Here is a 49,103-nt window from a genome sequence, read left to right on the forward strand (position 1 = left end):
GGCCCGGACGGCGCAGGCACCGAACACGTACGGCGGCGGAAGGAAACGGGACACCGTGAGGATGCGGAAGCTGGGACGGACCGGCATCGAAGTCAGTGCCTACTGCCTGGGCACCATGGTATTCGGCAAAATGGGCAATCCTGATCACGACGACTGCGTGCACATGATCCACCGGACGCTGGATGCGGGCATCAATTTTGTCGACACCGCCGACGTGTACGGCTACAGCGAGACCGAGGAGATCGTCGGAAAGGCCCTCAAAGGGCGCCGCGACGAGGTCGTGCCGGCAACCAAGTTCAACGGACCGATGGGCGAGGACCCCAACCGCAGCGGCAGCTCCCGGCGCTGGGTCGTCCAGGCGGTCGAGGGCTCACTGAAGCGGCGGCTGCAAACCGACTACATCGACCTTTACCAGATCCACCACCCCGACCCGCACACCGACATCGAGGAGTCCCTCTCCGCGCTCACCGACCTCGTGCGTGCCGGGAAGGTTCGCGCGATCGGCTCCTCCAACCTGCCGGCCTCGGAGATCATCGAGGCCCAGTGGGTGTCCCAGCAGCGTGGACTGCACCGGCTGCGAACCGAGCAGCCCACCTACTCCCTCCTCAACCGCGGCATCGAGCGGGAGGTCCTGCCCACCTGCCGCCGCTACGGCCTGGGCGTTCTGGTGTGGAGTCCGTTGGCCATGGGTCTACTCACCGGCCGCTACCGCAAGAACGCCCCGCGGCCCGACAACGCCCGCATGCACTGGGTCCCCCGGCACCTCACCGACGAACACAAGCTCGACGCGGTGGAGCAGCTGCTCACCCCCGCCGAAGGAACCGGCCACTCCCTCGCGCACGTGGCCATGGCCTTCGCCACCAGCCACCCCGACGTCACCGCCGCCATCATCGGCCCGCGCACCATGGACCAGCTGGACGACTTGCTCGTCGGCGCCACCCTCACCCTCGGCGACGACATCCTCGACAAGATCGACGCAATCGTCCCGCCCGGCACCGACATCAGCCCTCTGGACGTCTCCTACGTACCTCCCTCCCTCACCCACACGGACCTGCGCCGACGCCCGTCCCGCGAGCGAGCCGCCGCGTGAGAATGCCATGACTGTTCTTGACGCCCGTGCCCTCAATCGCGCCGCCCTCGCCCGCCAGCACCTGCTCAAGCGCAGCGACACATCCGTGTCGGAGGCAGTGGCCCATCTGTGCGGCCTGCAGGCACAGGATCCTCAGGAACCCTTCACCGGGCTGTGGTCCCGCCTGTCCGGCTTCAAGCCCAAGCAACTGGACGATGCGCTGACCGGTCGCGTGGTGGTGCGCACTCACCTGATGCGGCGCACCGTCCACCTCGTCACCGCCGACGACGCGCTCACCTGGCGAGCCCGCCACGACACAATGCTGCGCCAGCGAGTGCTGGGAACCTACCGGCGTGAACTGGCCGGCATCGACGTGGACGAGGTCGCCGCAGCCGGCCGCGCGGTCATGGCCGACCAGCAGCCCCGCACCATGACCGAGCTCGTACAAGCTCTCGAAGACCGCTGGCCCGGCCCACCACGTCGTGTCCTGGGCGAACTGCTCATCGCAGCCCTCATCCCCATGGCCCAACTCCCGCCCCGCGGCCTGTGGCACCAGACCGCCGGCGTACGCAACCTGCCGTTGAGCACCTGGCTGGAACGGGACATCGACCCCCTGCCCGCCGATGGCAGTGATCCCGTCGGACAGCAACTGCTGCACCGCTACCTCGCCGCGTACGGGCCCGCCGCCAGCACGGACCTACGTGCCTGGTGCGGCCTCGCCGGCCTTCCCGCCGCCATCAAAGCCGCCCGAGAAGAACTCGTCGTCTTCCGTGACGAACGCGGCCGCGAACTGCTCGACCTGCCCGACGCACCCCGCCCCCACCCCGACACCCCCGCCCCCGTCCGGTTCCTCCCGGCCTTCGACAACGCCATCCTCGGCTACCACGACCGTAGCCGCATCATCGACGCCCCCCACCTCGGTCTGTCCGTCGCAGGCCACCGCACCGTCCTTGTTGACGGACGCGTCACCGCCACCTGGACCGTGCGCAACCACCAACTCCACATCAGCTCCCTGCGCCGCCTCACCGCCCTGGAACAGGAAGCCGTTTACACCGAAGCCCAGGACCTGACCACCTTCTTGGACAACGGCATCGAGCACATCCAACTCGACACCGAAAACTGACGATCACCCACTCCAGGTCCCGACGTCAGGGCGAACTCGGTGATGAAGCCCGCGTCGAACTCGGTGTACTTCAGGATGTCCAGCAGGTCGATGGTGCCCCACCGCCGCTCGATCTCGCCTTTGACCGCCACCAGGCTCTCGGGCTCCTCCTGCTTGCCGCGCGCTGAGACACGAATCCACGGCTCGCCGTGTTTCTTGACGATCGCGACTCCGCCCGTCGTGCCCTACGCCAGTGCCTGCTCGAAGCGGTCCAGCGAGGTGCGGAGCTTGCCTTTGAGGGCGGCGATGAACTCCCCGGCGTCCTGCGGCTGGCCCAGCGCGGCATAGTGCACGTCCCGGTTGTCCTCGAAGTCCGCCGGCAGGTCGTCCTCCGGGTTGCGCCACCGGTTCGCCCCCACCACCCGTATCTCCCGGCGGCGCACCGCGACCCGCAGCCACCAGCCCGCACAGCTCGTACGGGATGCGCTCGACCCGGCCCAGTCCTGCCGCACCTGTACTCCCTCGCCAACCAGTTGGATCACCACAGCGTGGCGACCGAGCACCAGTCAGAACGTCAGAAGATCAGGACCGTCGCCGGATGGTTACGGAGCGCTACATGTCCGTTCGCCGTAGCTATACGAGAACAGGGCCGGGTGGAGGGCGGCCAGGTGCGGGCCGCCCCGGGGTCGCGGCCGGTGACGGTGACGGGTTCGGCCGGGCCTGTCGCGCGGATCTGTGGGTACTCGCACGACAGGACGACAGGGAGGACATCGTGACCCAGTACCGCGCACACCACGTGCCGACCGCCGGCCACACCCCGGACGACGACCTGACCGGATACCAGGTGGACGCCACCGACGGTCACGTCGGCAAGGTCAGCAAGTACTCCAGGGACCTCGGTCCGCGGTTCCTGGTCGTGCACACCGGCCTGTGGGTTCTCGGCAAGGACGTGGTGATCCCGTCGGACGCCGTCATGGGCATCGACCACGGCACCCGCATCGTGCAGCTGTCCCGGACGAAGGCGCAGGCCAAGTCGGCGCCCGTCTTCGACGCGGACACGTACCTGGGCGATCCGCGCCACCGGGACCAGCTGGGCGGCCGGCACGGTTCCGGCCACTGACAGGAGCGGCCCGTACCCCGTTGGGTGCGGGCCGTTCGCCGTTCTGCCGCGTTCCGACCGGGGCGACAGCTCGGACGGGGTCGCGGACGACCGCTCAGGTGGAGTCCCGGACGACGAGGCGGCAGGGAACGCTGTGCAGGCCGGGCGCCGGTTCGGAGCCGATGGCGTCCAGCAGCAGCAGGGCGGCCCGCCGGCCGATCTCGGGGAGATCCGTGTCGATCGTGGTGAGGGGCGGACGGGACGCCAGGGCCATGACGTCCCAGTTGTCGTACCCCACGATCGCCACCTTGCCGGGCACGTCCAGGCCCTTCTCACGCAGGGTGTCGGCGACGCCCCTGGCGATCTGGTCGTTGCCGCAGAAGAAGGCGTCCGTGTCCGGCGCGGTGCGCAGGACCGCTTCGGCGGCGCGGCGTCCCCATGCCTCGCTCCACTCGCCGAAGTGGACCCGGCCGGTGGCGAGCTCCAGTGAGGAGCGCTGGAGCAGTTCGACGGTGTGGCGGGCACGGTCGCGGGCGGCCGCGTGGTGGGCCGGGCCGGTGATGTGCGCGATCCGGTTGCGGCCGGTCGCCAGCAGATGATCGAGGGCCAGCTGGGCTCCGCTGCGGTCGTCGGACACGACGGAGATGTCGTCCGGGTCGGTGGAGGGCGAGAGTGCGTAGACCGTCGGGATCGGCTCGATGCCCTTCAGCGGTGGACGGGGGTCGGTCCTGCGACCGGTCACGATGATGCCGTCCACCCGGCGGTCCATCAGGTTGCGCAGATGGTGCTGCTCGCGGATGGCGTCGCCGCGGGTGTCGCACAGCAGGACGGAGATCTTCCCGGCGCCGAGCGCGTCCTCGGCTCCGAGGAGCACGGGAGTGCTGAAGCGGCCGATGCCGTCGGTCGTCATCAGCCCGACGGTCCAGCTGCGGCCGGTGTGCAGGCTCTGCGCGTGCTGATTGGGCCGGAAGTCGAGTTCCTCGACGGCGTCCAGAACCCGCTGCCGGGTCTCGGGCCGCATCCTCCCGCTGCCGCTCAGTGCCTTCGAGGCCGTCCCGACACTGACACCGGCCAGTCTGGCTACGTCGGTGAGCTTCGCCCGCCCGGCGGGCGGAGGACCTGGAGCGACGGTCACGCGCAATCCTTTTCCTAGTCGATTTCGGCAAGGTGCATCCTGGCACTGTTCGCCAGCGCTGGCCAGCCCCGACGAGGGGCGGAAGATTTGCGGTCCTACCCCTTGACTCGCAGTCGTCGCCCTTTCTACCTTTCCCGGCAGAAAAACGTTTTCCCACCGGGTTCGAGAGGCGGAGCGGTGCCTGTCCGATCCCGGAACGTACCGCCCCACGCGCGCCGGGTCCCCGACCCGTTTCCCACCTACCCGTTCGGAGAGCCATGCCCCGCCCACGTTCCGCCGCGCCCTCCTCCACGTCCTCGGACTCGACCCGCCCAGGAGGTGACTCGACGGGACCGGTCCGCCTCGGGCCGGGTGCCAGGGCAGCGCTCGCCTCCGCCGCCGTCGAGGTGCGCGCCGGCTTCTGGAGCATCCGCCGCGAGGTGAACGCGCGTACCTCCATTCCGCAGGGTCCCGGGCTGCTGGAGTCGGCGGGGAACCTGCACAACCTGCGGGTGGCGGCGGGTGCCGCCGAGGGGGCGTTCAAGGGCGCGTACCCGTTCGTGGACTCGGACGTCTACAAGTGGCTGGAGGCCGCGTCCTGGCAGCTCGCCCAGCCCATGCCCGAGGACCAGGGCCCGCTCGCGGACGACGTGGAGCGGATCGTCTCCCTGGTCGCCGGCGCTCAGCGGCCCGACGGCTACCTGAACACCTGGTTCCAGCTCCTCAAGGGCGGCGAGCGCTACAAGGACCTGCGCTGGGGCCATGAGCTGTACTGCGCCGGGCACCTCATCCAGGCCGCGGTGGCACACCACCGTGCCACCGGGCGTACCGAACTGCTCGACGTGGCAGTGAAGTTCGCCGATCAGATCGACTCCGTCTTCGGCCCGCCCGGCAGCGGCAAGGAGATCGACGGCGTCGACGGTCACCCCGAGGTCGAGACCGCCCTGGTGGAGCTGTACCGGGAGACCGGCGAACGCCGATACCTGGACCTGGCCGGCTATTTCCTCGGCCGATTCGGCCATGGCCTGCTCGGCGGCGAGGCGTACTGCCAGGACCGCGTACCGCTGCGCGAGGCGGACAACGTCGAGGGCCATGCCGTTCGCCAGCTGTACCTGCTGGCCGCCGCCGCCGACCTGGCCACCGAGACCGGTGACGCCGAACTGCGGGCGGCCGCGGAGCGGTTGTGGCGGGCGATGACCGCCACCAAGACCCACCTCACCGGCGGGCTCGGCGCCCACCACGACGAGGAGGACTTCGGCGACCCCTACGAACTGCCCAACGAGCGCGCCTACTGCGAGACCTGCGCCGCCATCGCCTCCGTCCAGTGGAGCTGGCGCATGGCCCTGCTGACCGGCGAGGCCCGCTACTCGGACCTGATCGAACGCACCCTGTACAACGGCTTCCTGGCCGGCGTCTCCCTGGACGGTGAGCGCTGGCTGTACGTCAACCCGCTCCAGGTCCGCGACGGTCACACCGACACCGGCGGTGACCAGTCGGCCCGCCGCACCCGCTGGTTCCGCTGTGCCTGCTGCCCGCCCAACGCGATGCGGCTGCTGGCCTCCCTGGAGCACTATCTCGCCTCGAGCGGCTCCGGCGGCCTGCAGATCCACCAGTACGTCACCGGGCGCTACACCGGCGACCTCGACGGGACCCCGGTCGTGGTGAGCACCGAGACCGACTACCCCTGGCACGGCACGATCGCCCTGACCGTCGAGGAGACCCCGAACGACCGGCCCTGGACGCTGTCGCTGCGCATCCCGCACTGGGGTGGCGACCACCGGGTCCGGGTCGGGGACACGGTGTACGACCGGAGCGACGCGCCCGTCACCGACGGCTGGCTGCGGCTGGAGCGCACCTGGGCGCCCGGCGACCAGGTGGTCCTGGAACTCGCCCTCGAGCCCCGTCTCACCGCCGCGGACCCGCGGGTCGACGCGGTTCGCGGGTGCGTGGCGATCGAACGCGGACCGCTCGTGTACTGCCTGGAAGGGATCGACCACCCCGGCGGCGGGCTCGACGACATGGTGCTCGACACCACCCGGCCGCTCGCCGTGAAGCACCGTCCCGACCTGCTCGGTGGCGTCACCGCCGTCGTGGCCGCAGGACGTCGCAGAGACCCCGCCGAAGCGGGCTGGTGGCCGTACCGGACCGCCCGGACCACCGGCGCCGCCGACACCCCACCGGCCGAGGAACCCCTCGAGCTGACCGCGATCCCCTACTACGCGTGGGCCAACCGCCAGGACGGCGGCATGCGCGTCTGGCTGCCCACTTCCTGAACTCCCGCGCGCCTCCTCTCCCTTCCCCCTCTCCTCCCGCTCCCCATGAGCCGGCCCAAGACAACGAGGTCACCCGTGAGAAACACCCGCCGCACCCTGACAGCCGCGCTCGCCGCCCTCGGCACGCTCACCTCCGTCGCCGCGTGCGGCGGCGGTTCCGACTCCTCCGCCTCCGGCAGCACCGGCGGGACGTACGCCTTCTGGGACCCGTACCCGCAGTTCGACGCGTCCTCGGCGTGGGGCGAACTCGTCGGCAAGTGCGGCACCGACGCCGGGGTCAAGATCAAACGCACCGCCATGGACACCACGGACCTGGGCAACAAGGCGCTGCTCGCCGCCCAGCAGGGCAACGCGCCCGACGTGATGCTCGTGGACAACCCGGTCGTGTCCACCCTGGTGGAGGCGGGGATCGTCAACAAGACGAGCGACCTCGGCCTGGACACGAAGTCGATCCAGCAGAACATCCTCGGTGCGGGCACCATCGACGGCGCCTCCTACGGTGTGCCGATCGGCGCCAACACGCTCGCCCTCTACTACAACAAGAAGGTGCTGTCCGCCGCGGGCGTCGACCCGACCTCGATAAAGGACTGGAACGCACTGTCCGCGGCCCTGAAGAAGGTCAAGGGCGCCGGCAAGAAGGGCATCACCTTCTCCGCGATCAACACGGAGGAAGGCAGCTTCCAGTTCCTGCCGTGGTTCTGGGGCGCCGGCGGAGACCTCACGAAGCTGGACTCGGCGAAGGGCGTCGCGGCGCTCTCCCTGTGGAAGCAGTGGGTCGACGCCGGGTACGCCCCCAAGGACGTCCTGCAGAACACCCAGACCACCAGCTGGCAGGAGTTCGCCACCGGCGACTACGCGTTCGGCGAGAACGGCACCTGGCAGCTCGGCAACGCGGCGAAGGCCGGGTTCGAGTACGGCGTCATCAGCATCCCGGGGGAGAGCGGCGGGTCGGCACCGGTGCCGACCGGAGGCGAGTTCGTCACCGTCCCCGTGCAGAAGGACAGCGGGCGCTACGACGTCAGCAAGAAGATCGTCACCTGTCTGACCAGCTCGGCGAACCTGCTGTCCACGGACACGACCCTGGCGTACGTGGCCCCCACCGCGGCGGTGCAGGCCGAACAGGTCAAGGCGAACCCGGGACTCAAGCCGTGGGCCGACGCCGTGGCCGCGGCGCGCGGCCGCACCAGCGGCGGACTGGGCACCAAGTACCCGACCATCTCCCAGCCCCTGTGGACCGCCGTCCAGGCCGCCCTGTCCGGCGGCCGGAGCCCGCAGGCCGCCCTGGACGCCGCGCAGAAGGCCGCCGACAAGGGAAGCAACTGACACCCGGCGTGTTCGCCACGCACCCGGGGGCCCTGCCACCGGCGCCCGGACGGCACCCGCGACCACCCGGACACCGTCACCGCCCCCGGCGAACCGGCCGCATTCAGGCAATCCGCCTTCCGGCCACCCGACTTCCCGCCCTCCGCCTTCCCGCCATCCGCAATCGGGTCATCCGCAATCGGGCCTCCCGCATCCAGGAGTTCGCATGACCACCGCCCGCGTCGACCGCCGCCCGCGGCGGTCCCCGGTCAGATCCGGGGCGACCGATACCGACGACCGGACGGACGCTCCGGCACTCCGGCGCCGGCAGCGCCGGAGGAGCCGGCTGACGGCCCTGGCCTTCCTCACGCCCCTGGCCGGCTACCTCGCCGCCTTCTACGTCTATCCCCTCTACCGCAACCTCGATCTGAGCCTGCGCGACTACACCGTCCGGTCGTTCGTGGCGGGCGACGCGCCGTTCTCCGGTCTCGCCAACTTCCGGACCGTCCTCGACGACCCCACCTTCGCCCCGGCGCTGCGCCACACCATGATCTTCACCTTCGCGTCGATCGCCTTCCAGTACGCCGCCGGTCTCGCCCTCGCCGTCTTCTTCAACCGCCACTTCCGGCTGGCCGGCACCCTCAGGGCGCTGTTCCTGATCCCGTGGCTGCTGCCGCTGATCGTGTCGGCGTCGACCTGGTCGTGGATGTTCAACAGCGAGTCCGGCGTCCTCAACTACGCCCTGAGCCTGGTGGGCGTGGCCCCGGTCGACTGGCTCACCTCGCCCGACTGGGCGCTGACCTCGGTCGTCGTCGCCAACATCTGGATCGGCATCCCGTTCAACCTGGTCATTCTCTACAGCGGCCTGCAGAACATCCCCGGCGAGCTGTACGAGGCCGCGTCGCTGGACGGGGCGAGCGCCTGGCAGCAGTTCCGGCGGATCACCTTCCCGCTGCTGCGCCCGGTCTCGGCGATCACGCTGCTGCTGGGGCTCGTCTACACGCTCAAGGTGTTCGACCTGATCTGGATCATGACCAAGGGCGGCCCCGGCGATGCCTCCTCCACCCTCGCGACCTGGTCCTACCAGCTCGGGTTCGGCACGCTGCTGCCGAAGTTCGGCCCCGGGGCCGCGGTCGGCAACATCCTCATCCTCATCGCCCTCGCCTTCGGGCTGCTGTACATCCGCGTCCAGAGGAGGCAGCAAGCATGACCGCCGTCCACCGCCCCGCCCGGCGCTCGCGCCTGTACACCGTCGTCGGCGTCCTGCTCACCGCGGTCATGCTGTTCCCGGTGTACTGGATGCTCAACGTGTCCCTCACCCCGCAGCGGGACATGCGCAAGAGCCCGCCCGACCTGCTGCCCCTGCATCCCACCTTCGAGGGCTACCGCGCCGTACTGAACGACCAGTTGCCCTACCTCGGCACCAGCCTGCTCATCGGCCTCGGCACGGTCGTCCTCACCCTCGTCCTCGCCGCCCCGGCCGGCTACGCGCTGGCCAAACTGCGCCCGCTCGGCGGCGGCGCGCTCGGCCTGTTCCTGCTGGTCGCCCAGATGATCCCCGGCATCGTCATGGCGATGGGCTTCTACGGCATCTACCTCGACCTCGGTCTGCTCAACTCCTGGTGGGGGCTGATCGTCGCCGACTCCACCATCGCCGTGCCGTTCGGCGTCATGATCTTCACGGCGTTCATGTCGGGCATTCCCGGCGAACTGATCGCCGCCTCCCGCATCGACGGCGCCGGCACCTTCCGCACCTTCTGGTCGATCGTCCTGCCGGTGAGCCGCAACGCGCTCGTCACCGTCTCCCTCTTCAGCTTCCTGTGGGCCTGGTCCGACTTCGTCTTCGCCAACACCCTGGACAGCGGCGGCGACTGGCGCCCCATCACCCTCGGCATCTACCACTACATCGGAAACAACAACCAGGAATGGAACGCGATCATGGCCACCGCCGTCGTCGCGTCCCTGCCCGCGGCGGTCCTGCTCGTCCTGGCCCAGCGCTACGTGGCCGCGGGCGTCACCGCCGGCGCGGTCAAGGACTGACTCACGATGCCGGCCACCCCGGACCCACCGGTCGGGCGGGGCCGAGCTCCGCCGTGCCCGCTCCTCGCACACCGCGTTGGGCTCTCACCCGTCACGAGGGCCCAAGTCCCCAAGTCCCCAAGTCCCCAAAGTCCCCAGGGCCCCAACGCCCCCCAAGCCCCCCCCGAGCCCTCAAGCTCCCATGCCGCCGGTCGGTTGCCTCCGCGCCGCCCACCGGCACACCGCGCCACCCGCAGTACCCATCCCTTCCTCAGGAGAGCCGCTGATGTCGTACCTGAGCCCCCGGCACCGCTGCAGAGTCCCTCTCGGCCGTACCACCGCCGCCGGAGCGGCCACGGCCCTGGCCGCCACCGCCGTCGTCCTGACGGGCGCATCCGCCCAGGCCGCCCCCACCTCGTCCACCACCCTGGTGGTCAACGCCGCGCAGAACCTTCGCTCCGTCACCCACGTCGGCACGGGCAGCCTCTACGGCCTCGCCGACAACAGCACGCCTGCCGACACCCCGGTCACGCCGCTGAAGCCGAACACCTTCGTGCAGATGGCGCCAGGCGGGCACCAGTTGCCCAACGGCGAGCCGGCTCCCGCGGGCGACTCCTTGGTCGTGGCCGCCAAGGCGGCTCGCGCGGGTGGCAAGGTGGTCGTCCGCATGCCCGACTGGTACCCGAACTTCCCCTACAAGTGGGTGAGCTGGACCGACTGGCTGTCCGCGGTCGACCAGCAGGCCGCGGCGGTGAAGTCCTCCGGTGCCACGAACATCAGCGCCTATGAGCTGTGGAACGAGCCCGACTGGACCTGGGACACCACCAACGCGGGCGCCTTCGACGCGGGGTGGGCCCGTACGTTCAAGGAGGTCCGCACCAAAGACACCACGACCCCGATACAGGGCCCGAGTTACTCGGCGTGGAACCAGACCTGGATGAGTTCCTTCCTCACCGACGCCAAGGCCAGTGGCACGGTCCCCGATGTCATCGCCTGGCACGAGCTCCAGGGCTCGCAGAACATCGCCGCGCATGTCTCCGCCTACCGTGCGCTGGAGTCGAGCCTCGGCATCAGCCCGCGCCCGATCGCCATCGAGGAGTACGGCACCCCGGACGAGATGGGCGACTCCGGTGCCCTCATCGGCTACGCCGCCAAGTTCGAGCGGGCGGGTGTGCGCGATGCGGAGCTCGCCTTCTGGAACCACTACGGCACTCTCGGCGACACCCTGACCGACACCGGAGGCTCACCCAACGGCTCCTACTGGACCTACAAGTGGTACGGCGACATGTCCGGGAACATGCTCACCACCACACCTCCCGCCCAGACCGGCATCGACGGCCTCGCCTCCCTCAACGGCGCGGGCAACCAGATCAGCGTCATAGCGGGTGGCTGCACCGGCTCCTGTGCCGTCACGGTCAACGGCCTGAACTCCTTGTCGGCCTTCGGCAGCACGGTCCATGTCAAGCTGGAGTACTCACCCGGCACCGGCCGCACCACCGCATCTCCCGGCCCGATCACCATCTCCGACACGGACTACACCGTCAGCGGCGGCTCCCTCACCGTGCCCGTCACGATGAACGCCTCCGACGGCTACCACCTGGTGATCACCCCCGGCGGCAGCTCCACCACGCTGGCCGGGCGCTACCAGATCACCAACAAGAACAGTGGCCTCGCCCTGGACACCCTGAACGCGGGCACCGCCCAGGGCACGTCGGTCGTGCAGGCCACGTCCACCACCGGCACCGACGAGAACTGGACCCTGGTGGCGGCGGGCACGGGCCTGTACAAGATCGTCAACCAGAAGAGCGGACTGCTGCTCGGCATCAACAGCATGAGCACCAGCAATGGCGGCACGGCCCTCGTCTGGGGTGACAACGGCACCGCCGACCACCTCTGGCAGGCCATACCGGCCCGGGACGGCTACTACAAGATCGCCAACTACAACAGCGGACTGCTGCTGGGCGTCGACAGCATGAGCACCGCGTCGGGAGCCCAGGCCCTGCAGTGGTCCGACAACGGGACCGCCGACCACCTGTGGAAACTCGTCTCTCGCTGAGACAGTCACCCGCGGCCCCGCACCCGCGGGTCCGGCACGGCCGGTTACCGCCGTCGGTGAGACATGGCCCTGCTCCCGCGCCCCCGCACAGGTCGGCGGGAGCGGGGCCACGTGCCGCGGGCGGGCCGGCTCGCGGACGGGGCTCTTCGCAGGCTGTGTCGATCGCGCCCCGTCGATCGCGCTCCCCGGTCACTTCACGATCTTTTGGTGGAACCACGCGCATGGGAAGCGGACGGCGGGCAACGCGTCAGGAGTGACACGCGTCGGAATCGTCCTATTGCCCCTGGTCGCCGCTCTCGCGGCGATAGCCGCAACTGTCTGGATCTCGCTCTACTGGCTGTTCGCAGCCGTGCCTCTCATGATCTTGGGACTGCTGGGAGCCCGGGACCTGCTGCAGCGTCGCCACTCGGTGCTGCGCAACTATCCCGTGCTGGGCCATGCCCGCTACCTCATGGAGAAGATCCGTCCGGAACTCCAGCAGTACTTCGTCGAGCGCAACTACGACGGGCGCCCCTTCGACCGGGACGTACGGAGCATCGTCTACGAGCGGGCGAAGGGCACCGCCGCCGAGGAGCCGTACGGCACCGAACGGGACGTGTACCAGCCCGGCTACGAGTTCCTGGTTCCGTCGATGGCGCCCCGTGAGGTGCCGAAGACACCGCCACGGGTACACATCGGCGGCCCCGACTGCGCCCGCCCCTACGACATGGCGCTGCTGAACGTGTCGGCCATGAGCTTCGGCTCGTTGTCGGCCAACGCGATCCTCGCTCTGAACGGCGGCGCCGCGGCCGGAGGCTTCGCCCACGACACCGGAGAGGGCGGGCTCTCCGAGTACCACCTGCGTCCCGGCGGTGACATCGTCTGGGAGATCGGCACCGGGTACTTCGGCTGCCGCACCGGGGACGGCGACTTCGACGCCGCCGAGTTCGCCGACAAAGCCGCACATGACCACGTCAAGTGCGTGTCGCTGAAGCTTTCTCAGGGTGCCAAACCGGGGATCGGCGGTGTCCTGCCGGGAGCCAAGGTCAACGCCGAGATAGCCAAGGTCCGGGACGTACCCGAAGGGCGCACGGTCGTCTCACCGCCGTACCACCGGGTGTTCTCGACCCCGCGCGAACTCGTCCTCTTCATCGCCCGCATGCGGGAGCTGGCCGACGGCAAGCCGACCGGATTCAAGCTCTGCGTGGGTTCGCGCCGGCAGTTCCTCGCCGTGTGCAAGGCGATGCTGGAGGAGGGAACCACCCCCGACTTCATCGTCGTGGACGGAGGCGAGGGCGGGACCGGCGCGGCACCGCTGGAGTTCGCCGACCACGTGGGCACCCCGCTCACCGAAGGGCTGCTCACCGTGCACAACGCCCTCGTCGGCGCGGGCCTGCGCGACCGGATCAAGGTCGGCGCGAGCGGCAAGATCGCCACCGGTACCGACCTGGTCAAACGCATGGTCCAGGGCGCCGACTACGGCAACGCGGCGCGGGCGATGATGTTCGCCGTCGGCTGCATCCAGGCCCAGCGATGCCACACGAACACCTGCCCGACCGGTGTCACCACCCAGGATCCCCGGCGCGCCCGCGCCCTCGACGTCGGCGACAAGACGCCGCGCGTCCAGCGCTTCCAGGAAGCGACCGTGGCCAGCGCGCTGCAGCTCATGGCGTCCATGGGCGTGACCGATCCGGCCGAGCTGCGGCCGCACATGCTCCGACGGCGCATCGACCCCTACACCGAACGCTCCTACGCGGAGCTGTACGACTGGCTCGAGCCGGGCCGGCTGCTCGCCGAGCCTCCGCTCTCCTGGGCGGCCGACTGGAATGCCGCCGACCCTGATCGATTCACCGTCTGAACCGGAGGACTCAAGTGGCCCGTACCGTTGCCCGCGTCATCGTGGACGCGCTGAGCGAACTCGGCGTACACCAGGTGTTCGGCGTTGTGGGAGACGCCCTCAACCCCGTGACCGACGCCATCCGCACCACCGAGGGCCTGGAATGGGTCGGCTGTCGGCACGAGGAGGCGGCGGCCTTCGCCGCGAGCGCCCAGTCGCAGCTCAGCGGCACCCTCGGCGTCTGCATGGGTACCGTCGGACCCGGTTCCGTCCACCTGCTGAACGGCCTGTACGACGCGGCCAAGAGCCGGACCCCGGTGCTGGCGATCGCCGGCCAGGTACCGCTCGCCGAGCTCGGCAGCGACTACTTCCAGGAGGTGGACAACGACGCCGTCTTCAGCGACGTGGCCGTCTTCCGCGCGACCATCACCTCTCCCGACCAGCTGCCGCAGCTGCTGGAGACGGCGGTGCGCAACGCCCTGGGGCGTAAGGGCGTGGCCGTTCTGACCGTGCCGGGCGACCTGGGGGACAGGGAACTGACCGCGGACCGTCCGGCACGGTTCTCACTGAACGCGCCCCTGAGCCGGCCCGACGAGTCCGCCGTGCGGCGCGCCGCGGAACTCCTCGACCGTGCCGAGCGGGTCACACTGCTGGTCGGACAGGGTGCGCGCGGCGCCCGTGCGGACGTGCTCACGCTGGCCGACCGGCTGGCCGCGCCGATGGTGCTCACTCTGAAGGCCAAGGCCGGGTTCGAGGGCGACACCAACCCCTTCCAGGTCGGTCAGACGGGACTGATCGGCAACCCGGCGGCCGCGTCGGCGCTCCAGGACGCGGACACGCTTCTGCTGCTCGGCACCGACTTCCCCTACCGGGACTGGTATCCCGAGGGCCGCACCGTCATCCAGGTGGACACCGAGCCCACTCACATCGGACGCCGGGTACCGGTCGACATCGGGCTCGTCGGCGACACCGGTGCGACCGTGCGTGACATCCTGGCCCGGCTCGACGCCGCGCCGCCCGGGACCGAGGGCGCGCGCGACCGCTCGCACCTGGAGAAGGCGCGCGACCGCTTCGACACGTGGCGCACCGGTCAGGCCCGGCTGGCCGACCCGTCGCACGACAAGGGACTCGTGGGCCGCGTCCGCTCCGCGCTGGACAACCGCACCCACGACATCCGCCCGGAGGCGCTGGCCGCCGTCGTGGACGAGGTCGCCGCCGACGACGCCGTCTTCACCTCCGACACGGGCATGGCCACGGTGTGGCTCTCGCGTTTCGTCGAGATGCGCGGTGAGCGGCGGCTGATCGGGTCCTACAACCTTGGCTCGATGGCCAACGCGATGCCCCAGGCCCTGGGCGCCCAGTGTCTGGACCGTGAGCGCCAGGTCGTGGCCTTCTGCGGCGACGGCGGGCTCAGCATGCTCCTCGGCGACCTCATGACCCTGAAGACGTACCGCCTGCCCGTCAAGCTCGTCGTCTTCGACAACCGCCGCCTGGGCATGGTGAAGCTGGAGCAGGAACAGGCCGGACTCCCGGAGTTCGGCACCGTCCTCGACAACCCCGACTTCGCGGCTGTCGCCGAGGCCATGGGCATCCCCGGTATCCGCGTGACGGACCCGAAGCAACTCGAGGGCGCCGTACGTCGGGCCTTCGGCACTCCCGGCCCCGTGCTGCTCGACGTCCTCACCAATCCCGACGAGATCGCGGTTCCGGCCAAGCCGACCGTCGAACAGGGCTGGGGCTTCGCGGTGGCGAAGATGAAGGAGATCGTCCGCAGCCACGGAGACGGGGGCGAGGACTGAGCCGCGCTCCATCGGCGAGCTCGTGACCCGCAGCGACGAGTTCCGCACCGCCTGGGCCAAGCACGACGTGCGCCTGCACCACACCGGCCGTAAGTCGTTCCGCCACCCCGTGGTCGGCCCGCGCTCGACTTCGACGCCATGGAACTGCCGGCCCGGCCTGATCCTGACGGCCTGCAGCGCCGCCCCCGGCACACCCGAACACGACGCTCTCCAGCTCCTCGCGGTGTGGGCCGCCACGCGAAACCCGCCGCCCACAGGACAGACCGACCGCGCCGCCACCCCGGTCAGCTGAACGGCCCGCCGGCAGAGGGAGCGGGTCAGGGCTTTTCTCGACACCGGCGTCGCCGCGCTCCGTGACGATGTCGGTGGCGCCGAAGCCCAGGGCGAGCTTCTGCCGGGACTCGTGGCGGCTCATGGCGATGATCCGCTCCGCACCGAGCCGGCCGGAGACGGCCGCAGGCGGTCGCCCGGTCAGGTCGGTGGTGTCGGTTCCGTGCCGCTCCAGCGGAGTGTGACGTCGAGGTGGGTGCTGGCGCCGGCGCTCGCCAGGACCGCGCCGAGTTTGGCGTCCAGGACGACGCCGAAGGTGACCTCCACCTCGTCGGGCCGTTGGGCGACGCTGCGGAACTGGCCGATCACCTCGGAGGCGGCGCGGGTGATCGGCGTCAGTGCCTCGCGCAGGCTGGCTCCCGCGCTCTCCAGACGGGTTCCCAGGCCCACGGCTCCGGTGCCGGTGCGGGCGGGCGGCGCTACGAGGACGACGGTGCCGTCGTCGAGGGTGAACTGGACGGCTTCCGGCATGGCAGGCTCCTGGATGCGTCAGGGGTGGTTCAGCGGGCGGCAGAGCGGACTGGGTGGTGGCGGGGATTTGGGGTGGGCGTATCCGAGCTCCTTCTGGACCTTGTCGAGTGCCTCCAGCAGCGGGGTCAGCGCTTTGCCGTTCGTGTAGTCGAGGACCGCCCGGTAGAAGGCGGCGGACACGTCGGGATCCATCGCGTCGGCGGCGCTGAAGCAGAGCGTGTACCGGGAGGAGCGGAGCAGCCCGGCAATCCGGCCCTGAGTGGTGTTGGCGTACTCCGTCACCCTGCTGTCGGCGGAGAGCGCGAAGCCGGGTTCGTTCACCCAGGCCTGCTGGGCCTGCGCGCCCGCCAGGTACTCGATGAACTCGTCGGCGCTCTTGTTCCCGGTGAACTTTCCGACGAAGTCCGCAGAGACCTCCAGGGTTTCGCGCGAGGACGGTACGTACGTGTACCCGCCGTCCTTCACCTGGGCCGACTCGAACGACATCGCGGACAGGGCGCCGTGGCTCAGGGAACACCCCTTCTCGGTCATCTTCTCGGCGGCATCACGGAAGTTGAACGTGGCCGCGTCCTTGCGGGCGCCGGCGACGAGGTCTCCCCACGCGGTCCACGCGTCCTTGACGGCTCCCCTCTGCCACTGCGCTTCGCCCGAGGCCCAGGCGGTGTACGGGCCGACGCCCTCGTCGGCGAGCAGGATGTCCGCTATCCAGTCGGCGCCGGGCCAGCCCGAGGTCGGACCGGACTCCAGCCCCAGGCACCAGCTGTCGGAACGGGACCGCAGAGCGGCCCAGTCCGCGGGAGGCCGTGGGGTGACCGCGGCGTCGTACCAGATAAGGCTCTTGACGTCGGCCTTGACGGGTACGGCGTAGACGTCCTCGCCGTGCATGCCGAGCCCGCGGAACGGCTGCGCGTACGCGTCCGTGTCGACGTCGAGTTTCACCAGTGCACCTTCCTTCCGGTACTTGGCGATCGCTCCCACACTGGGCAGCACCGCCAGGTCGGGCTCCGCGTCCGCGGCCACCGCGGCGTCGAGCTGCTGGGTCAGGGCACGGGTGACCTGCGGTTCGACGTCGATGTCGTGGTCCTTCTCGAAGGCCTTGACTACCGCGTAGAACGCCTTGAACTCGGTGCCGGACCACGGAACCATGATCGTCACCTTGTCCTTTCCCGGATCACCGCACGCGACCGGTGCCAGGAGCACCCCGAGGGCCAGGGCGCAGCGTACGAGGGGTGCCGTGAGTCTTCTCATGAGCGCGGGAACCTGTACTCGGCGAGGCGGGGACGATAGGCCAGATACGCGAGCGCACCGGCGGTGGCGAGCACGGGCAGCGCGACCGCCACGGTGAGCGGGGCGGTCGTGCACATGGCGACGCCGACCGACGCGGTGGCCAGCACGGCGACGGCGAGCGCCGGGCTGGGGTACCGCCGGAAGCGATGGGCGACGATGAAGCCGGTCGCGCAGACCAGCAGCAGCATGACTGCCAACGGTCCGATGAACAGGGGCCACAGGAGACCGGGGTCGCGCCAGCCCGAGCGGAGCTGGTCCTTCTTGGCCTCGTTCTCCAACTCCTCCAGATCCCTGAGTGATTGCCTGAGGCCCCCGGTGAAGGGGACGGGATCCCTGCCGTCGTACTCCGGTGCGTCGTCCAGTGCGTCACGCGCCCGCGCCACCCCCGGCGCCCCGTCGAGGACCGCCGTGTTGGCCAGCAGCACACACGTGGCCAACTGGCCCTGGACGAACTGGATGTGGCTCAGTCCCCGCTCCCCGGCCTCGTTGCCCTCCGTCGCGGAAGTGAGGTGGGAGCTCACACGGGCGGTGGCGTTGGCGAAGTCGGTGCCGGTGCCGGTCAGCCCGATCGCCCCGATCCCGGAGACCGCGTCGAGTGCCTCGTTCGCCTTTCCGGCCTGTTCGTACGCCGCCTGGATGTGCCTGACGGCCGTCTCGGTGCGGTCAGCGGCGGCGATCTGCTCTCCGGCCCGGTTCGCCACCACCAGATACAGCAGCGCCGTCACCGCCACCATGCCCAGGACGCCCGCTCTGAGCCACCGCAGCACCACGATCGGATGGGGCACGCGCAGCCGCACGCCGGTCACTGCGCGTCCCTCGGCTCATCGCCCACACCCGCATCCCCGTACCGGTGTCCGCACTCCTCGCAGAACTTGGCCGTGGGCGACGTCGACGTCGTACCGCACCGTGGGCACACGCGCGGCAACCCGGTGGGCCGGGGCGGGGAGTCGTGCGGGTCGGCCGCTCGTCTCGCGGTCTTGGTCGAGTCGACGCCGATTCCGAGTATCCGGCCTCGGGCGACGTCCGGCCGCACCCGCAACCGGCCGTCGGGGCCGCCGTCCGCCACCGCGCGCAGCAGCCGCAGGCGCTCGGTGTCCCGGAGGGATTCCGCGAGGCCGATCGCGAGGCGCAGTTCGCGGTCCGCGCGGTCGAGGTCTCCGCGCAGGTGGGCGTCGGCGCAGGCGCGCATGGCCATGCCGAGTTCGCGTTCGTTCTCGACGCGGGTGAGGTCGGGGGAGCGGGCGATACCGAAGCCCGGTGTCGAACGGCGGCGCACGACCATGGCAGCGGTCTCCGAGCAGGGCCGGCGGGTTCCGTCGGGGAACTCGGCGTGCAGTGTGACGCGGGCGGCCCGCAGGGTCTCGTCGACGGTCAGGCTGTCGGGATCGACGCGGAGGGACATCTGGTACTGGCGGGTCTCCGGGGGCCAGGATCCCAGGGGGATGTGCGTTTCCGCGCCCCGCTGTTGACGTGTCGTCAGTTCAGCCTCGACGGGGCGGGTCTGCCGTACGAACGCGAGCTGGAACCGGCTGTTGAGGCGCAGGCCCAGATACACCCGGGGTACGACGATCCGCTGTGCCTCGCGCATCAGGCGGGTGAAGTCCCCCGTGAGGTCGGAGATGCTGACGACGGCCTCGGCGGTCCCGTGCAGGGCCTCGGTGACGCGCAGGAGTTCGGTATAACGCCAGTCGTCACCCAGGCCCCTCGCGTCGCAGACGAACTGGTCGGTGCAGACCGCGAGGATCTCGCCGAGTTGCTCGGGTGTCTCGTGCTCGTCCTTGCCGTCCGTGTAGAGCACCGCGTGACGCACCGTGCCGGGCGATTCCACCGAGGCGAAGAGCTGACGGGCACGATCCAGCCACTGGCCGATCGCCGTTCCGCCCTCCGGGAGTTGACCGACGACCCGGAGCTTGGCGTCCTCCCGGGTCCGGGCGTCGACGCGGGCCGGCCCGCCCGTCGTCGGGAAGATCACGTCGGCCCTGTGGTTGCCCGCGACGATCCCCAGGAGGGTGCCGTCGCGCAGGGTGTCGACCGCCGCGCACATCGCGCGTTTCGCCTCGTCCAGCTTGTGGCCGGACATGGACAACGAGCGGTCCATGATGAGGATTTCGGCACTCGGCGTCCGCGCGGCCGCGCCCGCGACGGAGCGGGCCGCCACGGTGATCAGGGCGTCCGCGCGTTGCTCGTCGTAGGGCAGATCCGAGGGCGCGTCGACTTCCAGGGCGAAGCTGAGCCCCAAGGGTGACCTGTCCCCCACCTGCACCACCTGATCGTGTCGCTGCGTGTTCCCTTACGGAGCGTGCTCACAACCTCGACGGAAAGCGCTAGGAGCTTAGCCTGCTCGGCGTCGCTCCGAAACGGGAACGACCCGTTCTGCCACGCTTCCCCGGCCATCTCCATCTCAGCGCCGGACGCAGCCGGTTCGCCAGGTCCACCAGCGCGACGTACTCGCGCTCGGTCGGCGCGTGCGGGCCGAGCGCGCGGATCGCGTCGGACAGCTTCAGCCGGTCCTCGGTGCGCAGGAACTCCGCGTACTGGATCTCGGCACGCAGCGAGGCGGCCGCCGCCTCGTCCACGTCGAGGCCGGGCAGCGCCGCCCTGGCCCGGGCCACGTCGTCCTCGGTCGGCGCCGGGTGGTCCGGCCCGGAGAGGACCATGACGCGCAGACGGACGGCCGCCACGCGCGCCTCGCGCTCGTAGCGGAACTCCTCGGCCAACTGCTCGGCGACCTCAACCGCCTTCGCGCGCTCGCCCGCCAGGAGCAGGACGCGGGCCAGGCCGAAGCCGCCCGCGCCGAGCGCGGGAGTGGTGTCGAAGACCGTGCCGTAGTGCGACCGCGCGACCGCCCGGTCCCCGCGGAGCTCGGCGCACAGACCGAGGGCCAGGGGCGGTATCAGCTCCCCCGGAAGTGCCCTGCGCACCTGGGTGAGCACGACGGCGGCCCGCTTCGGATGCCCGTCGGCCAGCGCGATCAGGCCGCAGTACCAGTCGGACAGCCAGTGCCAGCCGGGCAGGCCCGCCGCCGCGAGCTGTGTCGCCGCCGATGCGGCGTCCCTTCTGCGCAGGGCGAGCCTGCTCTCGGCCAGCGCGCCGCCGGCCGAGCCCGTGACGCCCGGGTCGTCGGGATCGGACAGGGGGGCGGGGAGGGCGGCCGCGATGTCGCCGGGCTCCGGCGAGGAGAACGGGGCGGGCATCGTCAGCAGCCCCTTCTCGTCCGGCCGGGCCTCGACCCAGTGGGCAAGGGGCCGGGCCGCGCCCAGCCCGCCGTGCAGGGCTTCGGGCATCGAGCCGAACAGGGCCGAGGGACGGGCCACCTGACGGCACGTCGGCGGGGCCGCCACGACCTGCCGGATGACACCGCTGAGCTGTTCCGCGAACTGCCGTGCGGACACGAACCGCCACCACGGCCGCTCGGGGTCCGTGGCCCGGTCCAGCAGCAGCCGGAGCGAGTCGACGCCCGGCGTGGCGCGGTCCGTCCAGCGGGATCGGCAGACCTCGCGCAGGGTCATGCCCAGTCCGTAGAGGTCGAAGCCGGGGGTGGGGTGCAGATGTTCCGGATCGGTCTCCGGCGGCGCGTAGGCCCTCGTGTACGCCACGACCGGCCCGGTGTCCTTGGTGTGGCTGCGCACCGCGCCGAAGTCGATGAGCCGCACCCGGTCCAGCGCGCCCGCCGGGCCCTCCTCCCGGAAGCGGATGATGTTCAGGGGTTTGACGTCGCAGTGCAGCAGGCCCCGTGCGTGCAGGTAGTCGAGGGCCTGGAGAACGCGGACGCCGTGCGCGAGGAGGGTCTCGAGACGGTCCCCCGCGCGGGCCGAGAGCGGTTCGCCAGGCACGTACTCGAGGACGAGGTGCGGTCCTTCGTGCTCGTAGCCGAGGATGCGGACGATGCTGTCGTGCCGGAGCCCGACCAGCACGTCCCGTTCGTGCCGGGCGGTCTTGGCGACCGACTTGTGCAGGGCCTTGAGGACGACCTGGGTCGCGAGGTTGCGGTCGTGGGCGAGGTAGGCGGCGCCGTACGCCCCCGAGCCGACGACACGTGCGACGTCGTAACGGCCTGCGATGGTGAGGCCGTTGGGCTGGTCGAAGTCGAACCGGGTGCCGCAGTGCGGGCAGAAGCCGGCGGTCCGGCCCGGCTCGCCGTCGTGACCGCGGCCCACCGGCTGCCTGCAGGAGGGGTCGGGGCAGAAGCGGTGCGTCTCGGCGACCGGGTCCGACGAGCTCAGCGGTATGTCCGGGGCCTGATCGGCGTCGACCAGGCCGAGGCCGTACCAGGGGTCCGGGCGTACATGCGCCACGCCGACGCTCGCGCCACCCCGTGCCGGCTGATCCGGTTGCTGTTCCGGTTGCGGTTCCGGTTCCGGGTCGGGGACCGCCGACGCGGCGTCGTCCTGCGGCAGCGGCAGCGGCTGCGGCTGCCGGTCGCACACGTCGCAGAAGCCCTGTTCGTCGATCACGCCGCGCCCGCAGCCGGGGCGGTTGCACATCGGACGGCTCATTTCCGCGTGTCACCTTTCCTCTGACCGTCGGTTCACCTCGTCGACGTAGCGCCCGACCAGCGTGCGGGCGGCGCCGAGGTCGATCGGTTCGGTGTTCAGCGCGCGGGCGGCAGGCGCGTGCCGCTCGGCGAGCCGCCGGTCCTCCTCGCCGAAGTACCGGGCGGCCCGGACGCGGTGCAGTTCGAGGACGGCGGTGAGGTTCTCGTGAGCCGTGATCAGCCGGCGCAGGTCGTGGTCGAACCGGGCCAGCGCGGCACGGGCGTCGTCGGCCCGGTCGTGGATCGCGGCGAGTTCGTGGTTCGGTTCCGTCGCCCGGGCAACGGCCAGCCGGACCCGTAACCGGGGCGCGACGCGGGGCGGCAGCCGGGGTGCGGCGAAGAACCGTACGCCCCGCTGCCGGTGCAGCGCGGACGCGGCGTCCTCCTCCGCCGCGAGCCGTCCGACGACCGTGTGGACCTCGGCGGCTGTCGTGCCCCGGGCAGCGTCCCCGCGCAGTGGTTCGGGGTCGAGGGAGACGTCGTGGGCGAGGTCGGCCGGTGGCACGCCCTCGAAGCCGAGGACGAGGCGGATGCCGCGCGAGCGGGCGCGGGCGGCCAACTGCCCCAGCAGCTCCGTTACGAGTGCCTCCGGGTCCTGGGCCCGGTCGACGCCGCCCACCACCAGACAGGCGGGCGGCCTGCGGCGCAGCAGTTGTCGCCGCACTTCGTGGGCCTCCCCGCCGGGGAGACCGAACCGGCCCGTGAGGTAGCCGCTGACGTCGGCGACGGACCTGCCGCGCGCGTCGTAGGCCGCGTCGATGGTGCCGAGCCCGAGGACGGTGTCCCCGGGGGCGCCGGTGAGCTCGGCGTCGCTGACGGTGGCCCGGGCCGCCGGGTCGGCGGTCCGCACCAGCCGGACGAGCCAGGAGTCGCCCACGGCGGTCGTGCCGCCGGTGCCGACGACAACGGTGCCGGACCAGTCGCTGTCGAGCAGCCGGGTGAGTTCCTGGGTCAGCGCGAGCCGCAGTGGGTCACCCAGCATGTCCCCGGGCAACTCGCCGATCGAGGACCCCAGTTCGTTGTTGCGGTCACCGCCGGTGAACTCCTCGATCCGGGGCAGGTACGTCAGGATCGTCTCGGTCGGCAGCATCCAGGCCGCTTTCGCGTCGCCGTTGACGTAGTCGGCCACCACGAGACCGATGACGCGGCCGTCGAACTCGCCGCCCACCGCCACCGCCCCGGCGCCCGAGTACCCCCGCTCGATCCACGGGTCGCCCTCGCGGATCCGCTTCAGCAGGCCCCACTCGCCCTGCCGGTGGCCGGACCCCGCCAGCTCCGCGTCCGCCCCCATGCCGAACGGTTCGTCGTGGGGAAAGCCGTACACCTGCACCGTGCCGCCGGAGAGGGGCGCCTTCCACAGCGTGGTCCGGGTGGCGCAACCGGCCGGCTCGTCGAGTTCGAGCAGAGCCACGTCGCCGCGCTGGGTGCCGTGGTCGTGCACCCAGGTGCCCGGGGCCACACGCGCGGTGCGGGTCCACTCCGGGCGGCACGCCACACTGCTGATCCGCACACGGGACGTGGTGCCGCCGGGAGCCGCTCCGGCGAACCGGACCACATGCGCGCAGGTGAGCACATGCCGGTCGTCGAGCAGCACTCCCGCGCCACAGGGAGTGCCTTCCTCGTCGTCCACCCTCACGCGCCACGGACGGTCACTGTGGTGATGCAGCGCCATACGCCCAAGGTAGGGCAACGGGCGCCACATTGACCCGTGTTGGCGAGACGGGTCCGGTCCCGGCCGTCCCGTCCGTACCTCCGGTCCGACCCGCGCCACCCTCCTGACCGCGCATGCCCATCCGCACGGAGAGGGCGGCCTGCCCGGCGGCGGGGGACCGGACGGCGGCCGGGGTTGCCGTCCATGACCGCCTCCGCGCAGCGCCCCGCACACGCGTGTGTGCTCCGCTGTCCCTCCCCATCGACCTCCAGTCCCGCCGTCCGTATCCCACGCTCGTCCCAGCCGTGGCCCGTCTCCGCAGGTCACAGGCCTGGGACTGTCCCGGCGTCCCGATCCGGAGCAGGAGGGTCTGCTTCGGGACGGCCGCTGCCAGCATGAGCCGTGCCGGGAGGGTTCCCGGCCACTCACAAGCAAGAGGGGGAACACCAGATGGGAAAGAGGACGCTTCTGCGGGGTCTGACCCTCGCCGTGGCAGCGGTCCTGCCCCTGTACGGGCCCACGGCGGTGCAGGCGGCGCAGTCCGCGGCCACCGCGGTCGCGGTCTGCGGGCACACCAGCGCACAGCCCACGCTGCAGCGGGGATCGACGGGTGACTCCGCGGTCGAGGCGCAGTGCGAGCTCAATCTGGCGACGAAGCCGAGCCGGTACACGCCGATCGCGGCGGACGGCTCGTTCGGCTCGGGGACGGAGACGCGGGTCAAGGAGTTCCAGCGGTGCGCCGGGCTGGGCGTGGACGGTGTGCTCGGCCCGCAGACCTGGGCGGCGCTGAACACCTGGGCCGCACAACCGCACAGCTGCGCGACCCAGGGCACATCGAGCACTGCGCAGACGACCGTGTGCGGCCACACCGACACGCGCCCGACACTGAAAAAGGGCGCGAAGGGCGATGAGGTCAAGGAGGTGCAGTGCCGTCTGAACCTGGCCATGGAACCGTTCCACTACCCGCCGCTGACGATCGACGGCGACTTCGGGGGCGGGACCGAGGACCGGGTCGTCGAGCTCCAGCACTGCGCCAACCTCAGTGCCGACGGCACCGTGGGCCCGAACACCTGGGCCAAACTGGTGGACTGGTCCGCCCGTAACACGTACTGCGCGCCACCGCGCCCCGCCGGCTACCCGATCGACGGGCTGGACACGGCCAAGTACCAGCACCCCGGCGGCGCACCGATCGACTGGAAGGCAGTACGGGCCTCCGGTGCCGAGTTCGCGACGGTCAAGGCCACCCGGGGCCTGAACGTCACCGACGAGTACCTCGCCACCGACCTCCAGGGAGCCAGGGCGGCGGGGCTGGCCGTCGCGCCGTACCACTTCTACACGGGCACGTCGGCCGACACGGGGGCCGCGCAGGCCGACCGGTTCATCGCCGCCGTGAGAGCGACCGGCTACACCGGGCAGCGGGCGGGCGACCTGCCGCCGATATTCGACCTGGAACGCATGGACGACGGCAGCGGACGCTGTCCGACCTACGGCACGGTGGACGACGCCAAGGCCTGGCTCGACCGCGTGGAGGCGGCCTTCGGCCGCACTCCGATGATCTACACCCAGAAGTCCGTCCTGGACGACTGCCTCGGTTCGACCACCGCCTTCGCCCGCTATCCGCTGCAACTCGCGGACTACCGCCAGTCGATCACCCAGCCCCCGCTGCCGAACGGCTCCACGACCTGGGCGATGTGGCAGTACACCGACGCCGCGATCTTCCCGGGCATCCAGGCGCCGGCGACGGGTGACGTTTTCAACGGTACCCAGGCCGATCTGGACCGGCTGGCCAACCGGTGATCCCGGCCGTATCGAGGAGCATCCCCATGACCGACCGGTTCGCACGCGCGTCCCTCGTCGCCCTGCTCGTCGCCCTGGGCCTCACCGTTCCGGCGCCCGCCTCGGCCGTCACCACCACTGCCACCGCCGCCACCAGCTGTTACGGCGGGGCAGTCACGGTGCACTACGGAGACGTGCGCGACTTCGGCCCGTACCGGACCACGAGCCGCTGTACCGACATCAACATGCGCGTCACCGGCGGCGACGCGGACTACGTCGTCGCCTGCGTGAAGTTCGAGAAGACCGGCGTCTGCAACCGCTGGACCAAAGTCGGCTGGAGCTGGACGACCATCGCCACCGACGTCCTGGACGGCACCAGGTTCACGGTGCCCAACGGCGTGGACCTGGAAGGCAGTTCCGCCACCATTCAGATCGCCTTCTGACCCCCTCACCCGAACGGAGATCACCATGATCAGAAGCAGGGCGTTCGCCTCGGCTCTGTTCACCGCGGCCGCGCTGCTGGGAGTGGGCGTCGCGCCCGCCTCCGCACAGCCCTCGGCCGCCGCGGTCAGCTGCTACGGCGGCGCCAAGACCCTGACGTACCACTACCAGACAGCCGCCAAGGAGTACGGCACCTACACCACGTCCTCGCGGTGCGGTGACATCAACATGCGGCTCACCACGGACACGGGATACCTGGACGCCTGCGTGGTGTTCATCGACCACACCACCAAGTGCAACAACGGCGACGCGTACACCACTCACGGCACCGAGTGGGCGACGGTCGCCACCGACGTCAAGGACGGCACCCACTTCGTCCTGCGCGTGCACGCCTATGACACCGACGCGCAGAACGTGACGTTCCAGCTCGCCTACTGACCTCGTTCCACACCTTTTCGCACCACCGTTTCCGAAAGGACGACGATGACTCTCTTCTCCCGCTCCGTCGACAGCCGCCGGTTCGACCGGCGCACCATGCTGCGAGGCACGCTGGCCGTCGGCGCCGGCGTCGCGTTCGGTCCGCTGCTGTCCTCGGGTGCCGCACAGGCCTATTCGTGGTCGCGCACGCTGAACCAGGGCGACACCGGGGCCGACGTCACCGAGCTGCAGATCCGGGTCGCGGGCTGGGCGGCGGACAGCGCCGGTCACTCCCGGGTCGGCATCGACGGGGACTTCGGCGCCGGTACCGCCGCGGCCGTCAAGCGGTTCCAGGCGGCGTACGGACTCACCGCCGACGCCAGCGTCGGGCCCAACACCCAGGCGAAGCTCAACGCGCTGGAGCAGTCGGACGGCTCCACGGTCCACTTCAACTGGGCCGAGTTCATGGACCAGGCGAGCGGCACCTTCAACGGCGGCAAGCTCAGCGCGTCACAGGTGAAGGAGAACGTCCGCCGCTGTATGTACAAGCTGGAGGCGCTGCGCAAGAAGCTGGGCGACAAGCCGATCACGGTCAACTCCGGCTTCCGCAGCATCGCGCACAACGCCGACATCGGCGGGGCCAGCGACAGCATGCACCTGTACGGCACCGCGGCCGACCTCGACGTGCCGGGCGTGGCCAACAAGACCGTCTACCAGAAGGCGGAGACCTGCGGGTTCTCCGGGCTGGAGACGTACACCGTCGACCACCAGCACGTCGACAGCCGGGCTGACCTCGGCCGCGACTGGTGGTGGGAGAACGGCACCGTCTGACGCCGCTCCGGGTGATCCGGAGCCGGAACCCCGGGTACCGCGGCGGCGGTACCCGGGGCTCCGCGCCTCAGCTCTTCGGTGTGTCCTTCAGCGCCGCCTCGCAGGAGGGCCAGTCGTGGAAGTCGTGCCGGGCGCTCCACAGGCGGTGGGCCGCCTTGATGTTCCACTCCGGGTCGAACGCCCGCAGCGGTGTGCCGTCGAGCTCCCGCAGGCGGGCGTCGGAGATCTGGAACACGCCCCAGTTGCGGCTGCCGTTGGTGTTGGGCAGCACCCACAGCGGGTCGAGGAACGAGGCACAGCGGGCGACGGCCACGGCGGAGTCGGGATCGTCGACGAACACCTCACGGATCCGCTTCGCCACCCTGGCCGGCGACCAGCTCGCCATGCTGGTCTTCTGCGCGTAGAGGGCCTTCTTGGTGTCCTCGTCGACCACGTTGCTGGCCGGCAGGCCCGCCAGCACCTGGAAGGCGGTCAGTCTGCGCAGGGTCTCCGGCCCGAAGTCCCCGTCGACGGCGAGTCTGCCCTTCGCCTCCACCAGCAGGCTCTGGACCTCGCGCACACATTCGTCGTGCTGGCCCATGCTCACCGACTTGCACGCGGGGGAGTACAGCAGCCCGTCACCGGCCGCCGGTGAGGCACCGGCAGGGCGCTCACCGGGCAGCCACACGAAGCCGGCCACCAGCAGCACCGCGACCACGGCGGCCAGTATCGCGAAACGGGAGGACACCTTCTTGGGCATCCGGGACCGTCGCGGCTCCTCGGTCTCGCCGAGGGTGATCGCCAGCGGGGTGACGTCCTCCGGTCCGGAACCGGCCCGCGCGGACAGGGCCGGCTCCTGGGCCCCGGGACTCACCTGCGCGGGCCCGGCAGGCCCGTCGGGGGCCGGTGTCGATGCCGGTTCTGGCTCTGGTGCCCGTGTCGGTCTCGGTTCCGATTCCGGGGTCTCGTCGGCCGTCCCGGCCGGTACGTCACGGTCGGTGTCCGCCAGCGCCCACAGCCGGTGGAGTTCGCGGAGCTCCTCCGCACTGGCGCCGCACACCCTGGCGAAGGAGTGCACCACCCGGTAGCCGGTCGGGACGCTGAGGCCGGAGCAGTACCGATGCAGACTGGAACCGCTGACGCCCGCCTCCTTGCCGAGGCGGTCGTAACCCCGGCCACTGCGCTCCTTCAGCATGCGAAGGTAGGCGGCGAACTTATCGGTATGCGGAGAGGCAACCACACTTCCACCCTTGCTCAAGCCCCTACTGACGGGTAGAAGCTACACCGCGAGCCGGAGCGCGTACGCCCTTTCGCTGACGGAATACGATCGTCAATGCCCTTTTGATCGACGGTGTTTGAAAGAGTGTCAAGCACCCCGCCATTTTCCACGTGTCTCCCCCCCCCGCGGCGGCCCGCGTCGAGAAGTCAGCGGGACGGCATGCCCTGTACCTGCAACGGGCGCCCGAAGCGGGAGTCGAGAACGCCGCGGGTGGCGACCAGGCGCGCGATCGAGGCCGGCGGCCGCGCGGCCATGACGGAACTGCGGCATGCCATGGGACTGCTCACCATGAACGCGGTGACGACACCGCCGGTCCTCGCCCCCGGCCGACACGACACCCCCGCCGGGCCTCGACCAGCTCGATGACCTCGTCGGCAGGGTGCGTGTCTCCGGCCTGCCCGTCGAGCCGACCGTGACCGGCACGCGGCGAGGCGTCCCGGCCGGGATCGACCTCGCCGCATACCGGGTCGTCCAGGAAACGCGTCCGCTCGCCCACGGCCTGAGCAACACCGAACTCGCCGCCCGGCTGTACCTGTCGCGGACGACCGCCAAGACACACGTCTCAAACGTCCTGGCCAAGCTCCAGCTCCGCGACCGTGTCCAGGGGGTCGTCCTCGCCTACGAGACCGGCCTGGTCAGCGCCAGGGCGCGGCCAAGCGCCACCGGCGGCGCCGATCGGCCGTAGCCCGGACTGCGGTAAGACGATCACGACGATCACGACGACCACGAGACCTTGATGACGACGTCGTGGAAGTGACATCCGGGGTGTGCGTTCCTCCTGGCCGACGTGTTTCTCCGTGGCCACTCAGTCGAAACGGTGTTCCATTTGAGCCGGATGGCGGGTTAAGGTCGCGTTCCGCGAGGATCTTGTACGGAGGTGTCGGGATGGAGAACGCCGTGCCCGCCCGCCGGGGGCGTCCGCCGGGCCCCCGTGCGGCCGAAGGAGAGCTGACGAGCCGCCAGTCGGCCATTGTCCGCTGCATCACGGAGTCGGTCGACCGACGGGGCTACCCACCGTCGATGCGGGAGATCGGCCAGGCCGTGCAGCTCGCCAGCACGTCGTCGGTCGCCCACCAGCTGATGGCCCTCGAGAGCAAGGGCATCATCTACCGGGACCCACATCGTCCGCGCGCCTACCGGGTGCGGTCCTCGTGGGCGCCCGACCTGGGCAACAGGAGCGAGATGCGGGTGGACGTGCCGCTCGTCGGGCGGATCGCCGCCGGCGCCCCGCTGCTCGCCGAGGAGATGGTCGAGGACGTCTACTCCCTGCCCCGCCAAGTCGTGGGTGACGGTGATCTGTTCGCCCTGGCGGTCTCCGGCGACTCCATGATCGAAGCGGCGATCTGCGACGGCGACATCGTGACCGTTCGCCGCCAGGACAGCGCGGATCACGGGGACATCGTCGCCGCGCTCCTGGACGACGAGGCCACCGTCAAGGTGCTGCGACGACAGGACGGGCAGGTGTGGCTCATGCCCCGCAACCCGGCCTACGAACCGATCCGCGGCGACCAGGCACAGATCCTCGGGAAGGTCGTCGGTGTCCTGCGCCTGCTCTAGGCGTCCTGACCACATGGACGTCGCATCGCGCTGCCCGCTCAGCCGGCGTGCAGGATCCGGAAGCGATCGGGTTCCGCCGGATCTCGGTCAGCGACTTGCATCGGCGTACGAGTCCACTGCCACACGCTGATGCCCGGCGTGCGGGAGAACCGGATCTGCCCACGGGTGTCTTCGACGGCACCGCGCGGTCGGGAAGCGGCAGTGCACGCCCGGTCCGTGCCGAGCGGACGCAGCACATCGGCGAGAACGGTGACCGTGTCGTAGCCCTCGAAGGCGACGAAGGACGGCGCTGCGGCCAGCCGCTCGCGGAGGGTCACCCAACCTGCGTCTCCCCTGTAGGCCAGGCTCATACCCAAGAGCTACATGCCCCAGCTGTCCCACACGCAACCGACGGCGTCGTCGATGCGTCGCACCACACATGGAACGCGAATGGCTCTTCTCGCTCATCCCGCTCGTGATCGGCGCGGTCTTCCTCGGTTTCGGCGTGTACGGACTTCGCCGCGCCCGCGCACTACGACGCACGGGTGTCACCGCTGAGGGGTGGATCGTCCGCCACGACATGAGGCGCGACGACGAAGGAGCCACCTACCACTACCCGGTCGCTGCCTGGACGGCTCGGGACGGCCGCGAGTGCGAGTACGCGTCCAGGTTCGGACGCGGTTCCATCGCGGGCGCCTACCGCGTGGGTGCCTCTGTCGTAATCCGCTACGACTCGGAGAATCCCCGCCGGTTTGTGATCCAGGGCTGGGACGTCACGACGGTCGACCTGGTGTTCACCATCGTGGGATCACTCCTCACGGCGGGCACGTCGCTGGCGTTGCTGGTCCGACTTCTCACTCTCTGACCGCCCCCGCTCCTGTGCGGCAGCCCGCCGCAGCGAGCGACGCCGATCCCGCGCGCGCCGGTCCCGCGCACGTCGGTCCGCATCGAATCGGGAATCGGAAATCCGAGCCGTTCCGTTCAGCGAATTGCAGCCCGCTCAGTGAATTACTGCCCGATTTGCCCGACGGTGCCGACGTCGGGCTGAGCCCGCGAAGTGCGGAAATCCTCCCATTTGTGCGCTTGGTACATGATCGCCCTATGCTGTTCTACGGGAGACCTCGAGCAGTCGACTGTGCCGGCTCCACGCCGGCGGGAAGCGGGCTTCCATGGCTGAGCGATTGAAAAGGTCCGGGTTGGTCGGCGAAATGTCGGCCGAGTTCGCCGGCACCATGGTTCTGATCCTCTTCGGTTGCGGCGTGGTGGCCCAGGTGGTCGCCGGCGGAGCGCTCACGACGCCACCAGGAGGACTCGGAAACCACGACAGCATCGCCTGGGCCTGGGGCCTGGGCGTCACGCTGGGCGTCTACGTCGCGGCGCGAGTGAGCGGCGCCCATCTGAATCCGGCGGTGACGGTCGCCCTGGCCGCGTTCAAGGGCTTCCCGTGGAGCAAGGTGGCGCCCTACGCGCTGGCCCAGACCGCCGGAGCCTTCGTGGCGGCTCTCATCGTGCGGTGGAACTACACCGAAGCACTGGCGAAGGCCGACCCCGGGCACACCATCAAGACGCAGGGCGTGTTCTCCACACTCCCCGCCAACGGCAATCCCAACCTTCCGGTCCACGAGTGGGGCGCGTTCCGTGACCAGATCATCGGCACCGCCATCCTGCTCCTGCTGATCCTGGCCGTCACGGACCTGCTGAACACCCCGCCGGGCGCGAACCTGGCCCCGTTCATCGTCGGTCTGATCGTCGTGGCCATCGGCATGGCGTGGGGCACCAACGCGGGGTACGCGATCAATCCGGCGCGTGACTTCGGTCCACGACTGGCCAGCTTCGTCACGGGCTACGGCACAGCATGGCGAGATCAGTACGGGAATTTCTACTTCTGGGTGCCCATCGTCGGTCCGCTGATCGGCGGCCTGCTCGGAGCGTTCCTGTACAAGCTCTTCGTCGGCCGACTCCTGCCGACGGCTGAGCCGGAGCCTCCCGGTCGCATCCCGGCCCCCGAGGAATGACCCCCACAGCAGAGGCGGCAACCCATGGCTGACTTCGTGGGCGCGGTGGACCAAGGCACCACCAGCACCCGATTCATGATCTTCGACCACTCCGGCAACGAGGTGGCGAAGCACCAGCTGGAGCACGCCCAGATCCTTCCGCGCTCGGGGTGGGTCGAGCACGACCCGGTGGAGATCTGGGAGCGCACCAACTCGGTGATGCAGAACGCGCTGCGGCACGGCAACCTCTCCCCGGAGGACCTGGCCGCGATCGGCATCACCAACCAGCGGGAGACCACCGTGGTGTGGGACCCGCGCAACGGACGTCCCTACTACAATGCCATCGTCTGGCAGGACACCCGCACCGACTCCATCGCTGCGGCCCTGGAGCGCTCGGGCAAGGGCGACGTCATCCGCCGCAAGGCGGGGCTGCCGCCGGCGACCTACTTCTCCGGCGGCAAGATCCAGTGGATCCTGGAGAACGTCGACGGCGTCCGCGAGGCGGCGGAACAGGGCCATGCCCTCTTCGGCAACACGGATGCCTGGGTTCTGTGGAACCTGACAGGCGGCCCCGACGGGGGTGTCCACGCCACCGACGTGACCAACGCCAGCCGCACCATGCTGATGGACCTGGAGACCCTCGCCTGGGACGACGAGCTGCTGGGCTTCTTCGGCATCCCCCGGCAGATGCTGCCCACCATCAGCCCGTCCTCCCACCGCGAGGCGTTCGGCGTGACCCGCACCTCCCGGCCGCTGCGCGCCGCCATCCCCATCACCGGGGTGCTCGGTGACCAGCAGGCCGCCACGGTGGGACAGGTCTGCTATGCGCCGGGTGAGGCCAAGAACACCTACGGCACGGGCAACTTCCTGGTCCTCAACACCGGTACGGAGCTGGTCCGTTCGCAGCACGGCCTGCTCACCACCGTGGCGTACCAGTTCGGCGACAGCCCGGCGATCTACGCCCTGGAGGGCTCCATCGCCGTCACCGGGTCCGCGGTGCAGTGGCTGCGCGACCAAATGAAGATCATCAACGACGCGGCGGAGAGCGAGACGCTGGCGCGCACGGTCGAGGACAACGGCGGGATGTACTTCGTTCCGGCCTTCTCGGGCCTGTTCGCTCCGTACTGGCGCTCCGACGCCCGTGGCGCGATCGTCGGCCTGGCGCGCTACAACGACAACGGCCACCTGGCCCGGGCGACCCTGGAGTCCATCTGCTACCAGAGCCGCGACGTGGTCGAGGCCATGGAGCAGGACTCCGGAGTCCACCTGGACGTGCTCAAGGTCGACGGCGGCGTCACGGCCAACGACCTGTGCATGCAGATCCAGGCCGACGTCCTCGGCGTACCGGTCAGCCGTCCGGTCGTCGCCGAGACCACCGCGCTCGGCGCCGCCTATGCGGCGGGTCTGGCCACCGGCTTCTGGCGCGACACCGACGAACTGCGCACCCACTGGCAGGAGTCCAAGCGCTGGGAGCCCCAGTGGTCCGAGGGCCAGCGCACGGAAGGATACGCGGGCTGGAAGAAGGCGGTGGAGCGCACGCTCGACTGGGCCAAGGTCGAGTAACCCGACGCCGGCAAGCGCCGCCCGTGAACGTTCGGGCGGCGCTTGCCCGTGCCGTAGGTCTGCCCGTGCCGTGCTTCACCTCGGGTCGTGTGTCTGCCCGTGGGGTGCCTCCCGCGTCAGCCGAACTGCCCCGGCTGGTAGTCGCCGGCGGGCTGCTGGACGATGACGTTCAAGCGGTTGTAGGCGTTGATGAGGGCGATGAGGGACACCAGGGCGGCGAGCTGCTCACCGTCGAAGTGCTTGGCGGCGTTCGCCCATGCCTCGTCGGTGACCCCGCCCGCGGCGTCGGCGATGCGAGTGCCCTGTTCGGTCAGTTCCAGGGCGGCCCGCTCGGCGTCGGTGAAGACCTTGGCCTCCCTCCACGCCGCGACGAGGTGGAGGCGCTGCGGGGTCTCCCCGGCATGCGCCGCGTCCTTCGTGTGCATGTCGGTGCAGAAGCCGCAGCCGTTGATCTGGCTGGCGCGGATCTTCACCAGTTCCTGGGTCGCGGCCGGAAGGGCCGAGTCCGACACGACCTTGCCCGCGGAGTTGACGTACTTCGCGAACTTGGCGGCGACCGGGCTGGTGTAGAAGTCGAAACGGGCGTCCATGGTGATCTCTCCCTGTTGCGGTGACGCTTGCACAGCACTGACGGAGCGTCCCGTGGAGTTGTGACAAAGAGACGAGCCGGAATGGAAGTGACGTGCGTCTCACGCCGCCTTGAGGCCGCCGCCGTGATGGGCAGTTCGAGGAAGTGGCGGCCGGTGCCATGGGAGCCCGTCGGTGATGGCGGACGCCAGGCCGATCATCACGAGCTCGTGTTCTCCTGGTCGCGATGCGCCGGTGGTACTCCGTTGGCTAGGCTCGGCGTGTGTTCGGAGCGACGGCGTCATCACAGGTGAAGGGCGTTCGAGGTGCCGTGGCGCGCTGGGAGACGCTGGGCGTGCTGGTGCGGGACGGGGTGTTGACGGTCGGGCTGGCGCCTGTGGTGTTCGCGCCCGTGACGGCCCCCCTCGGTGCGGAATTCGGCGACCTGGCGAAGCGTCCCTACGACGTGCCGGGCGTCCTGGTGGTGCTCGTCCTGTGGCTGCCTCTGGTGGTGCGCCGACGGTGGCCCGGGGTGTGCCTCGTCCTGGTGGCCGGAGCCTTCGCGGTCCACCAACTGGCGGCCTATCCCGCCACGTTCGCGAGCATGGGGCTGTACGTCGCTCTGTACAGCGCGGGGGCGCACGCCAAGCGTGTCGACGGTGTGCGCCTCGCGCTGTCGGCGGCTGTGGCGACCGGGCTGTACGTGCTGTTCGCCGTCGGGCTGCACCACAGGGGCTCACCTCAGCAGGCGTCCGACTTCTCCCTCATCCTCCTTGCGCTGTCCTGTTGTTGGGCTGCGGGCCGGGCGGTACACGCGCGTCAGACCGGAGAGGAAGAGCGCCGTCGACACAGCGTGGAAGCGGCGATGGCCCAGGAGCGGGCCCGTATCGCCCGGGAGTTGCACGACGTGGTGACCCACCACGTCACCGCGATGGTGGTGCAGGCGGACGCGGCTCAGTTCCTGCTCGCCGACGCACCGGACCGGGTGGCCGGCGGACTCGACGCGATCAGTGACTCCGGCCGGCACGCCCTGACCGACCTCCAGCATCTGCTGGGCTTACTGAAGGCGTCCGACGGCACGGCGTCCGACGGCACGGCGTCCGACGGCACGGCGTCCGACGGCACGGCGTCCGACGGCACGGCGTCCGGTGACGCGGCAGCCGACGGGTGGCCGAGCGAGACGTCCGCAGCAGACCGCGCACCGGCACCGGCACCGGGCCGACTGAGCGACCTGGTCGAGCAGATCCGGGCGACGGGCCAGCCCGTGGAACTGACGCAGACGGGGGAGCAGCCGCCGATGGCCTCGGGCGTGGAGCTCGCCGCATACCGTGTGGTGCAGGAGGCGCTGACCAATGCCCTCAAGCACGCGCCGGGCCACCGGACGCGGGTCACCGTCCGCTACGAGCACGACGGCATCGAGGTCGGGGTGACCACCGAGGGGAAGCCCGCCAAGCCGGCCGCCGCCAGGATCAGTCCTCTGGGCCGGAGCGGCGGGCACGGACTGATCGGGCTGCGCGAGCGGGTGGGCGTGTTCGGCGGCGAACTGATGGCCGGCGCCCGCCCGGACGGCGGCTTCACCGTCAGCGCCCGGATCCCCTCCGGAACCCACGGCACACCTTCCAGCAGGCACGGCCGCCGGGCTTCGGCTGCACCCCGATGACAGACACCGGTGGGATGAAAATGACGGACACCGGCGGAATGCGGATGGCAGACATGGGCGGAATGCGGATGGCAGGCACGGGTGGGGTGAGGATGGCAGGCACGGGTGTGGTGCGAACGGCGGACACCGGTACCGCGAGGCCGATCAGGGTCCTGGTCTGCGAGGACCAGGAACTCGTACGCACCGGCTACGTCACCATCTTCACCGCGCAGCCGGACCTGGAGGTCGTGGGAGAAGCCGCCGACGGCCGCGTGGCGGTGGAGGCCGCGGGACGGCTGCGCCCGGACGTGGTGGTGATGGACATCCGGATGCCGCTGCTGGACGGTATCGAGGCGACACGGCTGCTGGCCGGACCCGGCGTCACCGACCCCGTGAAGATCCTGGTGGTCACCACGTTCAACCTCGACGAGTACGTGTACGAGGCCCTGCGGGCCGGCGCGAGCGGGTTCCTGCTCAAGGACTCGCCGCCGCGCGACCTGGTGCACGGCATCCGTACGATCGCCATGGGGGAGTCCCTGCTGGCGCCCGCCGTCACCCGGCAGTTGGTCGGCAGGTTCGCAGACCGGATCCGTCCGGCCGAGGCCCGAAACCCCGCCGCGACAGGGGCAGTGGCCGCCCTCGCCCCTCGCGAGACCGAGGTGCTGAAACTGATCGCCGAGGGGCTGTCGAATGCCGAGATCGCCGACCGGATGGTCCTCAGCCGCGAGACGGTCAAGACGTACGTGTCGCGCATCCTGACCAAGCTCGACCTGCGTGACCGCGTCCAGGCTGTCGTGTTCGCCCACCGGATGGGCCTGGTCGACGCGCAGGGCTGAGGCAACTGGCGGCAGCCCACCGCCCAGGAGGTGTACGACGAGCTGGTCTCGACGCCCGCTGGCCAACTCGCCGCGCATGACCAGCCGTTCGTGGCGCGCGTGATCCGTTGTCCCCCGTGCGAGCTACACGTGATCGTCCACCGCAGGGGGACGTTGCAGGGCACCCTCTGCTCATAGCGTTCCTTCCGATGCAGGGGCGGCCGGGCCGCCGGTCGATCATGGAGGAATGTCATGTCGCTCTGGAACGCGCAGGCAGCGCGGTGGGTGCAGCACCAATTCTCACAGTCACCGTTCGAGCCGACGCGGCGGGTGTGGCCGGCCGGGGTGCGGCTGGGGGTGATGGTGGTGCTGTTCGTCCTTGTGACGGGAGTCGCCGCAGGAATGAGGGGTGTCGCGGGCGACAACCCGGTGCTGTCCCTGCTGGCCGGCGCGGCAAGCGTGGTCCTTGCCCTGACGGTCTACGCGGCGGCGGTACGGATCCTCGAACAGCGCCCCGCGTCCGAACTGGCCGACACCGAGGCCAAATCCGGCCTGCGCACCGGCATCTCTGTCGGTCTCGGCATGTTCGTCGCGACACTCGCGTTGATCGCCCTGTTCGGCGGATACAGTACGGAGGGCGGGGTGTCCGTCGGCGGCGCGGTGACCGTCTTCGGGATGATGGCGGGGATCGCGGTCGTCGAGGAACTCCTCTTCCGCGGCATCGTCTTCCGCCTCGTCGAGGATCTCGCCGGTACGCGCGGTGCCTTGGCGCTCTCGGGCCTGCTGTTCGGAGCCCTCCATCTGGTCAACTCCGGTGCCACGGTGTGGGGCGCGCTCGCCATCGCCATCGAAGCCGGCCTGATGCTCGGCGCTGCCTACGCGGCCACCCGCACCCTGTGGCTGCCGATCGGCCTGCACTTCGGCTGGAACTTCGCCCTGAGCGGCATCTTCGGTGTCACGGTCTCCGGCAACGACGACATGCCCGTCGGCCTGCTGCACGGCGTGCTGTCGGGCCCCGACGCGATCACCGGAGGCGGCTTCGGTCCGGAGGCCAGCATCTTCGCCATCCTCGTCTGCACCATCCCCACGGTCATGTTCCTGCGCACGGCCAAGCGTCGAGGCCGCCTCTACACCCGCCGACAGGCCCGGTCCGAGGGAACGCCCGCAAGGTCCTGACCGCCGGGGCCGCAGACCCGGCCCACCAAAACCTGGACCTCGACCCGTAATCTAGGTAGACCTACCTACCTAGATTGGTTGTGATGAGCGTGCCCGGAAGCGGAAGCGGAAGCGGAAGCGGTCGTCGGCGGCCGGCGCGGGAGCGGCTGCTGGAGGTGGCAGCGCGCCGCTTCTACGCGGACGGCGTGGCGGCGACCGGCATCGACACGATCACGGCAGAGGCCGGCGTGGCGAAGATGAGCCTGTACAACAACTTCTCCTCCAAGGCCGATCTGGTCCGGGTCTATCTCGACACCCGGCACGAGGAGTGGCTCGGCCTGTACCGGGCCCGCTCGGAACGGGCACAAGGCCCCCGCGAGGGCGTGCTGGCGGTGTTCGACGCGTACGCCGACCACGCGGCGTTCGCCTACGAGCACGGCTTCCGGGGCTGCGGTCTGCTCAACGCCGCCGCCGAACTGCCGGCCGGTGACGAGGGACGCGCCGTGGTCCGCGCCCACAAGGAAGAGGTGGAGCGCCTGATCGCCGACCACCTCGAGAAGCTGCTGCCCGGCCGGCCGGAAGCAGCTCGTGCGCTGGCCGAGCACCTCTCCTTCCTGCTGGAGGGCGCGATGGCCCGGGCCGGCCTGGAGGGCGACGGTGAGCGTGTCCAGCACGCCCGCTCGATGGCCGTCACGCTGCTGGACCGGCTGTGACAGGCACCGAACGTGGCCGGTCCGCAGGCGCCGGGGCGCTGTGCGTGCTGGCCGCCTCCGTGCTGTGGGGGACAACGGGCACGGCGGCCACTCTCGCTCCGGCCGTGGGCCCGCTGGCCATCGGCGCCGTCGCCATGGGCCTGGGCGGGCTCCTCCAGGCCCTCACCGCAACGGGGCAGATCGCCCGCAACACCGCCGCTCTGCGCGACCAGCGCGGCACAGTGCTGCTCGGCGCGGCCTCGGTGGCTGTCTATCCCCTGGCGTTCTACAGCTCCATGCACCTGGCCGGGGTGGCCGTGGGCACCGTGGTGTCGATCGGCACCGCCCCGCTCGCCTCGGCCCTCGTCGAACGCGTCAGGGACGGCCGCCGCCTCACCCGTCGCTGGACGGCCTCGGCCGCTCTCGGTCTGCTCGGCACCACGCTGTTGTGCGTGGCCGAAGCCGCCCACGCCGCCGACGGCACGGAACAGGCATCCACTCCCGCCATGCTGCTCGGCGTCGCCCTCGGCCTCGTCGCCGCCGCGACCTACGCCCTCTACTCCTGGGCCGCGCATCGGCTCATCACCCGTGGGACCCCGTCCCGTGCGGCGATGGGCGCCGTCTTCGGACTCGGCGGCCTGCTCCTCCTGCCCGTTCTACTGGCCACCGGAGCCCCGCTCGTCGCCTCCTGGTCCAACGCCGCCGTCGGCACGTACATGGCGATCGTCCCCATGTTCGCCGGGTACGTCCTGTTCGGCTGGGGACTCGCCCACGTACCGGCCAGCACCGCCACCGCCTTGTCCATGCTCGAACCGGCGGTCGCGGCCGTCCTCGCCGTCCTGGTCGTCGGCGAACGCCTCCCCGTCGCCGGCTGGGCGGGCATCGCCCTCGTCATCGCCTGCCTCGCCGTTCTCACCGCCCCGACACCCGCCCACCGCCGCCCACGCGAACAGGTGCGAAACCGTGCGGCCCACGACAGCCTGACCAGCGTTGCCGGCCATGCCGACTGAGCGCGCGGGTCGTATCCCGCTCCGCGGCCTGGCAGCCTCAAGTCCGTCCGGGAAACGCGCAGTTGCACGGCGGGCGGTCGAGATCGGCGCCACTCGTCCGCCACCGCCGTCATACCGACTGACGTGATCGCTTATTGGTTTGCCACCGGCCGGCCCGGCCGGATAGGAAGCTTGCATGCTACGAGGCAGCAAGGTCGGGCTCAGGGCCCGGCACGAGGACGACATCCCGATCCTGCGGGCCGAACTCTACGACGACGTCGTCAACTCCTCGCGGGCCGAAGGCGGGCCGTGGCGACCGATCACGCCCGGCTCGAAGGACCCGCGACTCGTGGTGGACGAGAAGGAACAGGGGCACGTCCAGTTCTCCGTGGTGGAGCTGGAGGGCGGCACGCTGGTCGGTACCGCGGTGCTGTGGGGCATCGACAACCACAACCGGTTCGCTCATATCGGGCTGGGGCTGCTGCCGGCCTCCCGCGGCAAGGGCTACGGCACCGACGTGGTCGCGGTGCTGTGTCACTACGGTTTCGTGGTGCGCGGCCTGCAGCGGCTGCAGATCGAGACGCTGTCGGACAACGCCGCGATGCTGCGGTCGGCCGAGCGCAACGGCTTCGTCCGCGAGGGCGTGCTGCGCTCCTCGGCCTGGGTGCTGGGCGAGTTCCTGGACCAGGTGCTGCTCGGACTCCTGGTCCAGGACTGGAAGCCGGACTCGAAGAGCTAGGCTGCCGCAACGCCCGGCGCGGAGGTTCGAGGGCGGACCGCGCGTTAGGCGTCGACGTCCGACAGCCAGGACGACGACGTTGCCCCGCGCGACGGACGGTGGTCACCGCGCGGCGCCGGTGCACACGGATCCCGAGGAGGTGTCCGTGCTCACAGCGCTGTCCGCGGTCTCCGACCCCGTGCGCATCAAGCTGATCCGCGAGCTGGCGGGCTCCGCCGACTGGACGCGCAGCTGCGGCAGCTTCGACGTACCCGTCGGCAAGGCCGCGCTGAGTCACCACTTCTCGGTGCTGCGCGGCGCCGGCCTGGGTGAACAGCGCGACGAGGGCCCGAGGCGGGTCAACCGGCTGCGCCGCGAGGAGTTCGACGGGCGCTTTCCCGGGCTGCTCGCGCTGCTCCTGCGGGACGACGGGGCGTAGGCGGCGCCGGGTGACTGTGCGCTGACGCGTCGGCGCGACGCGTTCCGTCGCGGTGGCCGGTCCGACCGAACTGCAACAACGTGCGCTCGAACACCACGGAGATCGGAGACCTCCCGCAAGAGAATGCATGGCCGCCGTACCGGCCGTTTTCGACGGAGGACGACGTCGAGGCCGCCCAACTGACCGATGAAGTCCGACGTGGGTGTGTGAACCTCGGGCGTCCTGAGGAGACGGCCGAGGCCGGCCGGACAAGGGGAGGGAATGGTCTGTCGGCCCAGGTGGCAGCGCACCGCCCGCCGTGTCGGTCTGCTCCTCCCGGGCGCACTCGTCGGTGCCGGTGCGAGCACCCGTGCGAGGTCCTGACCAGCCCGCCCCGCACTTGGACGGAGTGACGTGGGCCGTCGTCTCCGGGTCCCGCGACAACAGCCCGGTCACGGCGACCGGATTCCCAGGCTGCGCAGCACGGTCGCGGTGTCGGCGCCGGTCGCCGAGGCGACGGCGACGGGACGGCGTGGGCGGGGCGCGGCCACCGGGAACGAGGCGCGGCCGGTGTCGAGCAGCCAGTCGTCGCCCCGCCGGACGAGACGGGCGTCGCCGGCGGACACCGAGAGGCAGGTGGACACCACGTCGGCCATGGACACGTCCCGGACCACGCCGCCGCCACCCGGCTGCTCGGACAGGGCGAGGGCGGCGGCCAGCAGGCCGGTGAGCGGGTCGGCGACGGCGTCACCGGCGAACACGGGGTCCCCGTCCGCGTCCGTGGCGAGGAGTCCACGGGAGGCGGCCACGTCGTCGCCGAAGCCGACCCGCACCGAGGCGCGCCCGTGCGCCGTGATCGAGATCCAGGTGCAGCCGCGGGCCGCCTCCGCCTCCGCGTCGAGTCCGAACCCCGCCAGAGCGCGGGGCCGGGAGGCCTCGATCACCACGTCCGCCCGGCCGACCAGCTCGTGCAGGGCGGTGCGGCCCCGCGCGTTGCCGGGGTCGAGGACGACGGAGTGGTGGCCCGCGTGCAGCAGGTCGTAGAAGGGGGAGTCGCCGAACCGGGCTCCGTCCGGGCGGGACGGGGTCTCGACCTTGACCACCCTGGCCCCCGCCGAACCCAGCAGATACGCGCAGAGCGGGCCCGCCCACAGGGCGCTGAAGTCGACCACCAGCAGGCCCGTCACGTCCCGTGGCGGTCCCGGCAGCGGGCAGGCGCGCTCCGGGCGGGGCCTGACCGCCCCGCCCGCGAGACCGAGCAGTTCGACCCGCTCGTCCAGTTCCGCGCCGTCGTGCGCGGTCAGCCAGTCGGCCAGTCGGCGGGGGAGCGCTTCGGCGTCGAGATCCCGGCCGATCAGCGCGCTCCACAGCAGGGGATCGTCCGGGCGCGCGTCGGACACGGCCGCCCAGCAGTCCCTCGTGGGCAGCAGACGGCAACTTCCGCCGACCGAGAGCCGTCCACGGCGTCCCCGTCCGCTGAGCGCGGCCCGCTCGGCGAGCAGCCGCGCCCCGTCGAGTTTCGCCCCGCCGGCGGCGGCGATGTGGTCGGCCAGCCAGGAGGCGAAGGTGGCTGCCCCGCCGGGGGGAAGCAGCGGCGGTCCGTCGGGGTGGCCGGTCAGGACGGGGATGCCGCTGCGGGCCCAGTCCTCGGCGATCCGGGACGGAGCGGCCCTGGACCAGAGACGTGCGGACCACTCGTCACCGACGGGCGACCGGCCCGCGGGGGGCGCCGCGGTGCCGTCCGGCCCCCGGTGCCGGGTGGCCCGTGGCGTGCTGCCGGGCGCCTGGTCGGACATGCGGGGATGGTAGACCAGGGGCGTCGCCACGACCATGGCGAGTCCCGTCGCCGACCTTCCAGGCGACCACTGTCGCCGACATGACCGCCGGGCCTGCCGACGCCGGCCTTCTGGACGGTGATGCCGGACCGCAGCGGCCGCTGCTGGTCGTCGACCCTGACCTGGCGCCCACACCCACGACCGCCGACCTCGCGCATGCCGTCCGCCGCGCCTTGAAGGCGAGCGGCTGCTGGTCGGACGCACCGTCCGCGCGGTTTCCGACCGTCCCGGCGCCCTCCTGGGCACCCCTGGACAGTGCGCTCGTACGCGCTTCCTCAAGCCTCACCTGCGCGGCCGATGTCGCCAACTCCGCCGCCACGGACGCGTGGACGGTCTCCTTTGCCGTTCCGGCTCCGTACTCGGTCGGTCGCGGTGATTGTTCAGGCCCCGTCCGCGCGGCGGATGCACCACGCCGAGGGCGGGCACGACCCGCCGCGGCGACGAAGTGGCGAAGGAAGGCGCGGTCGGCAGGAGCCCCTGTGCCAGGGCCTCCGCCGCCTTGCGGCGGGCCGGGGCGGCGTTTCGCGCGAAGGGTTCCTCGCGCAGCATGTGCTTGCCCGCCCGCGTCATCTCCGACGGGGCCACCGCGTCCGCCGGGTGTGGGCGGGATATCGAGCGGACAGTACCCACCCGCCGGGGCACCGTGATGAACACGAGTTGCGCCGGAATGTGCTCCTGATCGTCTCCGGGCACTGTCTGCCGCCGCCCTTTCCGGCGGGACGTCGGCCTCACCCGGCAGATACCAGCACCCAGCCGCTCGACAACCGCTCAGGGAGCACCCTTGGCCGCAGGGCATGCCGTGCACCGACAATATTTTTAGTCTTGACAATTTATATCGTCGGCACCATCCTGGAGCGGTGCTGGACGTCGCTCTGATCGAAGAACCTGCCGAGGTCGAGGTGCCCCGGAACCCGATACGGCCCCGGATCCTCGCCGACCTGGCCAAACCCGGCTCGTCCGGGCATGTCGGCCGCCCGGCCGCTGCCGGGCGGAAGGTCAACTACGAGTTCATGGGTGTCGCTTCCGCACTCGATGGCCCTGGACGCCCGGGCGCACGCCGAGCCGGCCGCCCTGCCGCTCCTGAACGGCCGGGTGGTCCGGTCGGACGACGAACACATCGAGGTCCGCGCGAGGTCCGTACCGCCGGGGGATTGCACACGCGCCCGGATACTCGTCCCTGTCCCTGTCCCTGTGGCCGCCGCCGAGGCCTGTCGCGGGACCGCAATGGAAGCTGACGCGCCGCACCGCCGCCCCGGGGACGGCCCGCAACTACTCCTTCCCGACGAGACCACCGCCTCGGACGTGATCCGAAGCAGCGGTGAGCAACCAAGAAGCGCCACACCAGAGACCAAGGAACCCACCATGCGTACCCTGATCAGCTCCGCCTTCATCTCACTCGACGGCGTCGTGGAGGGCCCGGGCGGCGAACCCGGCTACCGCAACTCCGGATGGACTTTCAAGGACGTCGAGTTCGTCCCCGAGGCGTTCGCCATCAAGGGGCGGGAGCAGCAGGAGTCCACCGCGATCCTCATGGGCCGGGCCAGTTACGAGGCGTTCAGCCCGGTCTGGCCGGACATGAAAGATTTCGCCCACTACAAGAACATGCCGAAGTATGTCGTCTCCACCACCCTCACCGACGACAACCTCGTCTCGAACTGGGGCGAGACCACCATCCTGCGCTCCCTCGAGGAGGTCGTCGCCCTGAAGGAGACTGACGGCGGGCCCATCATCGTCCACGGCAGCGTGGCCCTCAACCACAGCCTCGCCGACGCCGGTCTGATCGACCGCTACCACCTGCTCGTCTACCCGCTGCTGCTCGGCGCCGGCAAGCGCCTGTTCCCCGCCACCGACAAGGACACCCAGAAGCTCAAGCTCGTCGAACACGGCGTGTACACCAACGGCCTGCAGCTGAACGTCCTTGACGTCGTCCGCTGACCAGGCCCCGACAACCCGCCTCCCGGAATACGACCGACCGTACCCGCGTGCGTGAGTACACGTCGCCGCGTCAGTGAGGCCAGGCTCGAGTAGGAGATCGAGGGCGCGTCGCGGTCGGCGAACAGCCGTCGGGGGGCGACTGCTTGGTCGGCCGCGCAGACCGCGGAGGGGTGGGATGACGTCCAGCAGGGGCATCGGGCTGAGTGACATCGTGACGATTCCCGCTGGTCAGCGAGACGACCAGGGGCGTGCCGTGGCGGTCGACAATCAGATGGTGTTTGCTGCCGGGCCGGGCCCGGTCGACCGGCGAAGGTCCGGTGTGAGCCCCCCTTGAGCGCCCGGACGTGCGAGCCGTCGATCGCGGCGTCGTCCATGTCCAGCAGGCCCGCAGCCCGGAGCTCGGCCAGCAGTACCTCGTGCAGTCGCGGCCAGACGCCCGCTTCGGTCCAGTCCCGCAGACGCCGCCAGGCTGTCACGCCGCTGCAGCCGACCTGTTCCGCGGGAACGTCCCGCCAGCTCACGCCCTTGCACAGCACGTAGACGATGCCGCGCAGCGCAGCGCGGTCGTCTGCAGGCAATCGCCCGGGATACCGATACCGCCTGGGCGCACGAGCCGGCAGCAGCGGGGCCACACGCTCCCACAAGTCATCAGGCACAAGATCAGCGGACACCCAACGGATCCTGCCGACACAACACCCAACTGCCAAGCCCCACAGGGTATTTCATTCTGAAACGATCAGTAGGCATCAGACGATCTTCAAAGAGACGATCCAGGTACCGTCCCGGAAGTGTCACGAGGCGCGCGGCAGGGCGAGCCAGTCCTGCCAGGTGATGTCGCGGCCCAGACAACGGGGCTGCTGGAAGGGCCAGTCGGCGGCGATCCACCGCGGCACCAGGGCGTCGAGCGCGCGTTCCACCTCACCGCCGACGAGATCGTCCACCACCCACCAGGAGATCTCTCCGTCGGAGCCGGTGCGTTCGGGCGGGTCGATATAGACGCAGCCGAGGATCGCCGTCTCCTCCTCGTTCAACAGCGCGTAGTTGAACGACTGGTGCGCGGCTATCTCCTTCTCGTGCCGCAGCAAGTCGATACGGTCCTCTTCAAAGGTCATTGTCTCCCTGGGCCAGGCCCAGGCCGGGCCGAAGATCTCCCACAAGCGTTCTCGCGAGGCCATCACGGCGGGGTAGTCGAGGTCGGTGTCCGCCTCCCGGATCGGCCGCAGGTGAACCGTGGTGTCGGGCACGGGCACGTGGACGGGGTGGACGAAGTCATCAGGCAGCCAACTCATAAGGTCCGACGTTACAGCCGGTCGGCACGAGACGAACCAGGTGGCCGCACCGACCCCGACCCGGAACACGGCGGGTGGGGGGTACCGTCGGCCTGCCGGCCGCACACCGGCTTGCTATTACTGGCCCGCAGCCAGCTCACCGGCGGTGATCTCGATCCACGGCAGCGTCGAATCGACCTCGGCCCGAGGCCGGTGACCTGAGGCGACAGCGCGCATGAGCGGACGTCTCGTGTCCGTAAACCTTGAGCGTGCGCCATCAATTCGCGCTTCGGTGCCGGAAGTTGAGCGGGCGGGATACGACTGACACAACAGCCGCCCACGCAACCCGTCATGCGATCGCTGACTGCATATGACCACTGACGGCTTGAATCAATCACCTACGGTTCCACCATGACGACTATGGAGCCCCGCCCGGATCTTCGACCTCCCGGCCTGAACGCCGACGAGAAGACCACCTTGCTGACCTTCCTGGACTACCTGCGCGAGTCCGTCCTCGCGAAGGCGGCCGGTGTCCCGGAGCCGGCGGTCCGCACGGCCGGTGTCCCTTCCGGGACCAGCCTGCTCCAACTGCTCAAGCACCTGACGGCCGTCGAGCTCAACTGGTTCGTCTGGGCCTACGCCGGCGCCGACCGCGAGAGCTGGGAGGACGAGGCTGCGGTGTCCGCCGACGACACCGCCTCGAACCTGGCGGACGCCTATCGCGAGGCGGTCGCCCGGGCCAACGAGGTCGCTCTCGCCTGCACCGACCTGGACCGCCCCGGCGCCCGTTCGCTGCGCGAGACCCCGCCGCCGTCGATGCGCTGGGTGCTGGTCCACATGATCGAGGAGACCGCCCGGCACGCCGGTCACGCGGACATCCTGCGCGAGCAGATCGACGGCTCGATCGGGAGGTGATGCGGGGACGGTGAATCAGGTGCGATCGCACCCACCAACCGGTCATGCGAGCACTGAACCCCTACGACCACCAAACCCCTTGGATCGATCATCTAGTGTCGGGTCTCATGATCGTATGGCTCAATGGCACTCACGGTGCAGGCAAGACGACGACCAGTGCGTTCGTGCAACAACTGATCCCGGATTCACGGGTGTTCGATGCCGAGAAGGTCGGCGAGACACTCATGGACATCACGCCGGGGCTGCCCGGGACGGACAACTTCCAGCACTGGCCACCGTGGCGACAGCTCGTCGTCGAGACCGCGCGCCGCGTACTCGACTACACGGGCGGCACTCTGGTGATGCCCATGACTGTCCTGGTCGAGCAGTACTGGCGCGAGATCAGCACGGGCCTCGCCCAACACGCCATTCCGGTGCAGCACTTCGTTCTCCATGCGGACCAGGACACCCTCCGCAGGCGAATCGAGGGAGCCACTCCCGTCCCCTCCCCGTTCCGCCTCAAGTACCTCGAGCCTTATGCCGAGGCGGCCCGCACGTGGCTACACGGCGAGGCCGAGGTCGTCGACACCACGCACCTCACACCCGCCCAGGCCGCCCTGCAGATCGCAGAGGCTGTCGGGAGTTGAGGTCCCTTCGTCGGCAGGAACAGCCGCAGGTGGCAACAACGACCGGCTTGTCGCGCGAACGCCGGCGTCGACGCCTGATCTGGCAACGCAACTCCGGCTTGCTCAGGCAGCCGCGGTCGCCGAAGAGTCCTGATGCCCTGTGTGATCTTCGTGTCGAGCGGAGGTGCATCTTGTTGTTGCCGTCCGGGACGGGTGTATGGGGCAGCCCGCGCCCCGCCCCATATGAAGCCCCGTCAGCAAGACCTCCCGCGAAGCAGCGGGCCGTGCCTGCCGGGCCGCGTGACGACACGGTAGCCCGCCTTCGGCAGGAGAACGCCCAGCTGCGGCATGCGGTCGACTCCCACGCGACGGCCGACCGGTCCAACGGTGTTCCGGGGGTGTAGGCGGCTGTGCAGCGGCGCTCGCCTCAGTAGGACGCCACGGGTCGGCCCGGGCGGGGCCTCAGGTGCTCAGGGCCTGCTCGATGGTCGGGTGGCAGGGAATGACCTCGTCGATACCGACCAGGTGGAGTAGACGCACGACGGACTCCTGGGCTCCGGCAATGCGCAGCCACCCCTGAGCGCTGCTCACGCGCCGGTGGGCCGTGACGAAGACGTTGATCCCGCTGGAGTCCATGAAGGTCACGCCGCTGAGGTCCGCCACGATCCGGGGCGGCGTCGTGCCGTCCTCGGACATCAGCGCCTGGCTGAGGACGTCTTTGACGTCGTGGTCGATCTCGCCGTGCACGGTCACGACGAGCACACCGTCGACCACTTCGGGCTGGATGGAGAGCCGGCCTGGCCGGTCTTCCTTCTGGATGTTGCTCACCGTCTCCTCGACTGCGCCTAGGCTTGTCCACGCAGGGCGTACCCGGACGATTCTGCCCCACCGCTGCGGCGGCATGCACCTAGGCAGCCGTGCCGGACGACACGCCTGGTGGCATGTATGACGCCGTCGTGGGTACTGGCGCGTGAACGGGGGAGTGAGGGCGAACGCGTGGGATCTCATGCCGACGGTGACGGTTGTAGGGCGCCGAATGCTTACGTGATGCGGGCCGACTACGCCTTGAGCGGGGACGACGGCTGCATCGCCGAAGCCCGCCACCACGCCGTCGCCTTCCTCGACCAGGCCCACGTCGACCATCACCTGTCCGCGACCGCTCGTGCGAGAGATCTCACCCAGCTGGTGGTCAGCGAGCTGGTCACCAACGCCTGCAAATACGCGCCCGGCCCTGTTCTGCTGGAACTGCGCATCAACGCCCGCGCCGTGGACGTCGTCGTGTGGGACAGCGACCCCACCGTGCCCGCTGCCCGGGCCGCCGATCCCGACAGGGTCGGCCAGCACGGCCTGGAGATCGTCAAGGCTGTCACCGAGGAACTGTTCACCGAGCAGGAGCCTGTCGGCAAGCGCATCACGGCCCGCATCGCCCTGTCCGACGGCCCCGCCGGGCATGCCACCGGTCGCCGTCCCCAGTAGCAGAGCAGCCAGCGCTCCCAGCCGTCACGCGGGCGCCAACCGGTCTCCGGTTGGCCCGGTCAGCCCTCCTCGGCCTCCTGTGGGCTCTACCGGTGCCGCCCTCTATCACTGCTCGAGATCGCACCTCACTGCCCGGCACCCGAAAACCTATGTTGGCTGGAGTAGACATTGGGCGGTGTCGTGGTTATGGTTTCTCTCGTAGCCCAGAGAGACGCAGGGCCCGGCAGACACGAACTGCCGGGGAGCAGTACCGCAGTTGCAGTCGCAGGACGGTGCGGTGGTGGAGTTTCGAAGCCAGGGTTGTTGCAGGACGGCGACGGGACTGACGACCGGACCGG

At 70.4% G+C, this 49,103-nt stretch carries 45 protein-coding genes and 3 pseudogenes; 31 read left to right on the plus strand and 17 right to left on the minus strand.

What is annotated here, in order from left to right; genetic code table 11:
* Positions 1-55 precede the first annotated feature (55 nt).
* Together ACFWBB_RS32325 and ACFWBB_RS32330 are read left to right on the plus strand one after the other, a co-directional pair.
* Complete coding sequence (locus ACFWBB_RS32325; protein WP_385279554.1) at positions 56-1,090, plus strand: aldo/keto reductase; 1,035 nt, start codon at positions 56-58, stop codon at positions 1,088-1,090.
* Positions 1,091-1,097: 7 nt separating this feature from the next.
* Entirely contained in the window at positions 1,098-2,192 is a 1,095-nt protein-coding gene (locus ACFWBB_RS32330) for a winged helix DNA-binding domain-containing protein (protein WP_385279431.1), read from the plus strand.
* A 224-nt stretch (positions 2,193-2,416) separates the two neighbouring features.
* Here ACFWBB_RS32330 and ACFWBB_RS32335 read toward each other — a convergent pair whose 3' ends face one another.
* The gene (locus ACFWBB_RS32335; protein WP_385279433.1) at positions 2,417-2,683 is read right to left on the minus strand and encodes a hypothetical protein; all 267 of its coding nucleotides are present in this window, start codon (positions 2,681-2,683) and stop codon (positions 2,417-2,419) included.
* A gap of 260 nt (positions 2,684-2,943) precedes the next feature.
* Here ACFWBB_RS32335 and ACFWBB_RS32340 point away from each other — a divergent pair, with 260 nt between their 5' ends.
* On the plus strand, positions 2,944-3,291 hold the full coding sequence (locus tag ACFWBB_RS32340; RefSeq protein WP_385279436.1) for a PRC-barrel domain containing protein: 348 nt from the start codon (positions 2,944-2,946) through the stop codon (positions 3,289-3,291).
* Between the two features lie 94 nt (positions 3,292-3,385).
* Here the strand turns inward: ACFWBB_RS32340 and ACFWBB_RS32345 are convergent, their stop codons facing one another.
* The gene (locus tag ACFWBB_RS32345) at positions 3,386-4,405 is read right to left on the minus strand and encodes a LacI family DNA-binding transcriptional regulator (protein WP_385279439.1); all 1,020 of its coding nucleotides are present in this window, start codon (positions 4,403-4,405) and stop codon (positions 3,386-3,388) included.
* A 257-nt stretch (positions 4,406-4,662) separates the two neighbouring features.
* Between ACFWBB_RS32345 and ACFWBB_RS32350 the strand changes: the two genes are divergently transcribed.
* The 8 genes from ACFWBB_RS32350 to ACFWBB_RS32385 all read left to right on the plus strand — a co-directional run bounded on the left by ACFWBB_RS32350 (position 4,663) and on the right by ACFWBB_RS32385 (position 15,941).
* Positions 4,663-6,657, plus strand: coding sequence for a glycoside hydrolase family 127 protein (locus tag ACFWBB_RS32350; RefSeq protein WP_385279442.1), 1,995 nt, complete (start codon positions 4,663-4,665; stop codon positions 6,655-6,657).
* A gap of 75 nt (positions 6,658-6,732) precedes the next feature.
* Positions 6,733-7,980, plus strand: coding sequence for an extracellular solute-binding protein (locus ACFWBB_RS32355; protein WP_385279445.1), 1,248 nt, complete (start codon positions 6,733-6,735; stop codon positions 7,978-7,980).
* Positions 7,981-8,185: 205 nt separating this feature from the next.
* Positions 8,186-9,169 (plus strand): carbohydrate ABC transporter permease, encoded by a 984-nt coding sequence (locus ACFWBB_RS32360; protein WP_385279448.1) that lies wholly within the window; start codon positions 8,186-8,188, stop codon positions 9,167-9,169.
* Positions 9,166-9,999, plus strand: a complete 834-nt coding sequence (locus ACFWBB_RS32365) for a carbohydrate ABC transporter permease (protein WP_385279452.1) — start codon at positions 9,166-9,168, stop codon at positions 9,997-9,999. The genes ACFWBB_RS32360 and ACFWBB_RS32365 overlap by 4 nt, the downstream gene beginning before the upstream one ends.
* A 265-nt stretch (positions 10,000-10,264) precedes the next feature.
* Positions 10,265-12,034: an RICIN domain-containing protein gene (locus ACFWBB_RS32370; RefSeq protein WP_385279455.1), complete on the plus strand. Its 1,770-nt coding sequence runs from the start codon at positions 10,265-10,267 to the stop codon at positions 12,032-12,034.
* Positions 12,035-12,287: 253 nt separating this feature from the next.
* Positions 12,288-13,871 carry an FMN-binding glutamate synthase family protein gene (locus tag ACFWBB_RS32375; protein ID WP_385279457.1) on the plus strand — a complete coding sequence of 528 codons (1,584 nt, stop codon included), beginning with the start codon at positions 12,288-12,290 and terminating at the stop codon, positions 13,869-13,871.
* 14 nt (positions 13,872-13,885) lie between these two features.
* Complete coding sequence (locus tag ACFWBB_RS32380; RefSeq protein ID WP_385279461.1) at positions 13,886-15,649, plus strand: thiamine pyrophosphate-dependent enzyme; 1,764 nt, start codon at positions 13,886-13,888, stop codon at positions 15,647-15,649.
* Between the two features lie 22 nt (positions 15,650-15,671).
* Positions 15,672-15,941: a hypothetical protein gene (locus ACFWBB_RS32385; protein ID WP_385279463.1), complete on the plus strand. Its 270-nt coding sequence runs from the start codon at positions 15,672-15,674 to the stop codon at positions 15,939-15,941.
* Here ACFWBB_RS32385 and ACFWBB_RS32390 read toward each other — a convergent pair.
* The 7 genes and pseudogenes from ACFWBB_RS32390 to ACFWBB_RS32420 form a co-directional block, all read right to left on the minus strand.
* Positions 15,933-16,088 (minus strand): annotated as a pseudogene (locus ACFWBB_RS32390) (IMP dehydrogenase); the annotation flags it as partial. The gene ACFWBB_RS32385 and the pseudogene ACFWBB_RS32390 overlap by 9 nt on opposite strands.
* A gap of 32 nt (positions 16,089-16,120) precedes the next feature.
* A complete protein-coding gene (locus ACFWBB_RS32395; protein ID WP_385279466.1) occupies positions 16,121-16,450 on the minus strand; it encodes a CU044_2847 family protein in 330 nt (109 codons plus the stop codon).
* Between the two features lie 18 nt (positions 16,451-16,468).
* Complete coding sequence (locus ACFWBB_RS32400) at positions 16,469-17,698, minus strand: ABC transporter substrate-binding protein (RefSeq protein ID WP_385279469.1); 1,230 nt, start codon at positions 17,696-17,698, stop codon at positions 16,469-16,471.
* The gene (locus ACFWBB_RS32405; RefSeq protein WP_385279471.1) at positions 17,695-18,543 is read right to left on the minus strand and encodes a hypothetical protein; all 849 of its coding nucleotides are present in this window, start codon (positions 18,541-18,543) and stop codon (positions 17,695-17,697) included. The genes ACFWBB_RS32400 and ACFWBB_RS32405 overlap by 4 nt, the downstream gene beginning before the upstream one ends.
* Positions 18,540-19,994 carry a VWA domain-containing protein gene (locus ACFWBB_RS32410; RefSeq protein WP_385279474.1) on the minus strand — a complete coding sequence of 485 codons (1,455 nt, stop codon included), beginning with the start codon at positions 19,992-19,994 and terminating at the stop codon, positions 18,540-18,542. The genes ACFWBB_RS32405 and ACFWBB_RS32410 overlap by 4 nt, the downstream gene beginning before the upstream one ends.
* Before the next feature lie 67 nt (positions 19,995-20,061).
* A complete protein-coding gene (locus ACFWBB_RS32415) occupies positions 20,062-22,233 on the minus strand; it encodes a tetratricopeptide repeat protein (protein WP_385279477.1) in 2,172 nt (723 codons plus the stop codon).
* 9 nt (positions 22,234-22,242) lie between these two features.
* Entirely contained in the window at positions 22,243-23,943 is a 1,701-nt protein-coding gene (locus ACFWBB_RS32420) for a serine protease (RefSeq protein WP_385279479.1), read from the minus strand.
* Between the two features lie 429 nt (positions 23,944-24,372).
* On the opposite strand from ACFWBB_RS32420, the gene ACFWBB_RS32425 reads away from it, so the two are divergent.
* Genes ACFWBB_RS32425 through ACFWBB_RS32440 form a run of 4 tightly spaced genes read left to right on the plus strand, consistent with a single transcriptional unit; the run spans position 24,373 to position 27,387 of the window.
* Positions 24,373-25,719, plus strand: a complete 1,347-nt coding sequence (locus ACFWBB_RS32425) for a GH25 family lysozyme (RefSeq protein WP_385279482.1) — start codon at positions 24,373-24,375, stop codon at positions 25,717-25,719.
* 26 nt (positions 25,720-25,745) lie between these two features.
* Positions 25,746-26,141 carry a hypothetical protein gene (locus tag ACFWBB_RS32430; protein WP_385279485.1) on the plus strand — a complete coding sequence of 132 codons (396 nt, stop codon included), beginning with the start codon at positions 25,746-25,748 and terminating at the stop codon, positions 26,139-26,141.
* 25 nt (positions 26,142-26,166) lie between these two features.
* Entirely contained in the window at positions 26,167-26,577 is a 411-nt protein-coding gene (locus ACFWBB_RS32435; protein WP_385279488.1) for a hypothetical protein, read from the plus strand.
* Positions 26,578-26,622: 45 nt separating this feature from the next.
* On the plus strand, positions 26,623-27,387 hold the full coding sequence (locus ACFWBB_RS32440; protein WP_385279491.1) for a D-Ala-D-Ala carboxypeptidase family metallohydrolase: 765 nt from the start codon (positions 26,623-26,625) through the stop codon (positions 27,385-27,387).
* Between the two features lie 67 nt (positions 27,388-27,454).
* On the opposite strand, the gene ACFWBB_RS32445 is transcribed toward ACFWBB_RS32440, so the two are convergent.
* Together ACFWBB_RS32445 and ACFWBB_RS32450 are read right to left on the minus strand one after the other, a co-directional pair.
* Positions 27,455-28,606, minus strand: coding sequence for a helix-turn-helix domain-containing protein (locus ACFWBB_RS32445; protein ID WP_385279494.1), 1,152 nt, complete (start codon positions 28,604-28,606; stop codon positions 27,455-27,457).
* A gap of 185 nt (positions 28,607-28,791) precedes the next feature.
* On the minus strand, positions 28,792-28,920 hold the full coding sequence (locus ACFWBB_RS32450) for a hypothetical protein (RefSeq protein ID WP_385279496.1): 129 nt from the start codon (positions 28,918-28,920) through the stop codon (positions 28,792-28,794).
* A gap of 104 nt (positions 28,921-29,024) precedes the next feature.
* Here ACFWBB_RS32450 and ACFWBB_RS32455 point away from each other — a divergent pair, with 104 nt between their 5' ends.
* Both ACFWBB_RS32455 and lexA read left to right on the plus strand, forming a co-directional pair.
* Entirely contained in the window at positions 29,025-29,330 is a 306-nt protein-coding gene (locus ACFWBB_RS32455) for a LuxR C-terminal-related transcriptional regulator (RefSeq protein ID WP_385279499.1), read from the plus strand.
* A gap of 200 nt (positions 29,331-29,530) precedes the next feature.
* On the plus strand, positions 29,531-30,202 hold the full coding sequence (gene lexA, locus ACFWBB_RS32460; protein WP_385279502.1) for a transcriptional repressor LexA: 672 nt from the start codon (positions 29,531-29,533) through the stop codon (positions 30,200-30,202).
* A gap of 38 nt (positions 30,203-30,240) precedes the next feature.
* Here lexA and ACFWBB_RS32465 read toward each other — a convergent pair.
* Positions 30,241-30,513 (minus strand): annotated as a pseudogene (locus ACFWBB_RS32465) (amino acid ABC transporter substrate-binding protein); the annotation flags it as partial.
* A 107-nt stretch (positions 30,514-30,620) separates the two neighbouring features.
* On the opposite strand from ACFWBB_RS32465, the gene ACFWBB_RS32470 reads away from it, so the two are divergent.
* From ACFWBB_RS32470 to glpK, 3 genes are all read left to right on the plus strand, one after another.
* Entirely contained in the window at positions 30,621-31,046 is a 426-nt protein-coding gene (locus ACFWBB_RS32470) for a DUF3592 domain-containing protein (RefSeq protein WP_385279505.1), read from the plus strand.
* Positions 31,047-31,350: 304 nt separating this feature from the next.
* Entirely contained in the window at positions 31,351-32,196 is an 846-nt protein-coding gene (locus ACFWBB_RS32475; protein ID WP_385279508.1) for an MIP/aquaporin family protein, read from the plus strand.
* Positions 32,197-32,220: 24 nt separating this feature from the next.
* The gene (gene glpK / locus ACFWBB_RS32480) at positions 32,221-33,738 is read left to right on the plus strand and encodes a glycerol kinase GlpK (RefSeq protein WP_385279511.1); all 1,518 of its coding nucleotides are present in this window, start codon (positions 32,221-32,223) and stop codon (positions 33,736-33,738) included.
* A 116-nt stretch (positions 33,739-33,854) separates the two neighbouring features.
* On the opposite strand, the gene ACFWBB_RS32485 is transcribed toward glpK, so the two are convergent.
* Positions 33,855-34,328, minus strand: coding sequence for a carboxymuconolactone decarboxylase family protein (locus ACFWBB_RS32485; protein WP_385279514.1), 474 nt, complete (start codon positions 34,326-34,328; stop codon positions 33,855-33,857).
* 308 nt (positions 34,329-34,636) lie between these two features.
* On the opposite strand from ACFWBB_RS32485, the gene ACFWBB_RS32490 reads away from it, so the two are divergent.
* The 7 genes from ACFWBB_RS32490 (at position 34,637) to ACFWBB_RS32520 (ending at position 40,752) form a co-directional block, all read left to right on the plus strand.
* Positions 34,637-35,965, plus strand: a complete 1,329-nt coding sequence (locus tag ACFWBB_RS32490) for a sensor histidine kinase (protein ID WP_385279517.1) — start codon at positions 34,637-34,639, stop codon at positions 35,963-35,965.
* A 92-nt stretch (positions 35,966-36,057) separates the two neighbouring features.
* Entirely contained in the window at positions 36,058-36,780 is a 723-nt protein-coding gene (locus ACFWBB_RS32495; protein ID WP_385279521.1) for a response regulator, read from the plus strand.
* A gap of 231 nt (positions 36,781-37,011) precedes the next feature.
* A complete protein-coding gene (locus ACFWBB_RS32500; protein WP_385279525.1) occupies positions 37,012-37,935 on the plus strand; it encodes a CPBP family intramembrane glutamic endopeptidase in 924 nt (307 codons plus the stop codon).
* A gap of 83 nt (positions 37,936-38,018) precedes the next feature.
* On the plus strand, positions 38,019-38,627 hold the full coding sequence (locus tag ACFWBB_RS32505) for a TetR/AcrR family transcriptional regulator (RefSeq protein WP_385279528.1): 609 nt from the start codon (positions 38,019-38,021) through the stop codon (positions 38,625-38,627).
* Entirely contained in the window at positions 38,624-39,616 is a 993-nt protein-coding gene (locus ACFWBB_RS32510; RefSeq protein WP_385279531.1) for a DMT family transporter, read from the plus strand. Before ACFWBB_RS32505 ends, ACFWBB_RS32510 begins: the two co-directional genes overlap by 4 nt.
* A 175-nt stretch (positions 39,617-39,791) precedes the next feature.
* Positions 39,792-40,334, plus strand: coding sequence for a GNAT family N-acetyltransferase (locus ACFWBB_RS32515; protein ID WP_385279533.1), 543 nt, complete (start codon positions 39,792-39,794; stop codon positions 40,332-40,334).
* A gap of 139 nt (positions 40,335-40,473) precedes the next feature.
* Positions 40,474-40,752, plus strand: a complete 279-nt coding sequence (locus ACFWBB_RS32520; protein WP_385279557.1) for an ArsR/SmtB family transcription factor — start codon at positions 40,474-40,476, stop codon at positions 40,750-40,752.
* Positions 40,753-41,183: 431 nt separating this feature from the next.
* Here the strand turns inward: ACFWBB_RS32520 and ACFWBB_RS32525 are convergent, their stop codons facing one another.
* On the minus strand, positions 41,184-42,527 hold the full coding sequence (locus ACFWBB_RS32525) for a CoA transferase (protein WP_385279537.1): 1,344 nt from the start codon (positions 42,525-42,527) through the stop codon (positions 41,184-41,186).
* Between the two features lie 1,401 nt (positions 42,528-43,928).
* On the opposite strand from ACFWBB_RS32525, the gene ACFWBB_RS32530 reads away from it, so the two are divergent.
* Positions 43,929-44,501: a dihydrofolate reductase family protein gene (locus ACFWBB_RS32530; protein WP_385279540.1), complete on the plus strand. Its 573-nt coding sequence runs from the start codon at positions 43,929-43,931 to the stop codon at positions 44,499-44,501.
* Positions 44,502-44,611: 110 nt separating this feature from the next.
* Here the strand turns inward: ACFWBB_RS32530 and ACFWBB_RS32535 are convergent.
* Both ACFWBB_RS32535 and ACFWBB_RS32540 read right to left on the minus strand, forming a co-directional pair.
* Positions 44,612-45,172 (minus strand): annotated as a pseudogene (locus ACFWBB_RS32535) (IS5 family transposase); the annotation flags it as partial.
* Positions 45,173-45,292: 120 nt separating this feature from the next.
* Positions 45,293-45,790: an N-acetyltransferase gene (locus ACFWBB_RS32540; protein ID WP_385279543.1), complete on the minus strand. Its 498-nt coding sequence runs from the start codon at positions 45,788-45,790 to the stop codon at positions 45,293-45,295.
* A 399-nt stretch (positions 45,791-46,189) separates the two neighbouring features.
* On the opposite strand from ACFWBB_RS32540, the gene ACFWBB_RS32545 reads away from it, so the two are divergent.
* Together ACFWBB_RS32545 and ACFWBB_RS32550 are read left to right on the plus strand one after the other, a co-directional pair.
* On the plus strand, positions 46,190-46,684 hold the full coding sequence (locus ACFWBB_RS32545) for a DinB family protein (RefSeq protein WP_385279560.1): 495 nt from the start codon (positions 46,190-46,192) through the stop codon (positions 46,682-46,684).
* Between the two features lie 107 nt (positions 46,685-46,791).
* Complete coding sequence (locus tag ACFWBB_RS32550) at positions 46,792-47,310, plus strand: AAA family ATPase (RefSeq protein WP_385279545.1); 519 nt, start codon at positions 46,792-46,794, stop codon at positions 47,308-47,310.
* Positions 47,311-47,751: 441 nt separating this feature from the next.
* Here the strand turns inward: ACFWBB_RS32550 and ACFWBB_RS32555 are convergent, their stop codons facing one another.
* Positions 47,752-48,117, minus strand: coding sequence for an STAS domain-containing protein (locus ACFWBB_RS32555; RefSeq protein ID WP_385279548.1), 366 nt, complete (start codon positions 48,115-48,117; stop codon positions 47,752-47,754).
* Between the two features lie 219 nt (positions 48,118-48,336).
* Here ACFWBB_RS32555 and ACFWBB_RS32560 point away from each other — a divergent pair, with 219 nt between their 5' ends.
* Positions 48,337-48,765 carry an ATP-binding protein gene (locus tag ACFWBB_RS32560; RefSeq protein WP_385279551.1) on the plus strand — a complete coding sequence of 143 codons (429 nt, stop codon included), beginning with the start codon at positions 48,337-48,339 and terminating at the stop codon, positions 48,763-48,765.
* The last annotated feature ends 338 nt before the right edge of the window (positions 48,766-49,103 follow it).

The sequence above is a fragment of the Streptomyces sp. NPDC060000 genome (genome assembly GCF_042737375.1).
In the GTDB taxonomy this organism is placed as follows: domain Bacteria; phylum Actinomycetota; class Actinomycetes; order Streptomycetales; family Streptomycetaceae; genus Streptomyces.

Bases quoted from the DNA above. Each gene is read 5' to 3' on its own strand.
- ACFWBB_RS32550 (WP_385279545.1), top strand. From the start codon at position 46,792: ATGATCGTATGGCTCAATGGCACTCACGGTGCAGGCAAGACGACGACC.
- ACFWBB_RS32420 (WP_385279479.1), bottom strand. From the start codon at position 23,943: ATGGCGCTGCATCACCACAGTGACCGTCCGTGGCGCGTGAGGGTGGAC.
- ACFWBB_RS32475 (WP_385279508.1), top strand. From the start codon at position 31,351: ATGGCTGAGCGATTGAAAAGGTCCGGGTTGGTCGGCGAAATGTCGGCC.
- ACFWBB_RS32415 (WP_385279477.1), bottom strand. From the start codon at position 22,233: ATGAGCCGTCCGATGTGCAACCGCCCCGGCTGCGGGCGCGGCGTGATC.
- lexA (WP_385279502.1), top strand. From the start codon at position 29,531: ATGGAGAACGCCGTGCCCGCCCGCCGGGGGCGTCCGCCGGGCCCCCGT.
- ACFWBB_RS32500 (WP_385279525.1), top strand. From the start codon at position 37,012: ATGTCGCTCTGGAACGCGCAGGCAGCGCGGTGGGTGCAGCACCAATTC.
- ACFWBB_RS32400 (WP_385279469.1), bottom strand. From the start codon at position 17,698: ATGAGAAGACTCACGGCACCCCTCGTACGCTGCGCCCTGGCCCTCGGG.
- ACFWBB_RS32495 (WP_385279521.1), top strand. From the start codon at position 36,058: ATGGCAGGCACGGGTGTGGTGCGAACGGCGGACACCGGTACCGCGAGG.
- ACFWBB_RS32440 (WP_385279491.1), top strand. From the start codon at position 26,623: ATGACTCTCTTCTCCCGCTCCGTCGACAGCCGCCGGTTCGACCGGCGC.
- ACFWBB_RS32485 (WP_385279514.1), bottom strand. From the start codon at position 34,328: ATGGACGCCCGTTTCGACTTCTACACCAGCCCGGTCGCCGCCAAGTTC.
- ACFWBB_RS32370 (WP_385279455.1), top strand. From the start codon at position 10,265: ATGTCGTACCTGAGCCCCCGGCACCGCTGCAGAGTCCCTCTCGGCCGT.
- ACFWBB_RS32540 (WP_385279543.1), bottom strand. From the start codon at position 45,790: ATGAGTTGGCTGCCTGATGACTTCGTCCACCCCGTCCACGTGCCCGTG.
- ACFWBB_RS32515 (WP_385279533.1), top strand. From the start codon at position 39,792: ATGCTACGAGGCAGCAAGGTCGGGCTCAGGGCCCGGCACGAGGACGAC.
- ACFWBB_RS32425 (WP_385279482.1), top strand. From the start codon at position 24,373: ATGGGAAAGAGGACGCTTCTGCGGGGTCTGACCCTCGCCGTGGCAGCG.
- ACFWBB_RS32530 (WP_385279540.1), top strand. From the start codon at position 43,929: ATGCGTACCCTGATCAGCTCCGCCTTCATCTCACTCGACGGCGTCGTG.
- ACFWBB_RS32435 (WP_385279488.1), top strand. From the start codon at position 26,167: ATGATCAGAAGCAGGGCGTTCGCCTCGGCTCTGTTCACCGCGGCCGCG.
- ACFWBB_RS32350 (WP_385279442.1), top strand. From the start codon at position 4,663: ATGCCCCGCCCACGTTCCGCCGCGCCCTCCTCCACGTCCTCGGACTCG.
- ACFWBB_RS32505 (WP_385279528.1), top strand. From the start codon at position 38,019: ATGAGCGTGCCCGGAAGCGGAAGCGGAAGCGGAAGCGGTCGTCGGCGG.
- ACFWBB_RS32360 (WP_385279448.1), top strand. From the start codon at position 8,186: ATGACCACCGCCCGCGTCGACCGCCGCCCGCGGCGGTCCCCGGTCAGA.
- ACFWBB_RS32545 (WP_385279560.1), top strand. From the start codon at position 46,190: ATGGAGCCCCGCCCGGATCTTCGACCTCCCGGCCTGAACGCCGACGAG.
- glpK (WP_385279511.1), top strand. From the start codon at position 32,221: ATGGCTGACTTCGTGGGCGCGGTGGACCAAGGCACCACCAGCACCCGA.
- ACFWBB_RS32470 (WP_385279505.1), top strand. From the start codon at position 30,621: ATGGAACGCGAATGGCTCTTCTCGCTCATCCCGCTCGTGATCGGCGCG.
- ACFWBB_RS32365 (WP_385279452.1), top strand. From the start codon at position 9,166: ATGACCGCCGTCCACCGCCCCGCCCGGCGCTCGCGCCTGTACACCGTC.
- ACFWBB_RS32430 (WP_385279485.1), top strand. From the start codon at position 25,746: ATGACCGACCGGTTCGCACGCGCGTCCCTCGTCGCCCTGCTCGTCGCC.
- ACFWBB_RS32395 (WP_385279466.1), bottom strand. From the start codon at position 16,450: ATGCCGGAAGCCGTCCAGTTCACCCTCGACGACGGCACCGTCGTCCTC.
- ACFWBB_RS32525 (WP_385279537.1), bottom strand. From the start codon at position 42,527: ATGTCCGACCAGGCGCCCGGCAGCACGCCACGGGCCACCCGGCACCGG.
- ACFWBB_RS32560 (WP_385279551.1), top strand. From the start codon at position 48,337: ATGCGGGCCGACTACGCCTTGAGCGGGGACGACGGCTGCATCGCCGAA.
- ACFWBB_RS32330 (WP_385279431.1), top strand. From the start codon at position 1,098: ATGACTGTTCTTGACGCCCGTGCCCTCAATCGCGCCGCCCTCGCCCGC.
- ACFWBB_RS32450 (WP_385279496.1), bottom strand. From the start codon at position 28,920: ATGGCATGCCGCAGTTCCGTCATGGCCGCGCGGCCGCCGGCCTCGATC.